The sequence below is a fragment of the uncultured Senegalimassilia sp. genome (assembly GCF_902464545.1).
Taxonomy (GTDB): domain Bacteria; phylum Actinomycetota; class Coriobacteriia; order Coriobacteriales; family Eggerthellaceae; genus Senegalimassilia.
Window position 1 is genome coordinate 1 of the sequence record NZ_CABQJR010000012.1, and the last position, 57,671, is coordinate 57,671.

Sequence of the window (57,671 nt, forward strand, 5' to 3'; positions counted from 1 at the left end):
TGCCGAGGGCGTTGCCGCCGAGGGCGATGACTACGGAAGGACCGTCACCTTTTGCGTAGGGCATGATTGCCTCCTTTTTGGGAATAAAAAAACCAACCCATTGAAATGGGACGAAAAATCGTCATAGGTTGGCAAGGGATTTCAATGCAATTCGTTGCGCCGCCACGGGGGCGGCGCAACAGTGAGTTTGGAACCTAGAGACTTAGCTCAGGGTTGCGTACATGACAGCCTTGATGGTGTGCATGCGGTTCTCGGCCTCGTCGAAGACCTTGGACTGCTTGGACTCGAAGACGTCGTCAGCAACCTCCATCTCGGTGATGCCGAACTGCTCGGCCTTCTGGGCACCGATGGTGGTGTTGGTGTCATGGAAGCTGGGCAGGCAGTGCAGGAAGATAGCGTCCTTCTTAGCGTAGCCCATGACCTCCTTGGTCACGCGGTAGGGCTCGAGGTTCTTGATGCGCTCGCCCCAGACCTCGTCGGGCTCGCCCATGGACACCCACACGTCAGCGTAGATGACGTCGGCGTCGGTGCAGCCTTCCTTCACGTCAGCGGTCAGCTTGACGGTGGCACCATGCTCAGCGGCGATGGCACGGCACTCCTCGACCAGCTCAGCCTCGGGCCAATTGGTCTCGGGGGCGCAAGCGACGAAGTTCATGCCGAGCTTGGCGCAAACAACCATCATGGAACGAGCAACGTTGTTGGCGGCGTCAGCCATGAAGACCACGGTGCGGCCCTTCAGATCGTAGTTGAAGTTCTCCTGCATGGTGAGAACGTCAGCCAGCATCTGGGTGGGATGCCACTCGGTGGTCAGGCCGTTCCAAACCGGCACGCCAGCGTTGGCAGCCAGGTCCTCGACGTCGGTCTGAGCAAAGCCGCGGAACTCGATGCCGTCATAGAAGCGGCCGAGCACGCGAGCGGTGTCCTCGATGGACTCCTTCTTGCCCATCTGGGAGCTGTTGGGATCCAGGTAGGTCACGCCCATGCCCAGGTCCATAGCGCCAACCTCGAATGCGCAACGGGTACGCGTGGAGGTCTTCTGGAACAGCAGCACGATGTTCTTGCCCTCAAGGTAGCGATGCGGCACGCCGGCACGCTTCATGTCCTTGAAGTTCTTGGAAAGCTTCAGCAGGTACTCGATCTCCTCGGTGGAGAAGTCCAGGAGACGCAGGAAATGACGACCGCTCAGGCTTACAGGCATGGTAATTCCTTTCGATAGCAAGTTAACAAGAACTTATTAATGCAGGCCGCGCCAAGTTTCAGCCTGCTGTTTCTACCGGAACGCGTTTTTCGCACGTTCCGGGAAAAACCTAACAAGGGTTCCTGATTTCTCAGGATGCGCACCCCAAAAGGGATACGGCGATTATGCGCTCTGCGCAGCGAGAAATCTAGTCCTCGCGCCAGATCGGCATGCTCATGCAGCGCGGGCCGCCACGGCCGCGGGAAAGCTCTGCAGAGGGAATCTCGATCGCATCGATGTTGTTCTTGCGCAGCAGCGCGTTCGTGACGTCGTTGCGCTCGTAAACAACCACGCGACCAGGAGCGATGCACAGCGTGTTGGAGCCGTCGTTCCACTGCTCGCGCTCTGCGGCGATACGATCGCCACCAGCGCAAGGAATAAGGGTGACAGGCATGCCCACGTACTTCTCGAGAACTTCCTCAAGGGTGCCGGAGGTCTCCTTGACCTTGATACCCTCGCCCTCGGGGGTAATCTCGAACACGGTCAGCGGGCCCATGATACCGGGATGGATGGTGAACTTGTCAACATCGATCTGGGTGAACACGGTGTCAAGGTGCATCATTGCACGGTTGTTCGGGATGTTGAACGCCAGGATGGTGTCGACCGGCGAGGTCTCGTCCTTGAAGATGTTATGGGCGATCTCGTCGATGGCGTCCGGCTCGGTGCGCTGAGAGATACCGATGGCCAGCGTATGCTCGTTGATGTTGAGGATATCGCCACCTTCGATATGGAATGCGCTGTAACGGCTGTAGTACTGCGGCACATCCTTAAAATCGGGATGATGCGTAAAGATGTACTCAGCGAAGATGGTCTCGCGGTTACGCGTGACAGCGTACATACGGTTGATGGAAACGCCGTTGCCGATCATCGCGAACGGGTCGCGAGTGAAGTACAGGTTCGGCATCGGGGCGATGACCATCTTGGAAGACTCGGACACCAGGTCGACCAAGGAGTTGGACTTGTCGGTGTGCAGCTCGGTGAGGTTGACGCCCTCCATGCACTTCAGAACTAAGTCGATGTTGGTCTTGTAGTTGTCGTTCAGGTAATCGAAGAGAATCTTCTGATAACGCTCGGTACGGATACCGGCCTCTTCGATGAACTGCTTCAGGAACTGCTCACGCAGAGCCGGATTGGCATCGAGCACCTCGGCCATGAGGTTCTCCAAATACACGACCTCCACGCCGTTGTCGCGAAGAGCCTGAGCAAAAGCATCATGCTCGGCCTGGGCAACCTTCAGAAACGGGATGTCGTCGAACAGCAGCTCTTCGAGCGTGTTCGGCGTGAGGTTCAGCAGCTCTTTACCAGGGCGATGCAACAGAACCTTCTTCAAGGGCTTGATTTCGCTCTTGACGTTTACGCCTGCCATGAAAACCCTCCTTATGCCTTTTATGCATTTTCGGACTTCTTAGAAGCGGAACGCCCGTTGCGCACCGCGCGTTCCGACTGCAAAACAAACTTCTCACGCTTCACAATGAAAAGCAACTACCAAAATTTCCTAAAACGATATTTTCGGGATGACCTGCGAAAACGATAGATTTCTGGCTTTGTTTCAATCGCGTTTCTACACATTTCCTTCACTTTCACTTTGGTTCACGATAGTTTACTTGTGCAGTTGCATAATTTTCCTGCACCCTACTTGAAGCCATGTCGACCCATAGACGATTTCTTGCGAAACCCTAGATATGCATAAATATAGGAAATAATGCATCACGCAATTTCGATGCACGGACGCTTATGGTCTTTAAAACCATTGATAGAGAGACTCTATACCACTATGGCTGGTAGCGTTTCAGGGCGATACGTAGCTGAAAACGCTATAGGTTGTTGATAGACAACCGAACGACCGACTTCCTCCCGCGATCTATTTCCCGCCGCAAATCATACGACACGCTCTACAGGAATTCGGCGAAGCCTTGATGCGAGCCACCTATTACCTTGATTCGGCGCTTGTTCGCTGTTTTCATCCAGACGTTTTGGTGGTAAAGCAGATTGTTTTAGTCATGACGTCTCGCAAGCCTACGTGTCTTTGCAGGTTTGCGGTATAATAACGGCGTTTGTGCGCCCATGGCTCAACGGATAGAGCATCGGACTTCTAATCCGACGGTTGCAGGTTCGAGTCCTGCTGGGCGCGCCAGAATTTTCAAGCCGGAGAAGCGATGTGTCGTCTCCGGCTTTTTCTTTCGGCTATGAGGACGATGCAACCCACTATTACTACGATATCGTCGACGGCGTAACGCCGCGATCGCCTACGCGCAGAAAGATTGCAGGTCTATTTGCAATCGCTTTTCAATGACTGCTCGCGCGCTTGAATGCTGGCGAACGGCCGAGAAGACAGAGGCTCGCAAACGGCCCCCCACACAGCTAGGTCTGAAGCGTCTTGCATTTTTTAACCTGAATTTGGCCCGTAAAACAAAAAGACCAGAACCGATAAGGCTCTGGCCTGGGGTTTTAATGGAGCGGGTGACGGGAATCGAACCCGCGTTAGAAGCTTGGAAGGCTTCAGTTCTACCATTGAACCACACCCGCAACTGGTCGGGACGACAGGATTCGAACCTGCGACATCCTGCTCCCAAAGCAGGCGCGCTACCAGGCTGCGCCACGTCCCGACATCCAAACAGCCAAGCTAGTATATCAGACTTTCTACGCGTTTTCGGACAATTTCGCGCGAAGTTCACGAAGGGCGTTGCCTCGATGGGAAATCGAGTTCTTCTCTTCGGGAAGCGCTTGGCCGAGCGAGCGTTTGAAGTCAAATACCTCGGGCAGGAACAGCGGGTCGTATCCGAATCCGTTATCCCCCTGCGGCTCATGGGCTATACGGCCCTCGACCGTTCCGCGGGCATCGTGCTCCCTACCCTGCTCATCAAGGTAAACCAGGTGGCATACGAATCGAGCGCTGCGCTGCGCATCCTCTACATCGGACAGAGCATCGAGCAGCTTCGCGTTGTTGGCAGCGTCATCGCACGGTTCGCCGGCATATCGGGCGGAATGCACGCCAGGAGCACCATCGAGCGCATCGACTTCCAGGCCGGAATCATCTGCTAGCACCGCCATACCGCCGCTAGCCTGCTGAGCCGCATGAGCTTTAATGCGGGCATTGCCCAAAAACGTCTCGGCATCCTCGACGGGGTCGGAGTGAACTCCAGCCTGCTTGAGGGTTTTAAACTCCCAACCGGGAAAATCAAGCGCTTCGGCGATTTCGACGGCCTTGTGAGCGTTATTGCTGGCGATGAGCACGGTTTTCATAAGGTTCCTTTCGAGACCAAACGTTGTTCTTAGAATTCGATATGCGAAACGCTGGTGATGGGCATGCAGAATGCACGGCTGCCGAAGCTTTGGAACTCCGCAACGTCATCACCGGTGGTGTTGAACTCATACTCTGCTGCATGACCTGCCTGGGCACGCTGGTGATGACGGTCCAGGATCTCGGTAACGTCGCGAGCCGCTTCCTTCGCCGACGAAATAAGCGTGACCTCATGGCCCACCACGCCACCGATCAGCGCCTTGAGCAACGGAAAATGCGTGCAACCAAGGACGAGCGTATCGATTTGGCAGCGTCGCAACGGCTCCAGATACTCTTTGGCGATAGCCTGAAACGGCGGTCGAATATAGACCTTCGATGCAAGCGAGGTATAGTTCTCGATAGGGCCCTCCGCCATGCGGATGCCCTGTTCGGCAATCTCAACGAATCGCGGCGTAGCGGTGGAAAACACGGTGATTCCCGCATCAAGATGGCGGATCGCCTTCGTATAGGCATCGGACTCCACCGTCGCCTTCGTGGCGATGACTCCGACGCGCTTATTGCGCGTTGCGTGCGCAGCGGCGCGTGCGCCAGGTTCCACAACGCCTATGACAGGAACGGGGAACGTTCGCTGGGCATGCGCCAAGCCGGCTGCAGTAGCGGTATTGCACGCGATGACGATGAGCTTGACCCCGCGCTGCACCAGCCATGAGCCGATTTGCTGGACGAATCCGTCCACTTCGGAAAGGCTGCGCGGACCGTAAGGACAACGCGCGGAATCGCCGACGTAGATGATGGATTCCTCGGGCAGCGCCTTCGCGATCTCGCGCGCTACGGTAAGCCCGCCGAACCCTGAATCGAACACGCCGATAGGCGCGTTATCGAATGTTTGCATGATATCCATGCGCTCAGTATAGCGCATGCTTGCGGGCGCTTTCTGAAATGCGCGGCGGGTGCCATAGTATCTGCTAACCTGCATGACAGGCGAAAAGTTCCAGAAAAGGGAGCAGCTGATCATGTCGAAGGAAAAAGACCGCAAAACCAATGCTATACGTGAAATGGAGGCGGCGCACGCCGATTTCGACACGCGCTTCTTCGAATGCCCCGAAGCGCTGTCCGGAGTGGAAGTTGCGACGCTTTTGGAACAGGATCCGGACTGCGTGTTCAAGACGTTGGTCACTCAAGGAAAATCTGGCCAGCATTTCGTGTTCATGATTCCCGTTGCCTGCGAGCTTGATTTGAAGAAGGCGGCTCGCGCTGCCGGAGAGAAATCCATCGCAATGGTGAAATCCCGCGACCTGTTAGGGCTAACTGGATACATCCACGGCGGCTGCAGCCCCGTGGGAATGAAAAAGCTCTTTCCCACCTTCATCGACGAGACGGCCGAGCTTTACGACCGAATCATGTTCTCGGGCGGCCGCATTGGATGCCAGATTCAAACGCCACTGAGCGAACTGCAGCGCGTCGTGCCCGTGGAATGCGTTGATTTGACCGTCGTCTAACGGGGCATCAGCTATCGCGAACAGAAGGCGCCCTGCAAGCATCGCTTGCAGGGCGCCTGAACATTCACCGTCGAGCAGCTATCACCAGTGGCTGACCACGCAGTCGCCGGAGTGGATAAGCGAGTACAGCTCCTTGGCTTTCGCCGGAGGCAAGTTCACGCAGCCATGGCTGCCGTAACCGTCCTTGTACATGGTTCCACCGAAATCAGGCTGCCAATCGGCATCATGCAAGCCGATGGCGTTACCGTCGAAGGGCATCCAGTACTGAACGGTTGATTCATAAATCTTCTGGCCGTTCTCATAACCGGTGAGCTTGCCGGGACTTTGCATCGCATTCATCCAATACACGCCAACGCTAGTATCGTGCGTACCGTCGGGGATGCCGGAGATGCAGTCGGACTCCCAGACCAACGCGCCGGAATCATCGTAGAAATAGACGTGCTGCTCGGCAAGGTCGATGTCGATATAGCGGTTGCCCCAGTCGCGACCGCCAACGCCGTTGTACGCATCGCCGCTAGTAGCGTTGGGAATCTCGACGGTTTCAACAAGGCCTTCCTTGACCCCGTTGACCACCAAGTCCATAAGCGCATCGTAGTCGATGGACCAGCCGTACACACCGCCGGAAACCGTGATGGTCTTGCCATCGGCGCGCGTGTAGGTACGCGTGGTGCCGACGGTGTCGCAATCGGCGGCGAGCTTGTCGACCCATGCTCGCATGGCCTCCTCATCAAGGACGGCCTGCACGTTTTCATCGACGGTGACCCATTGCGAAATGAGATCGGCATCGACTTCCGCAGCAGTGGACTTGCCCATGGTCAGCACGATATCGGCACCGATCATGGTGTTGGCCTGCTCGGCGGCGGTTTTCAGGCGAGGATCGGTGGAAAACACCGTAGGCTGCAACAGCTGCTCGGACGAGAGCACGACTTTGGGATCAAGCTCGGCGAGCGCGGTATCGGCGGCGGCCATGACCTTCGACGCATCAAGGGCGGTGCCGGCGACTTCCTTGCAAACGGTAAAGGAACCGGATTTAGAATCATAAGCAACCGTAGCATTGAGAGGCTGCGTAGCGGATTCGTTGAATGCAGCGACTGCTGCGGACACGGTTTGTTCAAGGCCGGAATCATTATAAGAGCTGATCATGGCGCCGGTGGCATCATGGCTGCGCGTAAGCTCGACCGGCCACAGCCATTCGTTGTATGCGGAGTACGCCTCTTTAACCGCTTCGGCTGCGTCAAAATCGACGCCGGCATCCTTAGCCGAGACCGTAAGATTGAAGCCATTGCCGGTAATGGTGAGCTTGTAAGAGTTCACCTCATTGGCAAGTGCCTTTTCGGCATCCGCCGTCGACATAAGCGATGCATCGAGATTGCCGATCTTGGTGTTGGGCATGAAGTGACTGCCGAAATACAGCGCCACGCCGCAATATGCGACGACAAGGACAGCCACCAAGCAGGCCGCGACGATTCCGAGCACCTTCCCAACGTGTTTCTTGGGCTGGGAAACGCCTGTGGGAGGTATTTGCATACCGGAAGGCGCATAGCCCTGGTGAGCGTTTTGCGCATACTGCGGATAAGCCTGCCTGGTTTGCTGACCATGCACCTGCTGCGGGATGAAGCCGCCGGGCTGGTTATCGTTATCGGAATAAATGGAAGGGATATCGTTTGGAGCGACGTGACGCCCGCGCGAAACTTTATCGTTTTGTTCGTTGCTCATGATGCTCTCGCTGAATAGGGTGTAGATAGATTCATTGTAGCAACGTAATGCCCAAGGAGCGATACCTTGTGGATATTTTCGATACGATAATTATGGCCATCGGGGTGCCATTTCCCTAACCGGCGTCAGATGTCCGAATGCGACCTGAAACGTACGATGAAGCGCGACTTTGCCACAAGTCACCTTCACGCAGGCGGCAAGGTCGAGGTCCTGTTGCGCATTCTAGGACACAGCGACATCAACGCCACGTACCGTCACCATATCCAGCCGTCCGTCAAAGAGCCGACAATCGGCACGTAGTCAGTCGTGCGAAACCAAGCCAACACCCATTAGCAGATGACAAATAGGCTCGTTTTCCCTGCCGTTTCATTCGTTGGTCATCTGTTGACGCACTTGTCAGATACAGGGATTTACAGCGATTTACCGTAGTTACGCCACATGTGATGATTATCTATTAAAGGTAAAAAAGACCGCTTGAACTGCACACACAGAACAAACGGTCTATGGCAATACTGGTGGAGGCGCGGAGAATCGAACTCCGGTCCATACTATATTATCCCTCAGGCTCTACAAGCTTATCCCGTTATCGGAATTCGGAACCCGTCGGTCAACGGGCAAACGTTGAGGTTCCTAGTCGGTTCGATCTTTATCGAAGCCATACCGTCCACGTGCTTCGATGCAGTCCCCTAAAATGACGTCGCGTCCGAGCCGGGGACAACCCGGAGTTGACGTGCCAGGCGCTGTTTAGGCAGCCATGGCGAGCGCCGGAGCGCTCTGAGAGTTGTTCTTGCCAATTAACTTGACGGTACCCCTGTTTAACGTGGCGAGGAGACCACGACCTGCTCCTCAGTTCAAACATACCATGTCGAAACCAGTCGCCCCCGATAAGCCGGCTTTGCAGCCGAGTCGGGACGCTGCGGTCCACCTTGTCAAAGTGCACGGCGGCAAGCCGCCGAACGGATAGATAATTTTACTTCAAAAGAGAGCTGAAGTCCAATGCGCTTTTAATGTCATCGAACGCGCCCTTGAATTCCGCCGCCATCTTAACGCCGTCCTTGAAGATGGCGTTCATATCGTCGGTTGCCTGCTGGACGCCGTCGCGCGTGATGCCCAGGCTGCCGTCATCAGCGACTTCGCCGCCAGCATCCTCATCCTCGTCATCCTCGACATAAAGGTACTCGGCCTCCTCGCCGTCTTCCATGATGACGAAGCCGATGCGGTTGCCATCTTCATCTTCGAGGTAGCGCACGATATCGTCATCGGAAAGCTCAAGCTCGACCACCTCGAGGTCTTCTTCGGCGGCAGGCGTCTCATCAGCTTGGGAGGCCTCTTGCGCAGCATGCTCCGAGATCTGCTCTTCAGCCTCCAGCACTTCCTGATCGCTCATCAACGGCTCCTTTCCTTCAGCGCGCGTTCGATCTCGCGCTTCGAGTCGCGCTCGGCCATGGCGGCACGCTTGTCGTAGTTCTTCTTGCCGCGGCACACCGCCAGCTCGACTTTAACGAGCGAGCTTTTGTTGAAGTACATCTTCAACGGGACGAGCGCCATGCCCTTTTCCTTGGTCTGCTGCTCCAATTTGCGGATTTGGTTTTTGTGCAACAGCAGCTTGCGTTTGCGGTCCGGATCGGGGTTGGCGATGTTGCCGAAGGCGTACGGGGGGATGTGGACGCCATGCAGCCACACCTCGCCGTGGCGAATGAGCGCGAAGCAGTCGGTGAGTTGGCAATGGTTGTCGCGCAACGAACGCACTTCGGTGCCGGTCAGGGCGATGCCGGCCTCGTAGGTTTCGAGAACCTCGTAATCATGCAGCGCCTTGCGGTTGCGCGCGATGTCTTGGGCTTGCTTCTTCATGACGCTACTCCCCCTGCGTAGTACGCGCGAAGCAGGCATCGAGCGACGCCGAGCCGTAACCCGCCATGGGCACGAACGAGCAGCCGGACTCCAGATCGCGCGCGAACTGCACGAACAGGGCCACGGTTGCATCAAGGTCATCCAAACAGATGACCTCGGTGGGCGTATGCATATAGCGAAGCGGCACAGACACCAAACCCGTGGGGATGCCGGAGCGGCTGACCTGGATGGGCCAGGCATCGGTGCCGGAATGGCCGGGCAGGGCCTCGATCTGATACGGGATGCCCACGGTCTTGGCGGCCTGGACGAGGCGCTCGAATACCTGCGGGTTGACGTTTGGCCCGCGGCCGATGACCGGGCCGCCGCCGCACTTGATGTCGCCGAACTTGGCGTGGCTGATGCCCGGATAGTCGGTGGCATGCGTGACGTCGAAGGCCACCGCCACATCGGGTCGAACGCCGAACGCCGAGGTGATGGCGCCGCGAGTGCCGATCTCCTCCTGCACCGTGCATGCGCAGGTGACATCGCCCGCGCAATCGCCGGCAGCCGCCAGCTCCTCGAGCACGCGCGTGATGACCCACACGCCGCATTTGTCATCGAAGGCGCGCGAGACGCCCATGTTCTTCCCGAAGCGCTCGAAGCCCACACCGAACGTGATAGCGTCGCCCACCTTCACCAGGCGCTTGACCTTCTTGGCGGGAAGGCCCAAGTCGATGACGAGGTCCGACAGGGGCGTGACCTTGTCGCGCTCGCCTGCCGAAATGAGGTGGATGGGCTTGCGGCCGACGACGCCACGTAAGGGACGCTCGGCGCCGGAGGCGTGCACATCCACGCGAAGCCCCGGCAAAATGGCGGCGTCGACGCCGCCGATGGCGGCCACCGACAAAAACCCGTCATCGGAGACGTTGACCACCATGAGGCCGATCTCGTCCATATGGGCGGCCAGCATGAGCGACGGCGCCACCCCTTTGCCTGCAAGGCGAGCATGGACCGAGCCCATGACGTCTGTGGTGACCCGGTCGGCAACGCCCTCCATACGCTCGCGAACCATGGCGGCGATGCGCTGTTCGCAGCCCGTGGGCGAAGGGGTCTCGAGCAGGCGCTTGAGATATTTGCGATCTTGCTTGTTCATGTGCTTCCTTTATTGAAGGAGGTTGTTACGCGCGGACCTTCACGACGATCTTGCGCACATGGCAGGGAGCGGAGCCAAGCGTGCAGCCGGGCTTATGCGCATCCTCGGGCGCGAGAACGGCCAGGTCGCCGGCGTGCAGCACCACGTTCGTGCACTGCTCGGGCGTCTCGTACAGGCCGAAGTCGTTTTCCTCGTCGAACGGTTGGCACTCGGACAGCCCGTCGAGCTGAGCGTACTGCAAAAGCTCCTGGCCGGACACGACGAACTGCACGTCGTAGTAACCGCGATGCGCTTCCATCTGCTTTTCAGCAGCGGCGACGGTGTCGTATTCCTGCACGTTGGCGAACACGTCGTCGCCGTCGATCTCGTTGCGGCCGAGCGGCAGGGCATCCAGGCCGTCCTGCGCGAGGAACGCATAGGCCTTGGCAAAGCGCTGGTTGAGGTAGTCGTTTCCGTTCGCATGGGCAAGGTTGGTGACCAGCATACCGATTCCTTTCATATTCATGCGGCGCGCAAGGCGCCACCTTATTCGTTTAGGGAAGTATACACCCCGCCGACGGACAAGCCGGCGCGGTAGACGGCACCCCACGGCATGCACAAGGAGGCCCGGGCGCACCTTTGCGGCTTTGCGAGCCAGCTGCTTTAGGGCTGCGCAGGACCAAGCGGCATGTCCAACCTATGGACCTGCGATTCATCGAGCACCGTGATGCCCGCATCGCGGAACAGCTGCGCGGCAACGCCCCACCCCGGCACGAGCGTACCCGTGAAGCTTCCGTCGTACACCGACCCGCTTCCGCACGAAGGGCTTTTCGATTTGAGCACGGCCACCCGGCAATCGGTATCGCGCAACTGCTCCAGGCAGCGGCTTGCGCCAAGATGGAAGGCCTGCGTAACGTCGCTGCCATTCGCATCCATCACGCACACCGGACGGGACCCCGCGACGATCTCGCACGGCGGATGCGGCACGGGAAGACCCCCTGCAACTTCAGGGCATATGGGAACAAGCTTATAGCAACGGCCAAGCCGCATCACGGCGTCGACAGACTTCGAGGACCCATCGTAGCGGCACGGCCTGCCCAGCAGGCAGGCGCTTACGGCAATGGCAGGCGATGTGTTCGGGGTTTTCTCCATACCGGTATTATAGCGCGGGCTATCCGGTTATTCCTACCAATATGCTACTTGGAGAGTATCAAAAATTTCACGGACTCAAGCATCACTGTGCTAGAGTTTGCTGCAGGAAAAGCGAACGGAGCAGGCGCCCCGACGCAAACGTCGTAGAAAGGCGATACCATGAAAGTTGCAATCCCCAGCGAAACCGGCGAAGGCCTGACGAGCACCCGCAGCGGACACTTCGGCCATACGCCCTGGTTCACGCTCGTGACCATCGAGGACGGCCAGGTCACCGCCGTCGAGTCGGTCAAAAACGTAGATCATGACGAAGTGGGTTGCGGCGGCGTCATCGAGTTCGCGCACAACCTGGGCATCGATGCGATGATCTGCGCGGGCATGGGCCAGCCGCCGTTCATGCGCTTCACGCAATACGGCGTGGACATCTATCTTGAGCAGGAAACGCCCATGGTCGGCGACGTGGTGAACAAGTTCATCGCCGGCGATTGCGCGCGCATGGTGCTGGAAAACGCCTGCAGCCATCATCACTAAGATGCAAGGACCGGCGGTCGCAACGCCTTGCGGCGCAAGCCGACCCCGCACAGCTTGCTATAATCGACACGCAGTCACAGGCCCGGGCCGCACGCCCGGGCCTTTTCAATCTCAAGGAGCAGCCGTGGGCATATACGAAGATCTGCAAGCGTTCCAACCTGCCAATGAGCAGGAAGCCGCCGACCGGGACCTTATCCTGTCGCGCTTGGAAACGGACCCCGCGGTGTTCGACCGATCGTCCGTGGCCCACATGGCATGCTCCATTTGGACCGTGGACCCCTCGTTCATGAAAACGCTGCTGGTGTATCACAACATATACGATTCGTGGAGCTGGATCGGCGGGCACGCGGACGGGCAGGCCGACCTTGCGGCAGTCGCCTTGCGGGAGCTAGAAGAGGAAACGGGCGTGCACGGCGCGCGCCTGGTGCCGTGCGGGCCGGGCAACGTGCTGTCGTGCGAGGTGCTTACCGTGGACGGCCACGTCAAACGTGGGGCATACGTCAGCTCGCACCTGCACCTGAACGTGACGTACCTGGCGGTTGCCGACCCCGCCGAGCATGTACGCATCAAGGTCGACGAGAACAGCGGTGTGAAGTGGGTGGGGCTCGATGAAGCCGTGGCCCTGTCAAGCGAACCGTGGATACGCGAACGCATCTATCGCAAGCTCATCGAGAAGACGCGAGAGCTGGCGCCACGCTTCGCAACGCGGTAAGCCGGCGGTGCCCGTACAAGCTGCGGCACGCCCCTTTAAGCAAAGCGCGCTGCACCATGAGGATGCGCGAGCTGGCGCCGCGTTACGCCATCAAATCAAAAACCGACGCTGACTGCGCACCTCGGTCGCAAGCCTATCCGCCCTGGGAGCAGGACCTCACACCATATTACCGTGAATGTCGGCATGATGGACATCGGCCCAGCGACGACGCAGCGCCACATCCGCCGTTAGGTTCGCGTTATCGAACACGATGGACCACTGCGTGTTGCTGGTGACGTCCTCGGGGTTCGGCTCCTGCGAGGCCGTCCTGAGCGCCTTCCACGCCGTGACCTGGGCATCCTGTCCCGAAGGCGCCCCATCGAGCACCGCGGAGATGGCGTCGTAGCGCTCGCGACCGTGGCCGTACGCACCGTTTTTCTGAAACGACGCAACCTTGTCTTGGTGCATGACGAAGAAGTTGGTGACCTGACGCGTAGGCGTGACGACGGGCATACGCTCAGGGCTATCGCAATCATATTCGATCACACGCCCATCGCCTTGCGCATCGGTGATGTAGAAATGGTAATCACGCCCGCTTGTGGCGAACATATCGTAAGAAAGCAGCAGATCAACGGCTTGCTGGGTGGTGGCTGCCCGATCGAGCACCAAACGTATGGCCATAGGCGTCGAGATGATGGGCTTGCTGGTGATGCGGAAGGTGGGCTTGCTGTCGAGCGTGAGCACCGCGCAGGAAACGCCCTTCTCGTTCACGCCGTCTAAGCAGGCGAACGGCGCCGCCAGGCACGCGAAACGCGATTTCGTCTGCAGCGCATCGACCACACCGAGGTTGTCGAGGGCGCAAAAACCGATAGATTCGTAACCGTCAGCGGGGGCAGTATGCACAAGCATGGCGGAGGTATCGAACTTGAAGTCGTAGTTGCGCCCCATGAGCACGCCTTCACCGCTTGCAAGCGTGAACGCGCTGCATCCGAACTGCGGCGCCTGCATATGGACGGGGACGAGCGGAAGCGCCTCGGCGAGGATGGCGTCCATATTGCCCTGATCGCTTCCAAGGCCGCGCTCGATGATGCGATCGAGGTCGTAGCGATAGGACACGTCCATGGCATAGAGGCTATACGGCCCATCGGCGGGCGCGATCTGCCTGATCGAGGCCATGGTGGCCGCGCGCGAGCCATATACGGCAGCGCCGGCACCTGCGGCAACGCCTGCGGCGGCTACCGCCACCTTAGCGATATTCCCAAGCTTCATCGACGACCCCTTCCGTCGCACGTCCCGAAAGCGACGCTTCTCGAACACTTGCTCGATTATCGCACAAAACGGCATGAGTCGGAGGCTCTCTCCCCCCTGCACGGCCCCGTTCTCCAGACATGCAGCCTCCCTTGCCCCGAAGAGCCCTTGCTCACGCGCCGGCTCCTTTTGCAACCACGGCATCGGCTTCGATGTTCGGCAGCCCAGCGAGCTCCGCGCGCGTCACACGCCGGCGCCTGTTGCCGCCCTTCCCCATGAGGCGCGAACACTGGCCGATAGGCTTAGGCTAAACGCGCTGATTGCCACAACGCCTAGCGCGATTGCGCTAAAATAAACGTTTGCGAACAATGCGTTCAAGCAAAGGAAGCCGCAAGCGATGATCACCGAAAATGCCATAGCAAGCCAATGCAACCAGCGTTCGTTCACGCGAGGGCGCGCCATCGCGTCATCGGACAGGAACATCCTCACGAAGCAGGTGCGCTACGATGCCGAGGAGTCGGTGGTCAGCGCGTTCGTAGCTTCGAGCAGCGGCTGGGACGATCGTTACCGCACCTCGGTGATCCTCGACGAGGATGCCGACGAAGTGCTTGATTACTCATGCACGTGCCCTGCGTTTCGCGAGTATGCCGGCATGTGCAAGCACTGCGTAGCCCTAGCGCTCGCGTTCTCGCAGCGCCCCGAGACGTTCATGGGCTACCAGGCGCAGCGCACGGCGCAATCCTCCTCATGCATCACGGAGTTCATGAAGCGCGCCGAGGAGCTGCAGGCCGATGACACGCCCGCCGAAAGCGTGGTCCTGCACGCCGAGCTGTCGTACGGCTACGGGCTATGGTCCACCTCGTTTCGCATCAGCGGGCCTTCGGGAACGCCTTACGTGCTGAAATCGCTTTCGGAGTTCGCCGATCGCATGCGCTCCGGCGCCCGCCACGCATACGGCAAGAAACTGGCGTTCACGCACTCCCCTGCCGTGTTCGAGCAGCGCTCGCGCGGGATAGCCCAGTTCATCGAACGGGCCTGCTCCATGCGCGAGGCGGCCGACGATGCACCGTCATGGCTTCGCCGTCAAAGCGCGTCGGTTGGCCGCACCCTGCAGCTTTCCGAGGCCGAGGCCGTAGAGCTGTTCGGGTTGCTCGATGGCGCCGAGTTCAGTATCACGGGCGCCGACTACGCAACGCCCACTGTGCAGCGCGTGCATATCGAGCATAGCGATCCGGACATCTCGCTCGCCATGTCGCCGGCCGAGGCCAGCGGCTGGGCCATCGAGCGCGGCGAGCATATCCGCATGGCCGAGCAAGCCGGGCGCCTGTATATATGGTGCGGCGGGGACACGGTGCATCGCTGCTCGCCGGCGTTCGCGCGCTGCTCCGACTTCCTGCGCACGGTCTACGACAGCGACGAGCGCAACCTGTTCGTGGCAAACGACGACATGCCCCTGTTCTGCGCGGCGGCCCTGCCCGTCATCGAGGAGAACCTGCATCTCAGCGCCCCGGCCGAGCTTTCGGCCTGGCGCCCCGTGGAATGCACGCTTGCGTTTTTCCTGGACAAGAACGGCAAGAACGTGACCATCGGCGCCCAAGCCGCGTACGGGCCGCGCCGGTTCACGCTTTGCGGGACCGTACCCGCCGACCACAAGGACGACAAGAGCGCCTCAAGCCCCTCCCCGTTGCGCGACGTGCGTGCGGAAGGCAAAGCGAAGACGCTGGTGGAACGCTACTTCGGAGCAGGTCAAACACGCATCCCCATGAGCAACGAGGAAGCGGTGGCCAACCTCATCTTCACCGGCTTGGGCCAGCTGCGCGAAGCCGGCGAGGTGTATACCACGCCGGCGTTCGACCGCCTGATCAAAGACGGCAAGCCGCACCTGAGCATGGGCGTGTCGCTTTCGGGCAACCTCATCAACCTTACCGTCGATGCCGGCGACCTCGGCCCCGACGAGCTTGCGGCCATGTTGGGAAGCTATCGAAAGAAGAAACGCTACCATCGCCTGCGTGACGGCGCGTTCGTGGACCTTTCCGATTTCGAGCTCGCCCAACTTGACCGCCTGGCATCCGACCTGGGCATCACGCAAAAGGAGCTTGCCACGGGGACGGTGGAGCTGCCGTCGTTCCGCGCGTTCTACCTTGACGAGGAAGCCGACCTCGACCGCGATCGAAGCTTCACGCAATACCTGAGCGATTTCCGCGCGATCGATGAGCGGGCATACCAGGTGCCCGAGGGGCTGAACGCAACGCTGCGTCCCTACCAGGAAGAAGGCCTGCGATGGCTGTCTGCCCGCCTGGATGCTGGATTCGGCGGCGTGCTTGCCGACGAGATGGGCCTAGGTAAATCGGTCCAGCTCATCAGCTTGCTGGTGGCCCGTGCCAACCAAGCCCGCGAAGTTGGGCCGAGCCTGATCGTGTGCCCCTCTTCGCTGGTGTACAACTGGATGGCCGAATTCGAGCGCTTCGCGCCTGGTTTGAACGTGGCGGCCGTGGTGGGCAGCGCCGCCGAGCGCAAGGTGATCCGCGGCCACGCATTCGCGCCGTATGATGCGAACCTGGTTTCCGGACGGCAGGGCGATTCGCCCGGGTCGCCTGCCGACGCAGAAGCGGCTTCGCGCAACGTTGATGCCCGCACAAGGGAAGCAGCCTTGCGAAGCCGCGACGCTGCCGCAACGGAAGAGCCCGTCGACGCAACCGGTCACCGTGTTGCACCGGTCGATGTGCTCATCACCTCCTACGACCTGGCGCGCATCGATTCGGCCGATTACGCCGGACGAGAGCTGTTCATCTGCGCCCTCGACGAGGCCCAGTACATCAAAAACCCCGCAACGCTGACCACCCGCGCGGTGAAGCGCCTGTCGGCATGCCATAGGTTCGCGCTTACCGGCACGCCTATGGAGAACCGCCTGTCGGAGCTGTGGAGCATCTTCGACTTCCTGATGCCGGGCCTTCTGGGGCCGTACGCGCGCTTCTGCGAACGCTTCGAGCTGCCCATCGTGGGCGGCGAAGAGGACGTGGCAACCCGCCTGAGCGCCGTCGTGGGACCGTTTTTGCTCAGGCGCCGCAAGGCCGATGTGCTCACCGACCTGCCCGACAAGCTGGAAAGCGTGGTGTACGCCCCCATGGAGGGCCAGCAGCTGAAGCTCTATCATGCTCACGAGCAGCGCCTGCGCGAGGAGCTGACCCGTCAGCGCCGTGAGCGCAAGCAACGCCAGGCGAAACGGGATGCAGGCGAGCACGTTTCCAGCGTGGAGGTGCTTGCCGAGCTCATGCAGCTGCGCCAGCTGTGCTGCGACCCGCGCCTGTTGTTCGAGGATTACCGCGGTCACGGAGCGAAGCTCGATACCATCATGGAGCTGGTGGCAAGCGCCATGGAAGGCGGCGAGAAGACGCTCATCTTCAGCCAGTTCACCAGCTTCTTGGACCTGATCTCCCAACGCCTCGACGAAACGGGCATCGCCTTCTACACCATCACGGGGCAAACGCCCAAGAAAGACCGCGTGGAGCTGGTGAACGAGTTCAACGGCAACGACGTGCCCGTGTTCCTGGTTTCGCTCAAAGCCGGCGGCACGGGTTTGAACCTCACAGGTGCAAGCGTGGTCATCCACGCCGACCCCTGGTGGAACGCCGCAGCGCAGCAGCAGGCCACCGACCGCGCACACCGCATCGGGCAGACACGCGTGGTAAGCGTGCAGAAGGTCATCGCGAAGGGCACCATCGAGGAGCGCATCCTGCACCTGCAGGAGGAGAAGAGCAAGCTGGCCGACCAGGTGATCGGTTCGAGCGGCATCTCGCTTGCCAGCTTGAGCGCCGATGAGCTGATGGACCTACTGGAAGGGTGATCCTGCTCCCTGAGCGCAAAGAAGGGCCGGGCTTCAAGCCGCGCCCGCTGCCGAACCTTCGCTTTCGGTTCGGCAGCGGGCCGCAACTCGAAGCCCGGCCCTTTCGTTGATGCATGTCAGCGCTCGCGCCGCAACGGCTAGAATTTGCGGAAGCGATCGTAGCGTTGGGAGAGCAGCTCCTGCTCGCTCATGCCGCACAGCTCATCGAGCGCCGCCTGCACATAGTCGCGCACGTTACGCTCGGCGATCAGGGGGTTCTCATGCGCGGGCGCGGGACCCTCGGGGACCACGGCGTCGATGATGCCGAGCTCTAAGGACTCGTGGGCGCTCATCTTCATGACGGCGGCAGCCTCGGGGGCACGCGTCCTGTCCTTCCACAGGATGGAGGCGAAGCCCTCAGGCGAGAGCACCGAATAAACCGCGTGCTCCTGCATGGCAACCCGGTTGGCGACGGCGAGCGCCAATGCGCCGCCCGAACCGCCTTCGCCCAAAAGCACGGTGACCACGGGAACCTTCAAGCCCGCCATAGCCACCAGGTTGTCGGCGATGGCGTTGCCCTGCCCGCGCTCCTCGGCCTCGGTGCCGCAATATGCGCCCTGGGTGTCCACCAGGCACACGATAGGACGGCGGAACTTCTCGGCCTGACGCATGAGGCGCAACGCCTTGCGATAGCCCTCTGGCTGCGGGCATCCGAAGTTGCGGCGAATGCGCTCCTTGAGGTTCTCGCCCTTCTCCTGGCCGATGACGGTGACGGCACGCCCCCCGATCCAGCCGATGCCGCCGACGATGGCGCCATCATCGGCGAACCCGCGATCGCCATGCAGCTCGACGAACCCGTCGACGAAGCTGCGGATATAGGAGATCGCCGTGGGCCTGTGCACGTTGCGAGCGAGCTGCACGCTCTGCCACGCACGATTTTCCTGCTCATCGGGCGATGCGGCTGCGACGACCGATGTCGCTCCCACTTCCAAGGACGTGCCTGCCTCGGCGTCGAACGTGCCGGCGGCGATGGCGCGCTCGACGCGTCGGGATGCGCCCGCACGCAGGCTCTCGGGGATCAACGACGAGGGAATGGCCTCGCGCAGCTTCTCCCACACGGCGCGCTCCTCGACGCTCATAGGCTCGGGGCGCAGGTCGGAATAGGTGACGGTGTTGTATGTTGCCGTGCCGTTTTCCAGGTTGTCGCAGACCGCACGGTAGCTGACGAGCACGTCATGGTCGCCGGCGTTGTGCGCGCACCCGGTCGCCTGGCAGGCGGTCGACAAATGCATGGCCAGGATATGGGCCAGGGTGGCACGTAGGTCCTGACGCTCGACGATGGCGTCGATCAAGCCATGCTCAAGCGCGAACTCGGCGGTTTGGAACCCTTCGGGCAGCTCCTGGCGGATGGTATCGCGGATAACGCGCTGCCCGGCGAAGCCGATGAGCGCTTTGGGTTCGGCCAAGATGATGTCGCCGTCCATGGCGAACGACGCGGTGACGCCGCCGGTGGTGGGATCGGTGATGACCGAGATGTACGGCAGATGCGCCGCAGCATGGCGCTCGATGGCGCACGAGGTCTTCGCCATCTGCATGAGCGAGACCAAACCCTCCTGCATGCGCGCGCCGCCCGAAGCGGTGAAGATGATCACCGGCAGATGCTCGGCGGTGGCACGCTCGAACAGGCGCGTGACCTTCTCCCCCACCACGCTGCCCATGGACCCCATGAAGAACGTGGACTCCATGATGCCGATGGCGCACTTCAAGCCCGCGATGGAACCCTGACCGGTGCGAACGCCCTCCTCAAGGCCGGTTTTCCCGCGCTGGGCCTCAAGCTTGTCAAGGTAGCCCGGGAAGCCGAGCGGATCGGTTTGCTCGATGACACGGTCCCACTCCTGGAACGTGCCGGCATCGAGCAGGTCGTCGATGCGCTCGTCGGAGATCATGCGCAAGTACCCGCCGCACGAGGGGCACACGTAATGCCCCGCAGCCAAGCTGGCGCCGTCGAAGGTGAGCTTGCAATGCTTGCAGGTACGCCACTGGCCGCACACCTCGTCGGTCTTATCGGTGGTGCACAGCACCCAGCCGAGCTGCGGCGAATCGCCCAGCTGCGTGAACACGCGGCGACCGGCAACTGCCGCGCGTGCCAGGAACGTATCAACGCCTGAAAGCGCCTGGGCATCTTCGATCAGCAAGATGACCTGGGCATCCGCTTCCTCAGCAGCCTTCAGCACGGCATAGCCGTTGGAGTACAGCGCGTCGAGATGCTTCTCGCCAAGGCTGACCTTGGCATCGGCCGCGCGCAAAGCCGCGTCCGCACGTTTGTCGTCGGTGCACGCGACGCAGGCCACCATGCCGGCATCCTGCACCGCCATGATGGTGCGCTTCGCGGCTTTGCCGCGCGCCACCACAAGGGCAACCGGCGCAGGCGCGAACGCTGCAGAGCCGCCCGCCTGCGCAGTAAGGGGCGCCTGGGCATGCTGCGAGCCGACCCCGGTATAGGCCGACATGTCCGCAGCATCGACGGCGTTGGGAGCGGTGCCGTCGGCGGTCATGCGCTCGCGTTCCTCTTCCGCGATACGCGAAAGGCGATACGCCACATCGGCATCGTCGACGACGCTTTCGCCTGCATCGCCGGAAGCGGTCACGAACGAGCCCGAACCGTCGAACGAGATGTAGTCCTGCTTGAATAGCTTCATATCAAACCCTTCGAAAAACCCTACGCGCCCTTGGCCATGACGTATTTCTGCGTCGCCGTGGCCGCCACCTGATCGCCGACGAGCGCCTGCACATCGGCGACGACCATGCGCGAGGAGTTCTTCACGATGTCCGCCTTCAGCGTGAGCACGTCGCCAGGCTGCACCTGGTGGCGGAACTTCGCCTTGTCGATGCCGGCGAAAAAGCCGAGCACCCCGGGCTCATCGCGGCCGACGAGCGCGCAAAACGATGCGGTTTGCGCAAGCGCTTCCATGATGATGACGCCCGGCAGCACCGGATGACCAGGGAAATGACCAGCGAACAGGGGCAGCTCGGGGTCAACGTCGAGCTCGGCGGTGATGCTTGCCCCGGGCTCGCATTCGAGCACGCGGCTGACCCACACGAACGGGTCGCGATGCGGCAGGACGCGCTCGATGACGTCGCGGCCGCAGGGATATTGGATGGTTTCCATGGGTAGTTCCTTAGAATGTGGTGCGGAAGCGCCCGCTGAATAGGAGGGGTGGCGGCGCTACGCCTTAGCAGGGAGAGATGGCGAGCACGGCGTTGTGGCCGCCGAAGCCGAGCGAGTTGGACAGTGCGACCTTCTGCGGATAACCCGTCTTGGCCTCGGTGAGCACGTTCACGGGGCAATCGGGGTCGGGCTGCGCGAAGCCCGTGGTGGGCGGCACACACTCGTTGGCAACGGAAAGCGCCGTGACGATGGCCTCGACCGCGCCTGCAGCGCCGAGCGTGTGTCCCGTGGAACCCTTCACGGACACCACCGGAACCTTGCGGCCCTCCTCCTCGCCGCACAGCGCGAGCAGCGCATGCGACTCGGTGGAATCGTTGGCCGGCGTTGCCGTGCCATGGGCGTTGACGTGCCCAAGGTCCGCAGGCGTGAAGCCGCCTTCGGAGAGCGCCTGGAGCATAGCGCGCTGGATGCCCTCGCCCGAAGGCTCGGGGGCGGTCATGTGGTAGGCGTCGCCCGTGGAGCCGAAGCCCGTGATCTCGGCCAGGGGCTTCGCACCGCGCGCGAGGGCATGCTCAAGGGATTCGAGCACCACGGCGCCGGCGCCTTCGCCCGCCACGAAACCGCAGCGACGCTCATCGAAGGGCAACGAGGCCTGAGTAGGGTCGTCCACCTTTGCAAGCGCGCCCAGGTTGGCGAAACCGGCGATGCAGATGGGGTTGACCGACTCCTCCGAGCCTCCAGCAAGCGCCATATCCGCGTACCCGTGGCGGATTGAGCGCACGGCGGCGCCGATGTTGTGGGCACCGGTGGCGCATGCGGTGGTCACGTCGATGCACTCGCCGCGCATGCCGTAGCGGATGGCCAAGTGGCCCGCTGCGATATTGCCGATCATAGTGGGCACGAACAGCGGGCTCACGCGCTTGGGGCCCTTATCGTGCAGCGTGAAGAAGCCGTTTTGCAGCTCATCGATGCCGCCGATGCCCGCGCCGAAGATGACGGCCGCGCGCGTGGGGTCCTCCTGCTCCATGTCGATGCCGGACTGAGCCATGGCCTCGTCAGCGGCTACGATGGCGTACTGGACGAAGCGCTCGAAGCGGCGCGCCTCCTTCTTGGACAACCCGTGCTCGGTCGGGTCGAAGTCACGCACCTCGCCCGCCACATGCACATCGAACGCTTCATGATCGAAGTGCGAAATGGTGCCAATGCAGCAGCGCTTGCCCATGACCGCATCCCACAGCGCGTCCACGCCGACGCCGGCGGGCGTGACCGCGCCCATGCCGGTGATGACGACGCGGTGGGTGCCGTCGGGACGACGCGTTGCGGACGTATCGATTACCTGACTCATAGTGCCAAACCTCCATCGATGCAGATGACCTGCCCGGTAATGTAGCCGGATTCCTCGCTTGCCAAAAAGCCCACCAGATGGGCGACGTCGTCCACCGTGCCGAAGCGCTTCATGGGGATCTGCTCGCCGATGGCCTCGCGCTGCTTTTCGGACAGGGCGTCGGTCATGTCGGTGGAGATGAAGCCGGGGGCGACGGCGTTGGCCGTGACGCCGCGGGCCGCAAGCTCGCGGGCAATGGTCTTCGTCAGCCCGATGACGCCCGCCTTCGATGCCGCGTAGTTGGCCTGGCCGGCGTTGCCGCCGACGCCGGAGATGCTCGACATGTTCACGATGCGCCCGTAACGCTGCTTCATCATGATCTTGCCGGCGGCGCGGCAGATGTGGAAGGTGCCCTTCAGGTTCACGTCGATGACGCGGTCGAAGTCGTCGTCCTTCATGCGCACCATAAGCCCGTCGCGCGTGATGCCGGCGTTGTTGACCACGGCATCAAGGCGGCCGAAGGCCTCATGCGCCTGCTCGACCAGCGCGTTCGCCTCGGCTTCATCGGCCACGCTTGCCGCGATGGCCTCTACCTGCACGCCATGTTCGCCGGCGATGCGGCTAGCCTGCTCGCGCAGCACGGGAAGGCCCGCCTCGCTCGAGCAGTTCAGCGCCACATTGAAGCCGGCAGCCGCCAGCTGCTCGGCGACCGCAAGGCCGATACCGCGCGAGCTGCCGGTGACAAGCGCCGCGCGGCGGGTGGTATCTTGAGATTCGCTCATGTGCTATTCCTTATCCTCAGCGTATTCGGAAACGAAGGCATCGAAGGACGCCGCATCCTGGATGCAGGGGCGGGCCGCCTTGCGGTCGATGCGTTTGACCAGGTTCGACAGCACCCCGCCGAAGCCGACCTCGGCGAACACGGAGGCGCCCTGATCGGCCAGGGCCCGCACGCTTTGCTCGAAGCGCACCGGATGGGTCAGATGGTCGACCAGATGGCGTCGCGCCGCCTCGGCGGAAAGCGGCTGCGCATCGGTGTTGCAGATCAGCGGGACGGAAGGCTGTTTGAAATCCACCTTCGCCAGATATGCGTCAAGCTCATCGGCGGCTGACTGCATAAGCGGGCTGTGGAACGCGCCGGAGGTGGCCAGACGGGCAAACCGCTTGCCCGCCGCCCCCCAGGCGGCTTCGGCTCGCTCGACGGCGGCCTGCTCTCCCGATATGACGATCTGGCCCGGGCAATTGAAGTTCGCGGGGACGAGCACCTGGCCCTGCGCGCACTCCTCGCACAACTGCGCGACCGATTCGCCGTCAGCTTTGAGCAGCGCGCTCATCACGCCCGGACGCTCGGCAGCTGCCTGCGCCATAAGGCGGGCGCGCTCGGCAACGAAGGAGAACGTTTCCTCGTAGGTGAGCATACCCGAAACCGCCAGGGCGCTGACCTGCCCCAACGAGAATCCGAGCACAGCCTGGGGCTGCACGCCGCGCGCTTGCAAGGCCGACGCGATGCCCGCGGACAGCGCACAGGTGGCCGGCTGCGCATACCGGGTGTCGTTGAGCTTTTCGGCGGGAGCGCTGGTCATGAGCTCGGCCATGTCGTAGCCGAGCACGTCGGAGGCGCAGTCGAGCACCGCCTTGACTTCGGGAACGTCGAACAAGCTCTCGCCCATGCCAGGCTTTTGGGCGCCTTGGCCCGAGAACATGAATACCGGGTTCATACCGACCCCCTACCCGCGCGCCGCGTTGGCGTCGGCGGCCTGCTGGAGGCTGCGTGCGCCGACTGCCTGCGCCTGCGCCATCAGCTCATCGATAACCTCCTGCGCGGTCTTGCGCTCATGCACAAGCGCGGCGACCTGTCCGGCCATCATGGAACCGTTGTCCACATCGCCTTCGACGGCGCGGCGCAGGCTTCCCACATACATGGCCTCGAGCTCGTCGCCGTTCTTGTTCAGATCGGCCTCCAGCTTGCGCACGTTGCGGGAGAACTTGTTCTTCAGGCAACGGACGGGATGGCCGCTGCCGCGTCCCGTGACGATGGTGTCGGAGTCCTTGGCCGCCAAAACGCGCTCTTTATATGCATCGGAAACGGTGCATTCCTCAACGGTAAGGAAGCGCGTACCCATCTGCACGCCCTCGGCGCCCAGCGCGAACGCGGCCGCCACACCGCGCCCATCGGCGATGCCGCCTGCGGCGATGACGGGGATGGAAACAGTGTCGCACACCGCAGGGACCAGGGCCATGGTGGTAAGCTCGCCCACATGCCCACCGCTTTCGGTGCCCTCGGCCACGACGGCATCGGCGCCCAGACGCTCCATGCGCTTGGCGAGCGCGGTGGTGGCGACGACGGGGATAACCTTGATGCCGGCCTCTTTCCACATATCCATATAGTTGGCAGGGCTGCCGGCACCGGTGGTGATCACGTCGATCTTCAGATCGACGAGCAGTCGGGCAAGCTCGGCGGCATTGGGGTCCATAAGCATGACGTTGGCGCCGATGGGGTTGCCGGTGATCTTGCGAGCTGCCGCAACCTGCTGCTCCACCCATTCAAGCGGGGCGCCGCCGCAGGCGATGATGCCCAAGCCGCCGGCGGCGCTGACGGCGCCGGCCAAGCTGGCATCGGCGATGCGCGCCATGGCGCCTTGGATGATGGGCGCTTGGATGCCCAAAAGCTCAGTGATGCGGGTATTCATATACATAGATCCTATTCACGAATAATTTCTTCGAACACGCCTGATAAGACGGGAACCGCGTACCCGAAAATGGTAGTGCAAGCGGTAGGGTTTTCAAGGCAAACGGAATCTCATTCACGTTTTCTTCGATCGGAAAAACGAAGTCCCACGCCTGTGACGTGGGACTTCACAATCAGGTTATTTCACTTGCGCAGCATTTCGACCCGTGGCTTGAACTTGTTCATGCAAGGCGGAAGTCAAGGCGGCCGGCCCGGGCGTCCACAGCCTCAAGGACCACATCAACGCGCTGGCCCAATCGGAACACGCGTCCGCTGTCCTGACCGACCAGCATGCAACCCGCCGCGTCGAGGGCGAAATATTCGCCGCCCAAATACCTGGCGGCCACCAGCCCTTCCGCGGTGTTGTCGAGCTTCACGTACATGCCGTATGCGGCAACCCCCGACACCACCGCCGAGAAGCCCTGCCCGACGAAACGGGACATATACTCGGCAAGCTTGAGCTCCTGCGACTTGCGGGCCGCCTTCTCGGCGACGCGCTCCATATCCGAGGAGTGCTCGGCGATCCAAGGCAGCGCCGCAACCTCCTGCTCGAAACGCTGAGGACGGCGCGTGAGCTGCGCGCGCAGCATGCGATGCACCACCAAGTCGGGATATCGGCGAATAGGGCTGGTGAAATGCGCATACGCCGCGCTTGCCAGGCCGTAATGCCCTTCGCATTCGAGCTTATAGCAAGCGCGCTTCATGGCGCGCAACACGAGCGCCTGCACAAGATCGGCCTCAAGGCGTCCCTGGCTTTCCAAGAGCACCTGCTGCACGGCATGTGCATCGCCTGCCACGAAGCGTTCAGGGCTGATGCGACCGAACCAGCTGAACTCCGAGAGCACGGGAAGCAACGCGGCAAGGCTGTCCGGCGAGGGTTTCTCATGCACTCGGTACAAGGCGGGGAAATCGCGCTCGTGCAGATGCGCCGCAACCACCTCGTTGGCTAAGATCATGGCCTCCTCGACAAGGCTTGTGGCCTGGTTCTTCACGCGCAGGTCCACCCCGCAGGGCTTGCCCGATGCGTCGAGGATCACGCGGGCCTCGGGGAACTCGAAGTCAAGGCCGCCGGCAGCTTGCCGGTACGCGATGCGCGCCTGGGCGAAACCGCTCAGGCTCCTCACGCGCTGCATGATGGCTTCGTCAATATCCTGACCTGCCGCGCAGCCTTTCAAGCCGTCGAGCGTGCCGGAGGCGCCGAGCGGCGCGCCCTGCAGCGCATCGAGCACCTGGCTGTACGACAAGCGAGCGCACGAGCGCATGAGCGCCGGGTACAGGTCGTAGCCGACGGGCCTCCAGTCCTCGTCAAGGTATACGTCACACGTCATGCACCTGCGGGTTTCGCCGGGATTGAGCGAGCACAAGCCGTTGGAAAGCTGCTCGGGCAGCATGGGGATGACGCGATCGACCAGGTAAACGCTCGTGGCGCGACGGCGCGCATCAAGGTCGAGCGAGCTGTTCCACTCCACATAATGCGACACATCGGCGATGTGGACGCCCAGACGCCATACGGCGCCGTGCTTGCGGAAGTCCTCCGCGGGCTCCAGGGAAAGCGCATCATCGAAATCCCGGGCATCGGCCGGGTCGATGGTGAACACCACGCGATCGCGGATATCGCGGTACCCTGCGGCAAGGGCGCCCACTTCGTCGAGAGCCGCCGCATCGGCTTGCGCCAAGGCGCCTTCCGAGAACACGGTTTCAAGCTTGGCGCGGGCGATGATGGATTCAACGGAGACGGTGGCATCGTCTGCCATGCCGAGCACGTCCTCGATAACGCCGCACGCGGCTTCATGCCGAGACGGATACGCCGTCATGCGAACGCGCACAAGCGCCCCATCTGGGATATCCGGCGAATCGGCGCGCATGGTGAAGATGTCATAGGGGATGTTATGGTCCTCGGGCACCACCACGCCGAAAGGCTCGGCGACCTCATAGCGCCCAACCACGGTATCGTGCGCACGGTCGATGACGCGCAGCACGCGGGCCGCCGGCCGATCGGCGTGTGCGTCGCCGGACGTACCGCGCGCAGGAAGCGGTGCCACTTCCACCAAGTCGCCGTCGAAAGCGCCGGCCATCTTCGATTCCGGGATGAAGTATTCCCCTTCCGCCGTCCGCACGAAGCCGAACGACCCCGCATGGACCACCAGAACGCCGTGAGGATTGGGGCGCGGACGGCGACGCGTGTGCTTGCGCGTTCGCCCCATCTACTCACGCACCATGGATTGAGCGGTCTCCATGGCCAACGACTTTTGATTGTCGTCATCGTCGGAACGGCCGATGGAGATGTCGGGATTGATGCCCAACCCGTCGATGTCATGATCGAGCGGGCTTTTGTAGTACGCAGCCGTATAGCGCAGCGCACCGCCGAACGTGAGCTCATGGGTGACCTGCACCGAGCCCTTGCCCAGCGTGGTGGTGCCCATGATGGTAGCGCGCTCGTTGTCCTTCAACGACGCGGCGATGACCTCTGCCGAAGACGAGGTGTTGCCGTTGACGAGCACCACCAGCGGTTTGTCGGTGAGCACGTCGCCCGTGGCGTTTTTCGTGGTCTCGTCCGAGCTTTTCGTGGTGATGCGCACGATAGTTCCGCTTTTGATGAAATAGCTGGAGATGTCCACCGCTTGCGTAAGGTATCCGCCAGGGTTGTCGCGCAGATCCAGCACATAGGACTGCGCTCCCCTTGCATCAAGATCCACGATAGCCTGTCGCACCAGCTGGGCGGAATTCTGCGTGATCTGCTTCAACTGGATATAGCCCACGTTGTTCGTAAGCTCGGTGGTAACGTTTTTGACCGTTTGGTCCGTGACGGTGAGCGTTGTGGTGAACTCAGTGCCCTTGGTGTCGTCAAGCGAGGAGCCGCGCCGCCAGGTGATGACCACCTGCGAGCCCTGATCGCGCTTGATCGCCTGGGTGACCCCCGAAGCGGTCCAAGCATGGCTGCGGTCGCCGTCAATGGAAACCACCACATCGTTGGTTTGCACGTTGGCCATCTGAGCCGGCGACCCCTCGAACACATCCACCGCATAGGCGCTGCCGTTATATTCGCTGAACAGCACACCGATGCCGCCGCCGTTGTCGGAAGCGTCGGAAGCAGACGATGAGGCGGCGAAGCGGCTTGCGTCGTAATAGCGCAGATACGGATCTTGGGTGGACACGGCGAACGCATCGAGCATCTTGGTGGTGGCGGTATCAAGATCATAGGAATCAAGGCTGTCCTTGTTCACGATGGTCTCCACCTCGCCCACGCGAGCCGAAAGCGAGTTATAGGTTTGCTGCGTTTGCGCGGCCTTCGCCTTCGCGTCCTGAGTGCCCGTGAGCTGCGAAAGGCCTAGCGCATCGAGCAGCTCCATGTCTCCGCGAACGGCGAAGCCGCCGACAAATGCGGCGGCTACGACGATGATCAAGCTGAACAGCTTCGCGAGCTTTATATTGCGGGCACGCGCCTTGCGCGCGGACGCCGCCATGTTGGCAATTTTATCGGTATGCCTTGGCATGCATGCTCCTCAAGCGCTACACCTTCAGATAACGACGCATGGCGAATGCCGAGCCGATCAAGCCGATGACCAGGCCGAACACCGCAAGCATCACATAGAACATCGCGAACGTGCCGGCGGAAAGGTCGATGGGCAGCCACGTGAGCGCATCCTGCAGCTTAGGCATGGCCACGTTGCGCAGGACCTCGAGGGTGCCGATGGCAAGCGCAGCGCCGACGATGGCGTGCAGCGCGCCCTCCATGAGGAAGGGCCCTCGGATGAACCCGTTGGAAGCGCCCACCAGACGCATAATGGCGATTTCCTTGCGGCGAGCCAAAATGGCCAAGCGGATGGTGTTGTTGATGAACACCAGCGCGATGAAGATGAGCAGGCCCACGAGCGCCACGCCGATGACGCGCACATAACTGGTCAGCTGGAACAGGCGATCGACCGTCTTCTCGCCGTAACGCAGCGAATCAGAGGGGTCGGAGGGGTTATCGCAGATCTTCTGGAACGTCTTGTTCGCCTCGATCTGGGAGGCAACGTCCTCGACCATCTTCGGGTCGGACAGCTCGACGTCGATGGAAGCCGGCAGCGGGTTCTGCCCGTCAAGCGACTCGGCGATATCGGAGCTGGAGGACGCCTTGAAGTTCTCAAGCGCCTGCTCCTTATCGGTGTAGCTAACGTTGGCGACCGACGACATTGACTTGATCTCGGATTGCAGCGACTGCACGTCAGAGCTGGAGGCGCTATCGGAGATCCACACCGTGATGTTGACTTCCTGCTCCACGGATTTCACCACGTTGTTGACCACCGAACCGCCCACCAGGAAAATGCCGATGATGAGCAACGACAGGAAGATGGTGACGATGGAACCGAGCGCAGTGGAAAGGTTGCGCGTAAAGCCGGTCAGCGACTCTTTGAGGAAATAGAAGAAACTAGACATCGAAACCGTACACCCCTCGATCTTGGTCGCGCGTCAGGTTGCCGCGATCGAGCGCGATAACGCGGCGACGCATGTTGTCCACCATCTCGCGGTCATGGGTTGCCACGACCACCGTGGTGCCGGTGCGGTTGATGCGCTCGAGCAGGTCCATGATGCCTCGCGAGGTTTGCGGGTCAAGGTTGCCCGTGGGCTCGTCGCAGATAAGGATGGGAGGACGGTTCACGATGGCGCGCGCGATGGACACGCGCTGCTGCTCGCCGCCGGAAAGCTGATCGGGGCGCTTGTTGAGCTTGTCCTGCAAGCCGACCAGACGCAGAACCTCGGGGACCTGCGTTTTGATGACGTGACGGGACTTGCCGATTACCTCGAGCGCGAACGCCACGTTCTCGAACACCGTTTTGTTCGGAAGCAGCTTGAAGTCCTGGAAAACGCAGCCGATATTGCGACGCAAATACGGCACGCGCCAGTTGCGCATGTTCGCAAGATCCTCATCGGCGATGTAGATATGGCCCTGCGTGGGCTTGACCTCGCGAATGAGCATGCGGATGAAGGTGGTTTTGCCGGAACCGGAATGACCGACCAGGAACACGAACTCGCCGGCGAAGATCTGCAGGGAGACGTCGTTGAGGGCCGGCTTGTTAGGCTGAGCCGGGTACACCTTGGTCACATGGTCGAACGTGATGACGGGCGTACCCGACTGCTGCGGGGTATCTTCGATCTCAAGCGTCGGAAGCGACGCGGACAGCTGCGATGTCACCTGTCGCGGCGGCGCAGCATGGGCGCCTGCACGCCTTTGCGGGCGCACGGGAGCCGCATGGCTCATATCGTTCGTCACAGTTTGCTCCATTCATGTAGTGATGTACTGAGACGAAGACGATTCTATCAGATGCCCTACTTGAGCGTGAGGCTTTTCACAGCTTTGACAATCGCCTTGGAGTCCAAGCCGAAGTACGCCATAAGCTCCTCGAACTCGCCGGATTTGCCGAAACGGTCGTCCATGCCCACGAAGCGCATGGGCACCGGGCACTCCTCGGCAAGCGCACGCGACACGGCCGTGCCCAGGCCACCGTGGATGCTGTGCTCCTCGGCGACGACCACGCGGCCGGTCTTGCGAGCGGACGCCACGATGGTGGCGCGATCGAGGGGTTTGACGGAGAAGGCGTCGATGACCTCGGCGGACACACCCTCGGCGGCAAGCTCATCGGCGGCTGCCAGGGCCTGCTCAACCTCTACGCCGCAAGCCACGATGGTGACATCGGAGCCCTCGCGCAGCGTGTAGGAGCGGCCGAGCTCGAGTTCTACGCCGTCGGCGTACACGGCCGGCACGCTGGCGCGGCCCATGCGCACATAGACCGGGCCCGGCGTTTCGGCGGCCAGGCGGATGGCGGCCACCGCTGCGGCGTAATCTGCCGGCACAAGCACGCGCATGTGCGGAAGACCTGCCATAAGCGAGATATCCTCAAGCATCTGGTGGCTGCCGCCGTCAGGACCCACGGACACGCCGGCGTGCGTAGGGGCGATCTTGACGTTGAGGTCGGAATAGCACACGGTGTTGCGGATCTGGTCATAGGCGCGACCGGTGCCGAACACGGCGAAGCTGCCGGTGAACGCGATGTTGCCGGTGGTCGCGAGACCTGCCGCCACATCGATCATGTTCTGCTCGGCGATGCCGCAGTTGAACAGACGGTCGGCGTAGCCGGCCTTCGCGAACTTGGCGGTGGTGGTGGAGCCGGTCAGGTCGGCATCGACGGCGACGACGGGCACGCCTTCGCCGGCGAGCTCAGCCAGCGTGACGCCGTAAGCCGCACGCGTGGCGCGCTTGACCTGGGACTGTTCTGCATTTGCAAGCGTAACCATCGCTTATGCCTCCTTACGTGCGGCCTCGAGCTCGGCCACAGCCTGCTCGGTCTGCTCGGCATTGGGCGCCTTGCCGTGCCAACCAGCCTGGTTTTCCATGAACGACACGCCGCGGCCCTTGATGGTGTTGGCCACAAGAACATGCGGGCGGCCGTCGGCGGCGCGCTTGGCGGCGTTCAGAGCCTTGATGAGCGCATCGATGTCGTGGCCGTCCACCTGGCTTGCCTCCCAGCCGAACGCGGAGAACTTGGCGCACATGTCGCCGGGGTCGCACACGTCGGCGGTGTCGCCGTCGATCTGCAGATGGTTGCGGTCGACGATAGCCACAAGGTTGTCCAGGTTCTCATGGGCGGCCCACATGGCGGCCTCCCAAACCTGGCCCTCCTCGCACTCGCCGTCGCCGAGCAGGCAGAATACGCGCTGGGGCTTGCCCGCCAGCTTCAGGCCGGCGGCCATGCCGGCGGCGATGGACAGGCCCTGGCCGAGAGAACCGGTGGAAACCTCGACGCCCGGACACAGGTTGCAGTCGGGATGGCCCTGCAGGCGCGTGCCCAGCTTGCGCAGCGTCTTGAGCTCCTCGCGCGGGAAATAGCCGGCATGCGCGAGCGCCGCGTACAGCGCGGGCGCCGCATGGCCCTTCGCCAGGACGAACCGGTCGCGGTCCTCCCACTTCGGCTGCTCCGGATCATGATCCATCACGCCGCCGAAATACAGCGCGGTGAGGATGTCGGTGCACGAAAGCGAGCCGCCGGGATGTCCGCTTCCCGCCTCGGCGATCATGCGCACGATGTCGATGCGCATATCGCATGCCCGCTGCTCAAGCTCGGTCATTGCTTGTCCTTTCGTCGTTTTGACGCTTTCACTATCAACAGGGAACGCGGTTTCCCGCATCCCGCTATCGCTATACCATGGCTCCCCTATCGGCGGCGTTGCGCCAGCAAGAGGACGGCGCTCGCAGCCGCTTCATGCGCCCGCAAGCACCTTGAGAGCTACTCCTGCGACACGCGCCACTTGTGGTAGCCCACCACGAACTGGTCGATGTCGCCGTCGAGCACCGCGTCCACGTTGCCCGTCTCCACGCCGCTTCGCACATCCTTGACCAGCTGATACGGGAACAGCACATAGTTGCGGATCTGGCTGCCGAAGCTGTTCTCCATGCGCTCGCCTCGCAGCTCGTCGATCTGATCGCGGCGCTTCTGCTGCTCGATCTCGTAGAGCTTGGATTTCAGCACGCGGATGGCGGCATCCTTGTTCTGCAGCTGCGACTTCTCGTTTTGGCACGTGACCACGATGCCCGTGGGCATGTGCGTCAAGCGCACGGCCGAGTCGGTGGTGTTGACGCACTGGCCGCCCGGTCCGCTGGAACGGTACACGTCCACGCGCACATCGTTCATATCGAGGTTGACCTCGATATCGTCGGGGAGCACGGGAAGCACCTCAACAGCAGCGAAGGTGGTATGACGGCGCTGCTTGACGTCGGTTGGGCTGATACGCACCAGGCGGTGCACGCCGTTCTCGCTGCGCAGCATGCCGTAGGCCAAACGACCTTCGATCTGCAAGGTGGCCTTGTTCAGACCGACGGCCTCCGCGCCGGGGACCAGGTCGAGGACCTTGACCTTCCAGCCCTTCGAGTCCGCATAGCGGCTGTACATGTTGTACAGCATCTCGGTCCAGTCCTGGGCTTCCAGACCGCCTTGACCGGGGCTGACGGTGAGGATGCAGTCGCCGTCGTCGAAACGCCCGGAGAACCAGCTTTCCACCTCAAGGGCGTCGAGCTTGCCGTCAAGCGTTTCAAGGGTCTGCTGCACCTCTTCGGCGAACAGGGGGTCCTCCCCTGCCAGCTCATGCGCGGCACGGGCGTCATCGAGCAACGAGACGGCGGCGTTGTACGCGTCGATGGTGTCGCGCAGCGAGCTTGCCTGCTTCGACACGGTTTGCGCACGCTGCGCATCGTCCCAGAAGCCCGCCTGCGCGATCTGCGCGTCGAGCGCCGTGAGCTGGGCGGTTTTGTCATCGATGTGCAGGAAGCCATGCGCATCGGCGACGCGCTGGGCAACCTGCTCGATATCTTTCAGTTCTTTATCTGCCATAGTTATTCCATACTACCAGCAAAACGCCCCGCGCTTGCGTGCGGGGCGTTGGAGTGCATAGTTTCTTCGCGCCTTCGAAGACGCCGTGTTCAAGCTATCTGTCCTTGCCGTGGCACTTCTTGAACTTCAGGCCGCTCCCGCACGGGCAAGGGTCGTTGCGTCCCACGTTGGCGAACGGGTCATCCTTATCCTTGACGTAGGTCTGCGGCTTCGCCGGAGCGGGCTTGGGGGCCGAACCTGCCGCCTGCTGCGCACGCTGAGCAGCCTGCTGCTGGGCGACCGCATGGCCAACGCCCGTCTGTCCGAGCGCCTGCTCGGGGTTGGAGTAGCTCACGCGGCCCTCAAGCGGGTTGGGCTCGGCAGGCATCTGCGGAGCGGCGGATGCCGCCACCTGCAAACGGAGCAGGGTACGCAGATATTCCTCGTACATGGAATGCGTCAGGTTGCTGAAGGCGCGGTAGGCCTCGTTCTTGTACTCAACCAACGGGTCGCGCTGGCCGAAGGCGCGCAGGCCGATACCGGTTTTCAGGTAGTCCATATCCTGCAGATGCGCCATCCACCTGCGGTCGATGATACGAAGCATGACCTGCGATTCCAGCATGCGCATGATCGGCTCGCCAAGCTCGGCGGTCTTCTGCGCCACCACGCCGTCCAAATACGCCTCAAGCGCCTCGCACACCTGCGCAGGGTCGTCCTCGTGATCGACCTCGGCCACATGGAAGTCGTTAAGGCCCGTCATAGACGCCGCCCACATATCGACAGCCTTGCAATCCCAATCGTCGCTGGGCAGCTTCTCGGGGCAGCTCTCCTCCACCACGGCCTCGACGGCATCGGCCACGATCTCGGGGATGCGGCCTTCCATGTCCTTGCCGTCCAGAATGGCGTTGCGCTCCTCGTAGATGGCCTTGCGCTGGAGGTTCATAACGTCGTCGTATTCCAGAACGTTCTTACGCGCTGCGAAGTGCATGCTTTCAACCTGGCGCTGAGCCGATTCAATGGCCTTGGACACCATGGATGCCTGGATGGGCATATCGTCGGGCATGTTGGTCTTCTCCATCATGGCGCCGATCTTGTCCATGCGCGAACCGCCGAACAGACGCATAAGGTCATCTTCAAGCGATAGGTAGAACTGCGTGGTGCCCGGGTCGCCCTGACGGCCGGCACGACCGCGCAGCTGGTTGTCGATACGTCGGCTTTCGTGACGCTCGGTGCCGATGACGCACAAGCCGCCTGCCTCCAAGACGCGCTTCTGCTCTGCTTTGCACGTTGCGCGGGCGATGCCGAGCGCCTCCTTGCGCTGGCCCTCCGTAGGCGCCGGCAGGCCGTCTTCATCTGCGGGCTGCATGCCGGGCTCAAGGTCGGGGTTGAGGCCGCGCTCGCGCAGCACGTCATCGGCGAGCACGTCGGGGTTGCCGCCGAGCAAGATGTCGGTACCGCGGCCCGCCATGTTCGTGGCGATGGTGACGGCGCCGACACGGCCGGCCTGGGCGATGATATGAGCTTCGCGCTCATGGTTTTTCGCATTGAGGGTCTCGTGCTTGATGCCGCGCTTGTCGAGCAGGCGGGAGAGCTTCTCGGAGCTTTCGATGGACACCGTGCCGATAAGGCAGGGCTGACCAGCCTGATGACGAACCGCCACGTCGTCGGCGACGGCGTGGAACTTCGCATCGACGGTGCGGTAGATCAAATCGTCCTCGTCGATACGCTTGACCTGCTTGTTCGGCGGGATAGCCACAACCGGCAGCTTGTAGATCTGACGGAACTCAGCGTCCTCGGTCATGGCCGTGCCCGTCATGCCCGAGAGCTTATCGTAGAGGCGGAAGTAGTTCTGCAGCGTGATGGTGGCGAGCGTTTGATTCTCCTCGCGCACCTGCACATGCTCTTTGGCCTCGAGTGCCTGATGCAGGCCCTCGGAGTAGCGGCGGCCTTCCATGATGCGGCCCGTGAACTCGTCGACGATCTTCACCTCGCCGTTAACGACCACATAGTCAACGTCGCGATGGAACAGGAACTGCGCCTTGAGCGCCTGCTGCAGGTGATTGGGCAGCTGACCGGACGGGTCGGCGTAAATATCGTCGATGCCGAGCATGGTCTCGATCTTGGTGAGGCCCGACTCGGTGGCGTTGATGGTCTTCTTCGCCTCGTCCATCTCGAAGTCCTCGTCGAGCTTCAAGGCGGGCATGACGCGGGCGAACTTGTTGTACGTATCGGCGGCGCGCGTGCCGGCGCCGGAGATGATCAGCGGCGTGCGTGCCTCGTCGATGAGGATGGAGTCAACCTCGTCGACGATGGCGAAATGATGGCCGCGCTGCACGCGGGCGTCGGCGCGCGTGACCATGTTGTCGCGCAGGTAGTCGAAGCCGAATTCGGAGTTGGTGCCGTAGGTAACATCGGCCTGGTAGGCGAGCTTCTTGGCCTCGGGGCGCATGCCGTTCTGGATAAGGCCCACGCTCATGCCCAGAAACTCATACACCTGCCCCATCCACTGGCTGTCGCGGCGCGCCAGGTAATCGTTGACGGTGACGATGTGCACGTTCTGCCCGCCAAGGGCGTTAAGATAGCCGGCAAGGGTGGACACAAGCGTCTTGCCCTCGCCCGTGCGCATCTCGGCGATCTGACCGTCGTTGAGCGCCATACCGCCGATGAGCTGGACGTCGAAGTGACGCATGCCCAGCGTTCGCACCGACGCCTCGCGCACCGCAGCGAACGCCTCGGGCAGCACGTCGGCTGTGGAGGCGCCAGCCTGCACGCGGCCGCGTAGCTCGTCGGTGAACGCGCGCAGCTGCTCGTCGGTTTTCGCCTGCATCTCGGGCTCGAGGCCGCCGATCTTGTCGGCCAGGGCCTGGTAATTCTTCAGCTGCTTACCTTCGCCGAACGTGAGCAGCTTGGAGAGGAAACCTGCCATAAGAGCGCCATTCCTTTCAGCGCCGGCCCTGTATGCCGGCGCGGGTTCGTTCAATCAGCTTACTCTAACATATCCTCAATTCAGCTAAGTTCCAGTGGCCGACTTGCACAGCTTCTTCGCAGCGTCGCGCGGCTGATCGCAGGGGTTTGCCCTCGTAGGACCTCTGCTTCCCCGGCGCACGTCGCCCGAACACGCACCGAAACGAAATCGCCCGCATTAAGCGCTGCAAGGGCGCCGCCCTCGTACGCCCTTGCAGCGATGGCACTCTACACGCGCTCCTCGACCTCGATGATGGAGCGATACAGCCGCATCGTCTCTGCCGAAGGGTCGATCCCCAGATCGTCAGCCAAATACCGCCGGCAGGCGAAGTAGGTTTGCAGCGCCGCGGTGCGCTGCAGCGAGGCGATCTGGGCGCGCATGAGCGCCACATACACGTCCTCGCGTGAGTCGTCGCGGGAGAGCGCCGCACGGGCGAACCACAGTCCCTCCCGGGGATCGCCCGAGTCAAGCAGCTTCCCCGATGCCGCCACCAGGGCATCCACCAGGCGGTTTTTGCAATCCTCGCGAAGCCCGTCGATGACATCGCAGCCATCGTCGCCCGGCAGAAGCTCGTCGGCGAAGGAATCCTCGACCCGCGCGAACAGATGTCCCCAGCCGCCGCGCCCCGGACGGTTGAACAGCAACGCACGACATACCTCCTCAAGCTCGAGAACGTCGCTTGCCAGCAGGCGGGCCTCGATGCACACGCCGTTTTGATGCCTGACAAGGTAAGGGCAATCGCCCTCGGGCGTGGATAGCGCTGAACGCAGCTGCGACCAGGTGGCATAGAAGTTCTTTCGCCGGCATGACGCGCTCGACTCGGGCCAGAGCTGCGCAGCCAGGCGATCGCGCGACACGTCGCGCCCGCGGTTAAGCACGAGCAGGGCAAGCAGGGAGCGAACCTTCTGCCGTGAAAGGTGCCCCGACTCGACCGCAACATCGCCCACCTTCACCTCCAAGCGGCCGAACAGGTTCACGGTAAGGCGCGGCGGCGCCGGTGTCGCAGGCATTGCCGTTCCCCACGCCACTTTGCGAAACGCATCGGGATGCGTGCTCTCGAACGACGCGCGGGAGCGCAGCTTGCGGGCACGGGCGCGCTCGCACTCCATGCGCTGCATGGACAGAGCCCTCTCAAGCCTGTTCGCCGCCATTACGCAGCGGGGGTCCAAGCCTGGCATATCCAAGTATCCGCGTTCCAACACGCGCGAGAACGAGCAAGCCGCAAGGGCCTGGGCAAGCGTGAGCGACCCGGTTGCAGCAAACGCCCGGGAAACGTCGCGGGCGACCGCAGCGCCCACGCGCTCGGCCAGCTGCGCCGCCAGCAACCCATCGGAGCCGCCCGCATCGTCAAGCAGCTTCGCGGCGCACAGCAGCGCGCCTTCCGCAAGCTCCGCCCCCTCGAACGCCATAAGCCACGCCTGCACGGGAAGGATGTCCTCGTCAAACGCCGGATCGACCACGCAGGCCATGGCGTTCAGATGGGGAAACGGCCCATCGCCCAGCTCGCGTATGGCCGACACGCATGCGGCAGCGGCTTCCCCCACCGAGCCGGAAAGGTGCACGAGGTGCGCCACCGCCTGCTGCGCGAGGTCGGCGCCGCAGGCAAGAGCGCGACGCGCCGCAAGGCAGCCCGCCACGTTCTCGCCCAACAGCGCGCAGCGCACCGCCTCCTCAAGATGCTGCTGGGCGTCAAGCTGACGGGAATCCAAGCTTGCATACAACGTGCGCGCATTCAGAAGGCACGCCGCATCGCGCAGCCGGCGGCTTTGCGAAGCAAGCCAGGTGCAGCGCACGTGAGCGGATGCCAAACAGCGCATGACCTCACAAGCCCGGGCACAGCGCCCAGCATCCATGAGGGCCTCTGCCAATCGCAACACGAACGCGCCCGCATCCTCATGCGCGCTCGCGCCGAGATTCGCCAGCCTATCCAAGAACGCCTGGGCGATCTGGGGCACCCCGAACGGAGCCGCGCAAAACGTGCCGCGCACGCGATCGACGCCCACGTAGACGTAGCTTCGCTCCAGAAGCTGCGCCACCTCATCGTCGATGCGAACGATGCGCCGGGCGTCGGAAAGGCTTCCCGACCCCAAGCACAGCAAGGCGAACAAGGCCGCCATCACATCAGCGGGCAGCTCCTCGGACGCGGCAAGCTCCAAAAACGCAGGCGATACGGAATCTCCCCAGGCAAGCGCCGCCACGCGGCTGCAACGCGCGACATCGTGCGCCGGGATCTCGGCGATGTCGGAAGGCAGGCGCGCGAAATCCACCTCCTCGTCGCTGAGCAGCAGGTCACCCGCGCCTACGAGCATGCGATCGATCTGGTCGGCGAACACATCCGCCGCCGGTGTACAGGTAATGAGCACCTCGCAACCTCGGTCGAGCAGATCATCGAGAACGGCGCCGAACAACTCGGCTCGCAGGGAATCAAGCGGCGGGACATCCTCGAACACGGCGAGAAAAGACTGATCGTCGACTTCGACGAGACCATCGACGATGCCGCGCGCGTCTAGATCGCGCAAAAAGCACGGGCTGGCGCAATCGATCCAGAATACATGGTCGAACGCGAACACCGTTTCAGCGTATTCAAGTGCTAGGGTGCTTTTCCCGAAACCTGACGGGGCCACCATGAACCGCGCGACGTTGCGCTCGCGCAGCAGCTTGGCCACCAGCGCCGGGCGCGGATACGCGCGCAAAGAAGAGAACCTGGACGGCCGGTTACCGCGGCACGCCGATTGAGCTAAAAAGGACAGCATCCTGCAAACCCCCTATAAGACGGGATCGGATGCTTGGCCTGTGATGCCGCCACCATACCGCAATATATTGATGTTGACAAGAGCCGGTATTTCGATAATACAAGGTGATCTCACGTGTTTTCGCAAACCATAGGATTATTCGAACTATATATTGTGGGTATCACAAAGCGAACTCACAATAGATTCGAGATCCGAATACAACGATGCCCGCACTCCTTGCGACGTGCGGGCATCTGCTAACGGCACCGGCGGCGCCTTGAACGGTTAAGGGCGACGGAGCGCTACGCTTCGCGGCCGATCAGCTTGGCGATGCGCTCGGAATAGGTCAGATCGGTCAAGCCGGCCTCCCCTTCCAGGTCGACCAGGGGCGCGTCGTTCCACAGCGACTCCAGACGATAGTAATCGCGCGTTTCGGGCTGGAAGACGTGCACGATGAAGCTGCCGTAGTCCAGCAGCGACCACGTGCCGTCGGCCGTGCCCTCGATGTGATAGGGCTTCGCGCCGCCGCGCAGACGGCATTGTTCCTCGATCTCGTCGACCACGGCATCGACCTGACGATTGTTCGACGCCGTGCAGATGACGAAGTACTCGGTGACGCCGATCAGGTCGCCGACCTGCTGCACCATGATATCGGTGGCCTTCTTCTCGTTAGCGGCCTGCGCGGCGATGATGGCGCACTCGCGCGGGCTGAGAAGATCAGGCTTCTGACGTCCGTACATATCCACGCCCTGGCTGATGGGGGCGTTGTTGTCCACTGCCTCGTTCACTTGCTTCCTTTCGCATCGTTTGCGGCGCGCTTGCGTGCGCGTGCCACGTAATAGTTCCAAACAGTCACGGTATCGGGATGGATGAGCTTGCGACGCTCGATGAGGTTTCCCACCACGTATACGAGCGTTGCCATGAACAGCTCCTCAAGCTCCACCTTCCCCACCATATCGCGCAGCTTGTCGACCCCCGCGCAATAGCGCCCGGGCTCGATGACGTCTGCCACGTACACGATAAGGTCGAGCGGCGACATGCCTACGGCCCCGGTGGTATGCAGGCGGATGGCCTGCAGCAACGGTGCCGGAAGCTCGGGGAATTCCCTGGCCAGCGCTGCCGCGGCGGTAGGACCGTGCAGCAGATGGGGCATATCGAGATAGCTTGCCAGCTGATCGGCGATGCCGAGCTCCACCGCGCGAGCGCGGATGCCCTCGTCGTCGTAGCCCTTATCCCAATCGTGCAAAAGTCCCGCCAGACGGGCCAGACGTTCATCCTGCCCGTAGACCCGCGCCATGCGCGCCGCCGTCTCGGAGACCCCCAGGGAATGCTCGAAGCGGTTGCGTTTCACGCGATGCGCGAGGTCTTCGCGTCGGGCCTGGTAAAACGCATCGCCGAGAACGTCTGCCGCACCCAGCTCCGTTACCCTACCTTGATCCGGTTCGACTTCGCTCACTTCGCACACCGCTTCCCTGTTCCGCTTCCAACCATAGAGCCCATGGGCGGCAATATAGTCGAGCACCCGCTGCACCGTCAAATAACGGATGGACTGGCCCGCTTGCACGCGGGCGCGCAGGCAGCTTGACGACACGGCCAGCCCCGTTGCCTCCAGCATGTGGATGCGGAAGTTGCCCGACCGCTCTATGGTAAGCCGGGTTTCCTCGGAAAGGGCGTATCCCGGCCGCGTTGCGGCGATCAACTCCGCCATGCTGGCGATGGCGGCGCTTTCGCGCCACTTCAAGATGGAGCATACCGCATCCGCGCCCGTGATGAAGAACAGCGCCACGTTTCCCGGATAATGTTCACGAAGCTGGCGCAGCGTATCAGCCGTGTAGGTGACGCCTGGGCGGTCGATCTCGATGCGGCTGACATCGAAGGCGGGGTTGCCCTGCACCGCCAGGCGGCACATCTCGAAGCGCTGTTCGGCGGGCGTGACGTCGCGCTTGAGCTTGAACGCCGGCTTTCCCGCGGGGATGAACACCACCGCATCCAGACCGAACGCCTCGCGCGCCTGCTCGGCGCAGGCCAGATGCCCGATATGGATGGGATCGAACGTGCCGCCCATGATGCCGAGGCGTACCGGACGGCCGTCGGCCCCAAGATCGTCGAAGCGCTCGCAGACCACGGGCGCAGCCGCCGCTTGCACGCACCCGGCTTCGGCGCTAGCTTGCGTAAGGCCCATCCTAGGCGCGCACCTGCCCCGAGCCGCGCAGTACGTACTTGTACGAGGTCAGACCCTCGAGCGCGAAGGGACCGCGCACGTGCAGCTTCTGCGTGGAGATGCCGATCTCAGCGCCCAAGCCGAACATGCCGCCATCGGTGAACGCGGTGGAGGCGTTCACGTACACCGCGGCCGCATCCACTTCGTTGACGAACTGCTCGATGGCTGCCGCACCTTCGGCAAGCTTCGGATCGGCGACGATGGCCTCGGAGTGCATCGTGCCGTAACGGTTGATATGGGCGATAGCCTGCTCGGGGCCGCTGACGCAGCGCACGGCCAAGTCGGGGGAAAGGTATTCCGTTTCCCAATCCTGCTCGGAAGCGCGCTCGACCTGCAGCGCGGCATCGGTCGGTAACCGCTTTTCACCGGCGGCAAGAGCAGCCTTGCACGCAAGCTCGTCGCCATGGATGCGCACGCCCTTGTCGGCGAGCATGCCGAACAGCTCGGGCAGGAAATGCTCGGCCACGGACTGGTCGACGAGCAGCGTCTCGCAGGCGTTGCACACGCCGTAGCGACGGCACTTGGCGTTGACAACGATGTTTCGCGCCATATCGAAATCGGCCGTGGAATGCACGTACACATGGCAGTTGCCGGTGCCTGTTTCGATAACGGGCACCTTCGCGCAATCGACGCAGTGCGCGATGAGGCCGGCACCACCGCGCGGCACGAGGACATCGACCACGCCGCGCAGGCCCATGAGCACATCGGCCGCAGCGCGATCGGTGGACTCGATGATGCCGATGCAACCGGCCGGCATGCCGGCCGAAACCGCCGCATCGTGAAGCACATGGGCGATGGCCGCGCAGGACTTGGCAGCCAAGGAACCGCCGCGAAGCACGCAGGCGTTGCCGGATTTCAGGCAGATGCCCGCGGCATCGGCCGTGACGTTGGGGCGCGCCTCGTAGACCACGGCCACCACGCCGAGCGGGACCGCCACGCGCGACAGCTGGATGCCGCTATCGAGCGTGCGCGAATCGAATACGCGGTTAAGCGGGTCGGGAAGCGCCACCAGGTCCTCGAGCGCGTCGGCCATGGCCATCACACGGCCCTCATCGAGCATCAGGCGATCGAGCAGGCTTTCCTTGGTGCCGGCTTTACGTGCGGCATCCATATCCTGGGCATTGGCGGCCACGATGGCGCCGGACTGCTCGCGCAAGGCCCGCGCCATAGCGGTCAAGGCGGCGTTGCGCTCCTGGGTGGTTGCCTGCGCAAGCGCCGTACTAGCATTCTTAGCGGCCCGCGCGACCGCCAGCACTTCCTGTTCCAGCATGATCGACTCACATTCTGTCGTATATCCAAAGCATGGGGTGAAACCACCCTATTCGAAGACCACCAGCTCGTCACGATGCACCAACGGGCGCTGGGTCAGTGCGGCGAGCAAGCGGTTGCGCTCGAGCACCTCGCGCGTTTTGCCGCAGGCAAGCTCCACCTCGTCGGCGGAGAACGCCGCGCGGCCGCGAGCGAACAGATGGCCCGCAAGGTCTTTGATGTCGACGATATCGCCGGCCTCGAAACGACCCTCGACGCTGGCAACGCCCACGCAAAGCAGAGATTTGCCGTGCCCGATGAGCGCCGACTTCGCACCTTCATCGACCACCACCGCGCCGCGAGCCGAGTCGCCAAGGGCGATCCACAACTTGCGGGGCGTGATCTCGTGAGGCTTTTTCAACGCCGAGAAGCGCGTGCCGACGGCCTTGCCCGCTGCCGCATCCTCGACCACGTGAGGCTGGCGACCGTAGCAGATGATCATGGGGATGCCGGCCACCATGAGCACGCGCGCGGCCTTGATCTTGGTGATCATGCCGCCCGAGCCCACGGTAGAGCCGGCGCCGCCGGCGACCGCCAGGATCTCGGGCCCGATGCTTTCCACATGAGGGATGAGCTTGGCATCGGGGTTCGTGTTCGGATTGCCATCGTAAAGGCCGTCGATATCGGACAGGATGACCATGAGATCGGCGTCGATCAGGCACGCGGCCAGTGCGGCGAGCGTGTCGTTATCGCCGAACTTGATCTGCTCGACGGCAACGGTGTCGTTCTCGTTGATGATGGGCACCACACCCAGCTCCAGCAAGCGCAGAAGCGTGTTGCGGGCGTGCAGATACGCATGACGGTCGGCAGTATCGCGACGGGTCAGCAAAACCGTCGAGGTCACGATGCCATGGACCGCGAACGCCTCGGCATACGCCGTGGCCAAGGCCGACTGCCCCACCGATGCCGCCGCCTGCAGGCTCGGCATGTCGCTGGGGCGCTTCTGGATGCCCAGGGCCTCAAGGCCGCATGCGATGGCGGCCGACGTCACGATGACGGGCTGCCAGCCGGCGGCCCGCACCTTCGCGATCTGGTCGGCAAGCGCCGCCAGGTACTCGTAATCGATGCTGCTCTCCGACGTGGTGAGCGTCGAAGAACCGATCTTTATGACCAGGCGCCGTGCGGCGCCCGCCTTAGCATCCAGCTGTTCCATTAGATATCAAGCTCCTCGAACAGATCGGCGGCCGTCCTGGTGGACTCGAACTCGAAGGCGCGCCCGCAGATGCGGATCTCGTCGCCATCGACGGCGCCCGCCTTCTCGAGCGCCTCCTCGACGCCCACGCGCTTGAGGCGGTGCTGCAGAAACACCACGGCCTCCTCGTTTTCCCAATCACACTGCACCACCATACGCTCGACCTGGGTGCCCACCACGCGGAACACGCCCTCGGAGAGCTTGCGCACGGTGAAACGCTTGTCGCGGGCCTCGCGCTTGAGCTCCCAGACGTGCTCGTACTGCACGTCGGACGCCTCGGCCTGGCGAGCCTGCTCGCGAAGCTCGTGGACCTGGTTGGCGATGGCGGCCTTCAGGCTGTCCACGCCCTCACCGGTGAGCGCGCTGATGCAGTACACCTTCGGGTCGATGGGGCTCGGCGCGAACTCGTTGCCGCCGGCAGCGGCGATGGAATCGGCCTTGACCTGCGCCTTCAAGCGCTCCAATGCCTCTTCGGTACCCGCGACGTCGATCTTGTTGGCCACCACGATGCGCGGGCGGGCCGCCAGCTCGTCGGCGTAGAGCGCCAACTCGTTGTTGATGATCTTGTAGTCATCGAGCGGGTCGCGGCCCTCCCAGTCGCCCGTGAGGTCGACCACGTGCACGATGAGCGCCGTGCGCTCGATATGGCGGAGGAACTCGTGTCCCAGGCCGCGCCCCTCGTGCGCTCCCTCGATGAGACCGGGGATGTCGGCCACGACGAAGCTCAAGTCACCCGAGCGCGCCACGCCCAGGTTGGGAACGAGCGTGGTGAACGGGTAATCGGCGATCTTCGGGCGTGCCGCCGAGATCTTCGAGATAAGCGAGCTTTTGCCGGCAGAGGGCATGCCAACAAGCGCCGCGTCGGCCATAAGCTTCATCTCAAGCTCGATCCAGCGCTCCTGCGCAGGCTCGCCCAGCTCGGCGAACGCCGGCGCGCGACGCGTGGAGGTGACGAAGTGGATGTTGCCGCGACCGCCCATGCCGCCGTCTGCCACGGTGATGCGCTCGCCGTCGTGGGTGAGGTCGGCCATGAGCTCACCGGTTTCCTTGGATTCCTCGAAGTATTCGTGGACCACGGTGCCCACCGGCACCTTGAGCACCAGATCGTCGCCCGTGGCGCCGTGCATGCGGCTGCCCTTGCCGTGCGTGCCGCGCTCTGCCTTGAAGTGGTGTTTGAAGCGGTAATCGATCAGCGAGGACACGCTGGCATCGGCTTCAAGCACCACGTTGCCGCCATGACCGCCGTCGCCGCCGTCGGGACCGCCCTTGGGCACGTGCGCCTCGCGGCGAAACGACATGCAGCCGGCGCCGCCGTCGCCGCCCTTAACGTGGATTCGGACCTTATCAATGAACACGATGTGACCTCCATCGGTTTTAGGTTTGCGTGTATCCCCTGATTGTATACGAAAAAAGCCCCCTGCAAGGCAGGGGGCTTCGCGAATGCATAGATGCCACGCACACGCGTGCGGCTTGTGCTACGCCTGGGGGCGGACATGCACGCGACGCTTCACGCCACGCGTGAACTCCAGCGTGCCGTCGCACAGAGCGAACAGCGTGTCGTCCTTGCCGCGGCCGACGTTGTCGCCGGGATGGAACTTGGTGCCGCGCTGACGGACGATGATCTGGCCCGTCTTGATCTGCTGGCCGGCGAACATCTTCACGCCCAGTCGTTTTGCGTGGGAATCGCGGCCGTTACGGGTAGAACCGAGACCTTTTTTATGTGCCATTTCATTCCCTCCTTACAATTAAGCGATGGACTTGATCTCAACGCGCGTGAGCTGCTGGCGATGGCCGCGCAGCTTCTTGTAGTTCTTGCGCTTCTTGAACTTGAACACCAGCTGCTTGGGGCCCTTGAACTGCTCGACGACCTCAGCGGTGACCTTCTTGGCAGCTGCCTTGGCCGGATCGGCCTCGACGGTGGAACCGTCGACGAAGCAGATGACCGGAAGCTCGACAGTGGCGCCGACCTCGGCGTCCAGCTTCTCGATGTTGAGCTTGTCCCCGACGGCAACCTTGTACTGCTTGCCGCCCGTTTTCACGATTGCGTACATGTTTTCTCCTACTTTCGAAATAAACGCAAGGCGATAGCTTAGCAGCGCGACCGTAGCAAGTCAACGAAGTGATCGAATGCACAGTCTCCGCGTATCATCGCACTTATTTCCGTTGCGCCTCCTCGGGCACAACATTCGATATGATACCAGATGTCGTGGACACACGCGGCGGCGTTGCCGGCTTTTCCCACATTGCCGCCCCGCTTCACGGAATGCCCACAAGCTAGTGCGCTTCAGCCCAGGTATCGGCGGCCGAGATATCGGCGAGCAGGGGCACCTTGAGCTCAGCCACGTGCTCCATGACGTCGCGAACCATGGCAGAGAGCGCCTCCACTTCCCCATCGGGCACGCTGAAGTCCAGCTCGTCGTGCACCTGCACGAGCAAGCGGGCCTTGAAGCCCTCTTCCATGAGGCGTTCCTGCACCTGGCGCATGGCAATCTTGATGATGTCGGCGGCGCTACCCTGCATGGGGTGGTTCATAGCGGTGCGCTCGCCGAAGCCGCGCGTGTTGCCGTTGGCGGCGCGCAGCTCGGGGATATGGCGCTTTCGCCCGAACATGGTTTGAGCATAGCCGTTGGCGCGAGCCTGCTCGACCGTTTCATCGAGATAGGCGCGCACGCCGGGATGCACCTCGAAGTAGCGGTCGATCATGCCCTTCGCCTCGGCGATGGAGATCCCCAGGCTTTGCGCCAACCCGAACGCCTGCTGGCCGTAGACGATGCCGAAGTTCACAGCCTTGGCGCGGCTGCGCTGCTCGGGCGTGACCTGGTCGATGGGCACATCGAACACGCGCGAAGCCGTGGAGGCGTGGAAGTCCGCGCCGCTGGTGAACGCCTGGACGAGCGCCTCGTCGCCGGAAAGGTGCGCAAGCAGGCGCAGCTCGATCTGCGAATAGTCGGCCGAGAGGAACTTGCAGCCCGGTTCGAGCGGGACGAAGCACTCGCGGATATGGCGCCCGAACTGCGTGCGCACGGGGATGTTCTGCAGGTTGGGGTCCGAAGAGGACAGGCGCCCGGTGGTGGTGACGGTCTCGTTGAAGTTGGAGTGCACGCGACCATCGCCTGCGCGCATGCGCGGCAGGGCGTCGATGTAGGTGGACTTGATCTTCGCCAGCTCGCGATAGCGCAGCACGAGGGCAGGCAGCTCATGGATCTCCGCGAGGTCTTTAAGCACCTTGGCGTCGGTAGAGTACCCGCGCTGGGTTTTCTTGCGCGCCGGAAGCCCGAGCACCTCGAACAGGATGTGGCCGAGCTGCTTGGGGGAATCCACATTGAACTCCTGACCGGCAAGCTCGAAGATCTGAGCTCGAAGGCCCTCGATCTCCTCGCCCGTGGAGGCGCCCAGCTGCGCGAGGCGCGCAACGTCGATGGCCGCGCCGGTGCGCTCCATGATGGCGAGCACCGCCACAAGCGGCAGGTCGATATCGAAATATGCGCGCTCCGAACCTTCGTCCTTCAGAGCACGGGTGAGCGGGCCGACCAGGGCGCGCGCCGCGGCGGCTTGTGCAGCTGCGCGCTGCTCTTCGGTTTTCGCCTCGGGAAGCACGCCGCCCATATAGGTATCGAGCAGCACGTCGTAGGTGTACTCGGACACCGACGAGTTCAAAACATACCCGGCAAGCCCCAGGTCGAAAGCGCGCATGGACATAAGCTGCCCATCGTCGACCAACGCAGGAAGGGCGTTGTCGGCAGGATAGACGCGATGCACCGCCGCCTTGACATCGAGCGCGGCGAAGTTGCCGCTGGCGATCAGGCGCGCAAGCTGGGAGAACGCCGTGTCATCGGCGAACACGGCGCAGCCCTGAGAAGCGGACACCGCCACGACCGACCCGCCGCCGAACAGCGACTCCTGCTCGGGGTCGACGATGGCCACGCCCACCTGCTCGCCCGATTCCAAGACCGCATCCACAAGCTTCTCGGCCTCTTCGCCGTGCAGAACCTGGCCTACTTCGATGGCAGCGGATTCGCGCTTGGGGGCCTCGCCCACCAGCTTGAGCACGCGCGTCAGATGAGAGTTGAAGCGATACTTCGAGAACGCCTCGGTGACGGCCTGAGCACTGAACGCGGGGAACGCCGCACCCTCAAGGTCCAAGGGGAAATCCAGATCGCGCACGATGGTTGCAACCTTGCGGCTGGTAAACGCCGCCTCGCGGTTTTCCTCCATGCGCTCCTTTTGCTTGCCGCGCAGCTCATCGATGTGCTCATAAATGCCCTCGAGGCTGCCGTAGGCGCCCAGCAGCTTCGCCGCGGTTTTGTCGCCCACGCCCGGCACGCCGGGGATGTTATCGGAGCTGTCGCCCTTCAGTCCCAGGAAATCGGGAAACTGCGAAGGCTCCACGCCGTAACGCTCGCGCACCTCGCCCGGGCCGTAAATGGCCACATCGGTGATGCCCTTGCGCGTGGTGACCACGTGCGTGAGCTCGGAACACAGCTGGTAGACGTCCTTATCGCCCGAGACCAGCAGCGTGCGATAGCCCAGCCCCTCGTCGCGCGCCGCAACGGTTCCCAGGATATCGTCGCCCTCCCAGCCCGTCACGCGCACCACGGGGATGCTCATGGACTCGAGCAGCTCTTCGATGATGGGGAACTGCGCCTTCAGGCCCGGGTCCATGGGAGGGCGCTGGGCCTTGTATTGCTCGAGCGCCTCGGTGCGGAACTTCGGGCGCCCGGCATCGAAGGCGCACACGATGGCGTCGGGATTGGAGATGTCGATGAACTTGAGCAGCATGGCTATGAAGCCGAACACCGCGTTGGTGGGCGTGCCGTCCGGGGCGTTCATGGTCGGCGGCACCGCGTGGAAGGCGCGGTGCATCAACGAGTTGCCGTCGATGACGGCCACTTTCTTCTCAGGCATAAGGCTTCCTTCAGGTTGGTTGCGCTTTCCCACCATTATATAAGCGACGAAGGGAAAGCGGCGCCAACCGCATCAGACAAGCACCGTTTGCCTGCTTCGCTACGCGCTCCAAAGGTAGCCGACGCCGCGCACCGTCTCCAGATGCTGCGAAAGCTCGGGGCCGAGCTTTGCGCGAACGCGCCTGACGTGCACGTCGACGGTGCGGCTACCGCCGTAGTAATCGAAGCCCCACACGCGGCGCAGCAGGGCATCGCGGCTGTACGTGCGGCCCGGATGGGTGACCAAAAAGGCCAGCAGCGCGTATTCAAGATACGTGAAGTCAAGCGGTTCCCCGCCCACCGTCACCTGGTACGTTGCCAGGTTGATGGTCATGTTGTCCACCGTCACGAAATCGGTCGAGGTGCTCTCGTTGCCGGGCCAAAGAAGCTGGCGGATGCGCGCGGCGCACTCCTCGCTGCCGGCGCCGTGCACCACGAAATCGCTTTTCACCTGCACGGGAAGGCGGAACTCGGGAAGCTGCGCCTCGTTGACGATGACCAGCAGCGATGCCGAGCCGTCCTCGAGCAGCACCGATTCCACCTGCGACAAGGTTGCCAGCGCATCGGCGCGCGCCTCGTAGATGACCAGGTCGTAGGAAGGATGCTGGGACAGCAGCTTTTTAAACTGCACCGAGGACCCCGCCGCGACATCGACGTCCAGGCCTGAGAGCACCTGCTGGAACTTGTGGGCGTTATCAAGGCTGTCGGCGATGAATATGACCGTTTTCCTCATTGTGAACGCACCTCCTTACGTCGCATCCCGCGCACCTCTACAGAACCGCCAGGTAGCGGTCAAGCTCCCAGGTGGACACGTTGGACTGGTACTCGTCCCACTCCGCCTGCTTGGCTTCCACCAGGTAATCGCAGATGTGGTCGCCCAGCGTTTCGCGCATGAGCTTCGAGCGCCTGAACAGCTCGACGGCCTGGCCAAGGCTTTCGGGAAGCGTGCGGAACCCCTGACGGAGCAGCTCCTGACGCGATTGGGTGAACAGGTCGCGGTCCTCGACGGGCGCCGGGGGCTCAAGGCCCTCCTCGATGCCGGCCAGGCCCGCCGCCAGCATGACCGCGAAAGTGAGGTAGGGGTTGGCGCTGGGGTCGGGGCTGCGCAGCTCCAGACGGCACGCCATCTCGCGATTAGGACGATAACCGGGCACGCGCACGAGCGTGGAACGGTTGGCGCGGGCCCAGGAAAGGTAGATGGGGGCCTCGCCGCCGGCGAGCAGGCGCTTGTAGGAGTTGACGCAGGGGTTGGTGATCAGGGCGAACTCGGGCGCGTACTTCAAGATGCCCGCGAGGAAGCTTTTCGCGGTTGCCGACAGATGATAGCCTTGCGGGTCATCAGGGTCGAAGAACACGTTGCTGCCATCAAAATCGAACAGGCTCATGTGCACGTGCATGCCGCTGCCGGGCGCATCGGAGAGGGGCTTGGGCATGAAGGAGGCGTACACGCCGTGCTTCATGGCGATCTCCTTCACCACCAGCTTGTAGGTCATGACCGCATCGGCCATGGACAGGGCGTCGGTGAAGCGCAAGTCGATCTCGTGCTGGGAAGGGCCGTTCTCGTGATGGCTGTACTCCACCGGGATGCCCATCTTCTCAAGGGTGAGCACGGTGTCGCGTCGCAGGTCGCTGGCGTAATCCAAACTGGTCAGGTCGAAATAGCCGCCGCGATCCAACAGCTCGGTGCCCTCGGCGTCTTTAAAGTAGTAGAACTCCACCTCGGGGCCGACGTTGAACACGTACCCCATGTCCTGCGCCTTGCCCACCACGCGCGCCAGCACATGGCGCGGGTCGCCCTCGAAGGGCTTGCCATCGGGCGTGCGGATGCCGCAGAACATGCGGGCGACGGCGTTGCTCTCCGGGCGCCACGGAAGCACCTGGAACGTGGAGGCGTCGGGAAACGCCAGCATATCGGATTCCTCGGTGCGGCAAAAGCCCTCGATGCAGCTGCCGTCGAAGCCCATGCCGTCGGCGAAAGCGTCCTCAAGCTCGCTAGGGATGACGGCGAACGATTTCATGCTGCCGAGCACATCGGTGAACCAGAAGCGCACGAAGTGCACATCGCGGCTTTTGATGGTTTTCAGAACGAAATCCTGTTCCGGGTTGGAAGCCATGGACGATTCCTCCTTCGCGCGCCAGGCCATGCAGCGGCGCGGATCCTGACAACTTCTTAAAGGATGATTATATCAGCGCATGTTGCCAACACGTTACGCGCATTACCCATTGCGGAAGCGAATCGAACCCGGGGCTTCCCATCGAAAACGGCATGCGCATACGCGAAGGGCCGCCTCGAAAGGCGGCCCGAAAGTTGTTGAACCTATTTGGTTAGCGCACCGCACCCGGGGAAGGCGCGCACCGTACCAACCGGAGCGCAGAACCCTACGACCTGCGGACGCGCTTGTCGACCAGTCGTGCGACCAAGTCGCCGATGGACTGGAACACCTGCACGAGCACGATGCACAGCACGATGGAGGCGATCATGACATCGCCCAGATAGCGCTGGTAGCCGTAGCGGATGGCAATATCGCCGATACCGCCCGCGCCCACCGCGCCGGCCATGGCGGTGTAACCGAACAAGGTGATGACGGTGATGGAGGCACCGCGCACCAGGCTGGGCAGGCTTTCGCGCAGCATGACCTTGCATACGATCTGCCAAGTGTTCGCGCCGAAGCTTTGCGCGGCCTCCACCAGGCCGCCGTCGACCTCTGCTAGGCTCTGCTCGACCATGCGGCCCACGAACGGGATGGCGGCCACGGTAAGCGGCACGATGGCGCCGGGAACGCCGAGCGACGTGCCGACCACCAGGCGCGTGAACGGGATGATGGCCACGAGCAAGATGATGAACGGGATGGAACGGCCGATGTTGACGATCCAGCCAAGCACCGTGTTAAGGGCACGCTGGGGCTTCAGACCGTCTTTGGCCGTGATGACCAGGAGCACGCCGAGCGGCACGCCGATAAGGTAGGCGAACAGCGTGGACGCAAGGGTCATGACGAGCGTGTCCACCGTGCCCTGGGCGAACAGGGCGCCATACTGCGAGATGAAGTTGCTGATGTAATCCATTTAGCCCTCCTGGCCCTTCTCCGCATCGCGCTCGATAGCCGCGAGCATGTCGTCGTTGGCCAAAAGCTCGCGCGTGACGGGGCTTTGCGGATTGCCGAACACGGCTGCCGTAGCGCCCTCCTCAACGATGCGGCCGTGGTCGATGACGGCCACTCGGTTGCAAATCTTGCAGGCCACGGGCAGCGAGTGGGTGATGACCACCAGCGTGACGCCCAGCTCGCGGTTGATATCCTGCAGAAGCTGCAGGATGGAGGCGGTGGTGCGCGTGTCAAGGGCGCTGGTCGCCTCGTCGCAGAGCATGACCTTGGGGTTGTTGGCCAGCGCACGGGCGATGGCCACGCGCTGCTGCTGACCGCCGGAAAGCTGGCTGGGATAGCGCTCGGCAAGGTCGGCCAGGCCCACCAGCTCGAGCAGCTCCATGGCGCGTTTGCGGGCCGCCTCGCCCTTCTCGCCGCGAAGCTCGAGCGGGAAGGTGACGTTGCGCAAGACGGTGCGCTGCTGGAACAGGCTGAAGTTCTGGAAGATCATGCCCACCTGGCTGCGCAGCTCGAGCAGCGCGCGACCGGACAGGCCCGTGATATCGCGGCCGTCGTAGAGGATGGCGCCCTCGGTCGGTCGCTCGAGCAGGTTCAGGCAGCGGACGAGCGTGGATTTGCCGGCGCCCGAGGCGCCGATGATGCCGAACACGTCGCCATCGTTGATGGTAAGGTTCACGTTGCGCAGCGCATGATGAGCGTTTTCGCCTTCGCCATACGTCTTGCACACGTGCTGCAATTGGATCATACGTTTCCCGATCACTTGGTTGGATACGACGCAACGGGCGCCAAGAGCCCTATTTGCGCGCGCGAATGCGCAACTTCTAATAATAGGCGAAGCTCAAGCCGCGCACAAGGACGGCGTTTGCCGGGAAGCCCCCATCGCCCCGCCCGAGGCAGGAAACGCCGGCGATTCGCAAGAACCGCCGCACCTGGGGGCGTTTCAGCGCAACCACGCGGGGATCAGCGCGCCGTCGCTCCCGCCGTCGCGTTCGACAACGAAGGGCGAATCCGCAAGCCCCGCGAGCGCGGCCGGAGCGAATCCTACGGGGCTCGTGGGGGTTCGCTGTTCGCCGAGCACGGCGTGGCGCGGGCTTGGTATACTTGCTTGTATGAATACGCAAACCTACACACAGCGCGCCCAGGCGCGCCCGCGCCCCCGCATCGCCGTGATCACCATGGGCGTCAAGCTCGGCGACGAGACGCGCGGCTACACGCGCTTCCGCGTCCTTTCCGAAATGCTCGTCGAGCAGGGCTTCGACGTGGACCTGATCACCTCGTCGTTCCAGCACTGGGAAAAGGCCCAGCGCGACACCTCGAAGACCTGCTATCAGGGCCTTCCTTACAACGTGGTGTTCATCGACGAGCCGGGCTACACGCGCAACTTGGACCTGCAGCGCATCCGCAGCCACCGCGTGGCGGCGAAGAACCTGCGCGAGCGCTTCGAGCGCACCGCGGGCCGCTACTCGCTCATCTACTCCGAGATCCCGCCCAACGACGTGGCGCGCGTGTGCGCGGAATACGCTTCCGAGCACAACATCCCCTATGTGGCCGATATCAACGACCTGTGGCCCGAGGCCATGCGCATGGTGGTGAACATCCCCGTGCTCAGCGATGTGGCGTTCTACCCGTTCGCCCGCGATGCAAAACGCGTCTACCAGCTGCTTTCCGGCGCCGTTGGAACCTCGGATGAGTACACGGCGCGCCCGGCGAAGGACCGCACGACGCCCTACCCCCATGCCACGGTGTACGTGGGCAACGACCTTGCGGCGTTCGACGAGGGCGCTCGCGAGCACATGGCCGACGTGGTGAAGCCCGAGGGCGAGCTGTGGGCCGTCTACGCCGGCACGCTCGGCGCCAGCTATGATCTGGCAACCCTTATCAAGGCGGCGGCGTTGCTCGAGAAGCGCCGCGCGGCCCATAGCGCGCGCACTGCCGCAGCGGGAACCGCCAAGCGCCATCGCCCCTTCCCTCCCGTGAAGGTCAAGGTCTTAGGGGACGGCCCCGACCGGCAACGCCTCGAAGAGCTTGCCCGACAGGAGAACGCTCCCGTGGAGTTTTTGGGCTATCAGGACCACGGCAGCATGGCCGCCTGGCTTCGCGCAAGCGACATAACCGTGAACTCCCTGGTGAAAAGCGCGGTCCAGAGCATCGTCACGAAAATCGGCGACTACCTTGCCTCCGGAAAGCCCATGATCAACACCGGATCTTCGCCGGAATTCCGCAACAAGGTGACCACCGACGGCTTCGGGCTGAACGTGGTGGCCGAAAACCCCGAGGCGCTCGCAGATGTGCTCGAGGAGCTGGCACGCAACCCATCGCTGCGCAAGATCATGGGAGCGCGCGGGCGCGCCGTGGCCGAGCGGGAGTTCGACCAGCGAACCTCATACCTTGCCATCGTGAATTTGCTACGCAATCTGATATAAGCGCCGCGGTTTGCGTCATCATCGAATGAAAACCGCCTTGCGTCAGCATGCGTTCACGCGCCAGACGCTTAAGCCGGATAGCTAAGGAGATACCATGTCCGAACAGATCCGCATACCGTTTTCCCCGCCCGATATCACCGAGGCGGAAATCGCCGAGGTCGCCGACGCGCTGAGAAGCGGATGGATCACCACGGGCCCGAAGACCAAGCAGCTTGAGCGCGAGCTGGCCGCCTTTTTGGACACGCCGCGCGTAGCCTGCCTGGGGTCGGCCACGGCCGCGCTCGAGTGCGCCCTGCGCGCGCTCGGCATCGGCCCGGGCGACGAGGTGATCACGAGCGCCTACACCTACACCGCCAGCTGCTCGCCCATCTGCCACGTGGGCGCGACGCCCGTGCTGTGCGACGTGGCGCCCGACAGCTACGAAATGGATTACGCGCAGCTGGAGAGGCTCATCACCCCGCGTACGAAGGCCGTCATCCCCGTCGACCTAGGCGGCGTCATGTGCGATTACGACGCCCTGTTCGCCGCCATCGACGCCTTCGGCGGCGCTTTCACGCCCGCAAACGCCCGTCAGCAGGCCATCGGCCGCATCGCCGTGGTCACCGACGGGGCGCATGCGCTCGGCAGCGTGCGCCATGGCAAGCACGCAGGCCAGGTTGCCGACCTTACCACGTTCAGCTTCCATGCGGTGAAGAACTTCACCACGGCCGAAGGCGGCGCCGTCACCTGGCGCGAGGACCTGTTCGATCCCGATGAGCTGTATCACGACTTCATGCTCATGTCGCTGCACGGCCAGTCCAAAGATGCGCTCGCCAAGACCAAGGCCGGCGCCTGGGAATATGATGTGGCCTTCCCTGGCTGGAAGTGCAACATGACCGACTTGCAGGCGGGTTTGGGCCTGGCGCAGCTACGCCGTTACCCGGGCATGCTCGCACGACGCCGTCAGATGGTCGCGCGATACACGCGCAACCTGGCCGACCTTGACGTGTCCATCCTGCAGCACTATCGCGCAGCCGACGGCTCCGACGCCTGCAACGCCGACGATGCCGCTGCGCGCGCCGACGTATACCAGGAGTCTTCGAGCGGCCATTTGATGCTCGTGCGCCTGAACGGTTGCGGGCGACAGCTGCGCGACCGCGCTATCGAGCTGATGGCCGAGGACGGCGTTGCCACCAACGTGCATTACAAGCCCCTGCCGCTGCTCACGGCCTATCGCAACCTCGGGTTCGACATCGCCGACTTCCCCAATGCCCTGGCCCAATTCGAGAACGAGATTACCCTGCCGCTGCACACCAAGCTCACCGATGCGGACATCGACGAGGTATGCCGTTGCTTGCACCAGGCCATCTCGCAGGCGAAGGCGGAGGGTGCGCGCTGATGTACGTACGCTTCGGAAAACGAATCTGGGACATCGTCATCGGGCTCATCGCGCTGCCGTTCGTGCTGCTCATCATCGCGGTGCTCGCACCGATCATCAAGCTGGAAGATGGCGGCCCGGTGTTCTACAACGCGCCGCGCGTGGGCAAGGACGGCGTGGATTTCAAGATGTACAAGCTGCGCAGCATGCGCGTGAACGCCCCTGACCTGATCATGGAGGACGGCAGCACCTACAACGGCGCCGACGACCCCCGCATGACCAAGATCGGCGCGTTCATGCGAAAGACCAGCTTGGACGAGATGCCCCAGTTCTTCAATGTGCTGCTCGGCGATATGTCGGTTGTCGGCCCCCGCCCCGACCTGCGCCGCGAGACCGAACTCTACGAAGGCGAAGAGGGCCTGAAGCTGTCGGTGAAGCCCGGCATCACCGGTTACGCCGCCGTGTACGGCCGCAACTCCCTGCCCTGGAAGCAGCGCCTGTCGCTGGATGTGTACTACGTCAAGCACGTAAGCTTCCTGCTGGATGCGAAGGTGTTCTTCCGCACGTTCGCCACGGTGCTTGGGCAGGAGGGCATCTACGTGGAGGAGGACGAGTCGTAACGCACGTTTCGCACCGCGCGCCATTGCTTCGTGAGAAGCGCGTTGCGGAGCTTGCCGTCGCTTCGCCGAAAGCGCTTCGCCAGCCTGCAAATAACGCGTATAATGCCGCAGAGACAATCGGGCCGGGCATGTTGCCCGGCCCGACGCGCATAGGCGCCGACTATGCGCCCGCCAAACGAAAAGCCGCCAGAGGGCGGCTTTTCGTTTCCCTAGTACACCATGCCCATGGCTTCGCGTACTTCTTCCAAGGTTTGGTTCGCGATCTCGTTGGCGCGGCGATTGCCCTCGCGCAGGATGTCCTTCACGTAGTCCATGTCGCCCATAAGCTCCACACGGCGTTCGCGGATAGGAGCCAGGAAATCGTTCACGCTTTCGGTGACGTACTTCTTCAGCTGACCCGAACCGCCGTTGCCGATCTCCTCGGCGATCTCCTGCTCGCCGCGGCCGGTGCACAGCGACGCCGTGGTGATAAGCGCCGACACGCCGGGGCGATTGTCGGGATCGAAGGTGATGAAGCGCTCGGAGTCGGTCTGGGACTTCTTGATAAGCTTCGCCGTCTCCTCGGCCGTGGCCGACAGGCTGATGGCGTTGCCGTAGCTCTTCGACATCTTGCGACCGTCAAGGCCGGGGATGAGCACGGCGTCGGTGAGCAGGCCTTCGGGCTCGGGGAACACGTGGCCGTAGCGCTCGTTGAAGCGGCGGGCGATCTGACGGGTTTGCTCGATATGCGGCAGCTGATCCTTGCCGACGGGCACGATGTTGCCCTTGCAGAACAGGATGTCGCAGGCCTGGTGCACGGGATAGGTGAGCAAAAGGCCGGTGAGCGCGTGGCCGGAGGCCTCCTGCTCGGACTTCACCGTGGGGTTGCGCTCAAGCTCAGCCTCGGTGCACAGGGAAAGGAACGGCAGCATGAGCTGGTTGAGCGCCGGCACCTGCGAGTGGGTGAAGATGATGGTCTTCTCCGGGTCGATGCCGCAGGCCAGGTAGTCGATAACCATGTTGTACACGTTGTCCTGGATGTTCGCCGTGGTGTCACGGTCGGTGATGACCTGGTAGTCCGCGATGATAATGCGGGAGGTGACGCCAAGGTTCTGCAGCGCCACGCGCTCGCGGATGGTGCCGAAGTAATGACCCAGATGCAGCCTG

46 protein-coding genes, 3 tRNA genes and 1 other RNA gene (1 of these 50 running past the window's edge) are annotated in these 57,671 nt (G+C 62.7%); 8 read left to right on the forward strand and 42 right to left on the reverse strand.

Translation table 11 applies throughout. From position 1 onward, the window contains the following. Positions 1–202 precede the first annotated feature (202 nt). Together argF and arcA are read right to left on the reverse strand one after the other, a co-directional pair. A complete protein-coding gene (gene argF, locus RDW26_RS04635; protein WP_042433932.1) occupies positions 203–1,198 on the reverse strand; it encodes an ornithine carbamoyltransferase in 996 nt (331 codons plus the stop codon). 187 nt (positions 1,199–1,385) lie between these two features. Then, positions 1,386–2,603, reverse strand: coding sequence for an arginine deiminase (gene arcA / locus RDW26_RS04640; protein WP_114621202.1), 1,218 nt, complete (start codon positions 2,601–2,603; stop codon positions 1,386–1,388). Between the two features lie 692 nt (positions 2,604–3,295). Between arcA and RDW26_RS04645 the strand changes: the two genes are divergently transcribed. Next, positions 3,296–3,371, forward strand: a tRNA-Arg gene (locus RDW26_RS04645). 318 nt (positions 3,372–3,689) lie between these two features. Here RDW26_RS04645 and RDW26_RS04650 read toward each other — a convergent pair. The 4 genes from RDW26_RS04650 to murI all read right to left on the reverse strand — a co-directional run bounded on the left by RDW26_RS04650 (position 3,690) and on the right by murI (position 5,370). Next, positions 3,690–3,763, reverse strand: a tRNA-Gly gene (locus RDW26_RS04650). Between the two features lie 3 nt (positions 3,764–3,766). Beyond that, a tRNA-Pro gene (locus RDW26_RS04655) sits at positions 3,767–3,843 on the reverse strand. Positions 3,844–3,877: 34 nt separating this feature from the next. Next, a complete protein-coding gene (rdgB, locus tag RDW26_RS04660) occupies positions 3,878–4,480 on the reverse strand; it encodes an RdgB/HAM1 family non-canonical purine NTP pyrophosphatase (protein ID WP_307982710.1) in 603 nt (200 codons plus the stop codon). A gap of 29 nt (positions 4,481–4,509) precedes the next feature. Next, on the reverse strand, positions 4,510–5,370 hold the full coding sequence (gene murI / locus RDW26_RS04665) for a glutamate racemase (RefSeq protein WP_307982711.1): 861 nt from the start codon (positions 5,368–5,370) through the stop codon (positions 4,510–4,512). 121 nt (positions 5,371–5,491) lie between these two features. Between murI and RDW26_RS04670 the strand changes: the two genes are divergently transcribed. Beyond that, positions 5,492–5,977: an aminoacyl-tRNA deacylase gene (locus RDW26_RS04670; RefSeq protein WP_307982712.1), complete on the forward strand. Its 486-nt coding sequence runs from the start codon at positions 5,492–5,494 to the stop codon at positions 5,975–5,977. A gap of 81 nt (positions 5,978–6,058) precedes the next feature. Here the strand turns inward: RDW26_RS04670 and RDW26_RS04675 are convergent, their stop codons facing one another. The 7 genes from RDW26_RS04675 to RDW26_RS04705 all read right to left on the reverse strand — a co-directional run bounded on the left by RDW26_RS04675 (position 6,059) and on the right by RDW26_RS04705 (position 11,807). Next, a complete protein-coding gene (locus RDW26_RS04675; protein ID WP_307982713.1) occupies positions 6,059–7,693 on the reverse strand; it encodes a L,D-transpeptidase family protein in 1,635 nt (544 codons plus the stop codon). Between the two features lie 513 nt (positions 7,694–8,206). Beyond that, positions 8,207–8,576, reverse strand: a transfer-messenger RNA (tmRNA) gene (gene ssrA / locus RDW26_RS04680). Between the two features lie 87 nt (positions 8,577–8,663). Then, the gene (locus RDW26_RS04685) at positions 8,664–9,080 is read right to left on the reverse strand and encodes a hypothetical protein (protein ID WP_307982714.1); all 417 of its coding nucleotides are present in this window, start codon (positions 9,078–9,080) and stop codon (positions 8,664–8,666) included. Beyond that, complete coding sequence (gene smpB / locus RDW26_RS04690; RefSeq protein WP_294416382.1) at positions 9,080–9,544, reverse strand: SsrA-binding protein SmpB; 465 nt, start codon at positions 9,542–9,544, stop codon at positions 9,080–9,082. Before smpB ends, RDW26_RS04685 begins: the two co-directional genes overlap by 1 nt. Before the next feature lie 4 nt (positions 9,545–9,548). Further along, positions 9,549–10,676, reverse strand: coding sequence for a M42 family metallopeptidase (locus tag RDW26_RS04695; protein ID WP_307982715.1), 1,128 nt, complete (start codon positions 10,674–10,676; stop codon positions 9,549–9,551). A 25-nt stretch (positions 10,677–10,701) separates the two neighbouring features. Next, positions 10,702–11,160 (reverse strand): YhcH/YjgK/YiaL family protein, encoded by a 459-nt coding sequence (locus RDW26_RS04700; protein WP_307982716.1) that lies wholly within the window; start codon positions 11,158–11,160, stop codon positions 10,702–10,704. Positions 11,161–11,318: 158 nt separating this feature from the next. Then, a complete protein-coding gene (locus tag RDW26_RS04705) occupies positions 11,319–11,807 on the reverse strand; it encodes a DUF523 domain-containing protein (protein ID WP_307982717.1) in 489 nt (162 codons plus the stop codon). A gap of 159 nt (positions 11,808–11,966) precedes the next feature. On the opposite strand from RDW26_RS04705, the gene RDW26_RS04710 reads away from it, so the two are divergent. Further along, positions 11,967–12,335, forward strand: coding sequence for a NifB/NifX family molybdenum-iron cluster-binding protein (locus RDW26_RS04710; RefSeq protein ID WP_307982718.1), 369 nt, complete (start codon positions 11,967–11,969; stop codon positions 12,333–12,335). Positions 12,336–12,459: 124 nt separating this feature from the next. Continuing rightward, a complete protein-coding gene (locus tag RDW26_RS04715) occupies positions 12,460–13,047 on the forward strand; it encodes an NUDIX hydrolase (protein WP_307982719.1) in 588 nt (195 codons plus the stop codon). A 156-nt stretch (positions 13,048–13,203) separates the two neighbouring features. Here RDW26_RS04715 and RDW26_RS04720 read toward each other — a convergent pair whose 3' ends face one another. Continuing rightward, positions 13,204–14,295, reverse strand: a complete 1,092-nt coding sequence (locus RDW26_RS04720; RefSeq protein WP_307982720.1) for a carcinine hydrolase/isopenicillin-N N-acyltransferase family protein — start codon at positions 14,293–14,295, stop codon at positions 13,204–13,206. Positions 14,296–14,671: 376 nt separating this feature from the next. Here RDW26_RS04720 and RDW26_RS04725 point away from each other — a divergent pair, with 376 nt between their 5' ends. Next, a complete protein-coding gene (locus tag RDW26_RS04725; RefSeq protein ID WP_307982721.1) occupies positions 14,672–18,118 on the forward strand; it encodes a DEAD/DEAH box helicase in 3,447 nt (1,148 codons plus the stop codon). 137 nt (positions 18,119–18,255) lie between these two features. On the opposite strand, the gene RDW26_RS04730 is transcribed toward RDW26_RS04725, so the two are convergent. From RDW26_RS04730 to RDW26_RS04860, 27 genes are all read right to left on the reverse strand, one after another. Continuing rightward, entirely contained in the window at positions 18,256–20,796 is a 2,541-nt protein-coding gene (locus RDW26_RS04730) for an acetyl-CoA carboxylase carboxyltransferase subunit alpha (protein ID WP_307982722.1), read from the reverse strand. Between the two features lie 20 nt (positions 20,797–20,816). Next, on the reverse strand, positions 20,817–21,266 hold the full coding sequence (gene fabZ / locus RDW26_RS04735; protein ID WP_118350036.1) for a 3-hydroxyacyl-ACP dehydratase FabZ: 450 nt from the start codon (positions 21,264–21,266) through the stop codon (positions 20,817–20,819). Between the two features lie 64 nt (positions 21,267–21,330). Further along, on the reverse strand, positions 21,331–22,611 hold the full coding sequence (gene fabF / locus RDW26_RS04740) for a beta-ketoacyl-ACP synthase II (RefSeq protein WP_307982723.1): 1,281 nt from the start codon (positions 22,609–22,611) through the stop codon (positions 21,331–21,333). Next, positions 22,608–23,372 carry a 3-oxoacyl-[acyl-carrier-protein] reductase gene (fabG, locus tag RDW26_RS04745; protein ID WP_307982724.1) on the reverse strand — a complete coding sequence of 255 codons (765 nt, stop codon included), beginning with the start codon at positions 23,370–23,372 and terminating at the stop codon, positions 22,608–22,610. Before fabG ends, fabF begins: the two co-directional genes overlap by 4 nt. 3 nt (positions 23,373–23,375) lie before the next feature. Next, positions 23,376–24,308 carry an ACP S-malonyltransferase gene (fabD, locus tag RDW26_RS04750; RefSeq protein WP_307982725.1) on the reverse strand — a complete coding sequence of 311 codons (933 nt, stop codon included), beginning with the start codon at positions 24,306–24,308 and terminating at the stop codon, positions 23,376–23,378. 9 nt (positions 24,309–24,317) lie between these two features. After that, complete coding sequence (locus RDW26_RS04755; protein WP_307982726.1) at positions 24,318–25,280, reverse strand: DUF561 domain-containing protein; 963 nt, start codon at positions 25,278–25,280, stop codon at positions 24,318–24,320. Positions 25,281–25,500: 220 nt separating this feature from the next. Next, on the reverse strand, positions 25,501–27,522 hold the full coding sequence (gene rnr, locus RDW26_RS04760) for a ribonuclease R (RefSeq protein WP_307982728.1): 2,022 nt from the start codon (positions 27,520–27,522) through the stop codon (positions 25,501–25,503). Continuing rightward, complete coding sequence (locus tag RDW26_RS04765; RefSeq protein WP_307982729.1) at positions 27,523–28,812, reverse strand: S41 family peptidase; 1,290 nt, start codon at positions 28,810–28,812, stop codon at positions 27,523–27,525. A 16-nt stretch (positions 28,813–28,828) separates the two neighbouring features. Continuing rightward, the gene (gene ftsX, locus RDW26_RS04770) at positions 28,829–29,737 is read right to left on the reverse strand and encodes a permease-like cell division protein FtsX (protein WP_298628939.1); all 909 of its coding nucleotides are present in this window, start codon (positions 29,735–29,737) and stop codon (positions 28,829–28,831) included. Then, positions 29,730–30,572 carry a cell division ATP-binding protein FtsE gene (gene ftsE, locus RDW26_RS04775; RefSeq protein WP_042433871.1) on the reverse strand — a complete coding sequence of 281 codons (843 nt, stop codon included), beginning with the start codon at positions 30,570–30,572 and terminating at the stop codon, positions 29,730–29,732. Before ftsE ends, ftsX begins: the two co-directional genes overlap by 8 nt. Positions 30,573–30,628: 56 nt before the next feature. Further along, positions 30,629–31,594: a transketolase family protein gene (locus RDW26_RS04780; protein ID WP_298628938.1), complete on the reverse strand. Its 966-nt coding sequence runs from the start codon at positions 31,592–31,594 to the stop codon at positions 30,629–30,631. Between the two features lie 3 nt (positions 31,595–31,597). Beyond that, positions 31,598–32,425, reverse strand: a complete 828-nt coding sequence (locus RDW26_RS04785; RefSeq protein WP_307982730.1) for a transketolase — start codon at positions 32,423–32,425, stop codon at positions 31,598–31,600. A 158-nt stretch (positions 32,426–32,583) separates the two neighbouring features. Next, positions 32,584–33,684 carry a peptide chain release factor 2 gene (gene prfB / locus RDW26_RS04790; RefSeq protein ID WP_294398860.1) on the reverse strand — a complete coding sequence of 367 codons (1,101 nt, stop codon included), beginning with the start codon at positions 33,682–33,684 and terminating at the stop codon, positions 32,584–32,586. Positions 33,685–33,778: 94 nt separating this feature from the next. Beyond that, complete coding sequence (gene secA, locus RDW26_RS04795) at positions 33,779–36,589, reverse strand: preprotein translocase subunit SecA (protein WP_298628933.1); 2,811 nt, start codon at positions 36,587–36,589, stop codon at positions 33,779–33,781. A 266-nt stretch (positions 36,590–36,855) separates the two neighbouring features. Beyond that, positions 36,856–39,321, reverse strand: coding sequence for a BTAD domain-containing putative transcriptional regulator (locus RDW26_RS04800; protein WP_307982731.1), 2,466 nt, complete (start codon positions 39,319–39,321; stop codon positions 36,856–36,858). Positions 39,322–39,662: 341 nt separating this feature from the next. Further along, positions 39,663–40,148, reverse strand: a complete 486-nt coding sequence (rsfS, locus tag RDW26_RS04805) for a ribosome silencing factor (protein ID WP_307982732.1) — start codon at positions 40,146–40,148, stop codon at positions 39,663–39,665. Further along, positions 40,145–41,542, reverse strand: a complete 1,398-nt coding sequence (gene nadD / locus RDW26_RS04810; RefSeq protein WP_307982733.1) for a nicotinate-nucleotide adenylyltransferase — start codon at positions 41,540–41,542, stop codon at positions 40,145–40,147. The genes rsfS and nadD overlap by 4 nt, the downstream gene beginning before the upstream one ends. Position 41,543: 1 nt before the next feature. Continuing rightward, on the reverse strand, positions 41,544–42,851 hold the full coding sequence (locus RDW26_RS04815; protein WP_307982734.1) for a glutamate-5-semialdehyde dehydrogenase: 1,308 nt from the start codon (positions 42,849–42,851) through the stop codon (positions 41,544–41,546). Positions 42,852–42,899: 48 nt separating this feature from the next. After that, complete coding sequence (gene proB / locus RDW26_RS04820; RefSeq protein ID WP_307982735.1) at positions 42,900–44,042, reverse strand: glutamate 5-kinase; 1,143 nt, start codon at positions 44,040–44,042, stop codon at positions 42,900–42,902. Continuing rightward, positions 44,042–45,436, reverse strand: coding sequence for a GTPase ObgE (gene obgE / locus RDW26_RS04825; protein ID WP_307982736.1), 1,395 nt, complete (start codon positions 45,434–45,436; stop codon positions 44,042–44,044). The genes proB and obgE overlap by 1 nt, the downstream gene beginning before the upstream one ends. Before the next feature lie 120 nt (positions 45,437–45,556). After that, on the reverse strand, positions 45,557–45,808 hold the full coding sequence (gene rpmA / locus RDW26_RS04830) for a 50S ribosomal protein L27 (RefSeq protein ID WP_042433844.1): 252 nt from the start codon (positions 45,806–45,808) through the stop codon (positions 45,557–45,559). 18 nt (positions 45,809–45,826) lie between these two features. Next, positions 45,827–46,132, reverse strand: a complete 306-nt coding sequence (rplU, locus tag RDW26_RS04835) for a 50S ribosomal protein L21 (RefSeq protein ID WP_118350051.1) — start codon at positions 46,130–46,132, stop codon at positions 45,827–45,829. A 223-nt stretch (positions 46,133–46,355) separates the two neighbouring features. Continuing rightward, positions 46,356–48,986, reverse strand: a complete 2,631-nt coding sequence (gene polA, locus RDW26_RS04840) for a DNA polymerase I (protein WP_307982737.1) — start codon at positions 48,984–48,986, stop codon at positions 46,356–46,358. 99 nt (positions 48,987–49,085) lie between these two features. After that, positions 49,086–49,757, reverse strand: coding sequence for a winged helix family transcriptional regulator (locus RDW26_RS04845; RefSeq protein WP_042433833.1), 672 nt, complete (start codon positions 49,755–49,757; stop codon positions 49,086–49,088). Positions 49,758–49,794: 37 nt separating this feature from the next. After that, a complete protein-coding gene (locus RDW26_RS04850) occupies positions 49,795–51,138 on the reverse strand; it encodes a glutamine synthetase family protein (protein ID WP_294398831.1) in 1,344 nt (447 codons plus the stop codon). A gap of 265 nt (positions 51,139–51,403) precedes the next feature. Then, a complete protein-coding gene (locus RDW26_RS04855) occupies positions 51,404–52,087 on the reverse strand; it encodes a methionine ABC transporter permease (protein ID WP_042433827.1) in 684 nt (227 codons plus the stop codon). Further along, positions 52,088–52,870, reverse strand: a complete 783-nt coding sequence (locus RDW26_RS04860; protein WP_042433824.1) for a methionine ABC transporter ATP-binding protein — start codon at positions 52,868–52,870, stop codon at positions 52,088–52,090. 364 nt (positions 52,871–53,234) lie between these two features. Between RDW26_RS04860 and RDW26_RS04865 the strand changes: the two genes are divergently transcribed. From RDW26_RS04865 to RDW26_RS04875, 3 genes are all read left to right on the forward strand, one after another. Next, entirely contained in the window at positions 53,235–54,548 is a 1,314-nt protein-coding gene (locus tag RDW26_RS04865; protein ID WP_307982738.1) for a glycosyltransferase family 4 protein, read from the forward strand. A 94-nt stretch (positions 54,549–54,642) separates the two neighbouring features. Continuing rightward, a complete protein-coding gene (locus tag RDW26_RS04870) occupies positions 54,643–55,926 on the forward strand; it encodes a DegT/DnrJ/EryC1/StrS aminotransferase family protein (protein ID WP_307982739.1) in 1,284 nt (427 codons plus the stop codon). Next, positions 55,926–56,525, forward strand: a complete 600-nt coding sequence (locus RDW26_RS04875) for a sugar transferase (RefSeq protein ID WP_307982740.1) — start codon at positions 55,926–55,928, stop codon at positions 56,523–56,525. The genes RDW26_RS04870 and RDW26_RS04875 overlap by 1 nt, the downstream gene beginning before the upstream one ends. A 209-nt stretch (positions 56,526–56,734) precedes the next feature. Here RDW26_RS04875 and trpS read toward each other — a convergent pair whose 3' ends face one another. Continuing rightward, on the reverse strand, positions 56,735–57,671 hold the 3' portion of the coding sequence (gene trpS / locus RDW26_RS04880) for a tryptophan--tRNA ligase (protein ID WP_298628749.1). 107 nt of this gene lie beyond the right edge of the window; only the last 937 of its 1,044 coding nucleotides appear in the window; its start codon lies beyond the right edge, outside the window; the stop codon is at positions 56,735–56,737.

What these genes read in the sequence shown, in the direction of transcription:
- RDW26_RS04765 (WP_307982729.1), bottom strand. Translation starts at nt 28,812, where the DNA reads ATGCCAAGGCATACCGATAAAATTGCCAACATGGCGGCGTCCGCGCGC.
- rnr (WP_307982728.1), bottom strand. Translation starts at nt 27,522, where the DNA reads ATGGGGCGAACGCGCAAGCACACGCGTCGCCGTCCGCGCCCCAATCCT.
- fabF (WP_307982723.1), bottom strand. Translation starts at nt 22,611, where the DNA reads ATGAGTCAGGTAATCGATACGTCCGCAACGCGTCGTCCCGACGGCACC.
- RDW26_RS04675 (WP_307982713.1), bottom strand. Translation starts at nt 7,693, where the DNA reads ATGAGCAACGAACAAAACGATAAAGTTTCGCGCGGGCGTCACGTCGCT.
- RDW26_RS04755 (WP_307982726.1), bottom strand. Translation starts at nt 25,280, where the DNA reads ATGAATACCCGCATCACTGAGCTTTTGGGCATCCAAGCGCCCATCATC.
- fabG (WP_307982724.1), bottom strand. Translation starts at nt 23,372, where the DNA reads ATGAGCGAATCTCAAGATACCACCCGCCGCGCGGCGCTTGTCACCGGC.
- RDW26_RS04845 (WP_042433833.1), bottom strand. Translation starts at nt 49,757, where the DNA reads ATGAGGAAAACGGTCATATTCATCGCCGACAGCCTTGATAACGCCCAC.
- RDW26_RS04860 (WP_042433824.1), bottom strand. Translation starts at nt 52,870, where the DNA reads ATGATCCAATTGCAGCACGTGTGCAAGACGTATGGCGAAGGCGAAAAC.
- fabD (WP_307982725.1), bottom strand. Translation starts at nt 24,308, where the DNA reads ATGAACCCGGTATTCATGTTCTCGGGCCAAGGCGCCCAAAAGCCTGGC.
- rplU (WP_118350051.1), bottom strand. Translation starts at nt 46,132, where the DNA reads ATGTACGCAATCGTGAAAACGGGCGGCAAGCAGTACAAGGTTGCCGTC.
- argF (WP_042433932.1), bottom strand. Translation starts at nt 1,198, where the DNA reads ATGCCTGTAAGCCTGAGCGGTCGTCATTTCCTGCGTCTCCTGGACTTC.
- RDW26_RS04670 (WP_307982712.1), top strand. Translation starts at nt 5,492, where the DNA reads ATGTCGAAGGAAAAAGACCGCAAAACCAATGCTATACGTGAAATGGAG.
- RDW26_RS04780 (WP_298628938.1), bottom strand. Translation starts at nt 31,594, where the DNA reads ATGGTTACGCTTGCAAATGCAGAACAGTCCCAGGTCAAGCGCGCCACG.
- RDW26_RS04720 (WP_307982720.1), bottom strand. Translation starts at nt 14,295, where the DNA reads ATGAAGCTTGGGAATATCGCTAAGGTGGCGGTAGCCGCCGCAGGCGTT.
- RDW26_RS04855 (WP_042433827.1), bottom strand. Translation starts at nt 52,087, where the DNA reads ATGGATTACATCAGCAACTTCATCTCGCAGTATGGCGCCCTGTTCGCC.
- prfB (WP_294398860.1), bottom strand. Translation starts at nt 33,684, where the DNA reads ATGGCAGATAAAGAACTGAAAGATATCGAGCAGGTTGCCCAGCGCGTC.
- RDW26_RS04875 (WP_307982740.1), top strand. Translation starts at nt 55,926, where the DNA reads ATGTACGTACGCTTCGGAAAACGAATCTGGGACATCGTCATCGGGCTC.
- RDW26_RS04785 (WP_307982730.1), bottom strand. Translation starts at nt 32,425, where the DNA reads ATGACCGAGCTTGAGCAGCGGGCATGCGATATGCGCATCGACATCGTG.
- smpB (WP_294416382.1), bottom strand. Translation starts at nt 9,544, where the DNA reads ATGAAGAAGCAAGCCCAAGACATCGCGCGCAACCGCAAGGCGCTGCAT.
- RDW26_RS04710 (WP_307982718.1), top strand. Translation starts at nt 11,967, where the DNA reads ATGAAAGTTGCAATCCCCAGCGAAACCGGCGAAGGCCTGACGAGCACC.
- secA (WP_298628933.1), bottom strand. Translation starts at nt 36,589, where the DNA reads ATGGCAGGTTTCCTCTCCAAGCTGCTCACGTTCGGCGAAGGTAAGCAG.
- RDW26_RS04725 (WP_307982721.1), top strand. Translation starts at nt 14,672, where the DNA reads ATGATCACCGAAAATGCCATAGCAAGCCAATGCAACCAGCGTTCGTTC.
- murI (WP_307982711.1), bottom strand. Translation starts at nt 5,370, where the DNA reads ATGCAAACATTCGATAACGCGCCTATCGGCGTGTTCGATTCAGGGTTC.
- proB (WP_307982735.1), bottom strand. Translation starts at nt 44,042, where the DNA reads ATGGAACAGCTGGATGCTAAGGCGGGCGCCGCACGGCGCCTGGTCATA.
- polA (WP_307982737.1), bottom strand. Translation starts at nt 48,986, where the DNA reads ATGCCTGAGAAGAAAGTGGCCGTCATCGACGGCAACTCGTTGATGCAC.
- RDW26_RS04705 (WP_307982717.1), bottom strand. Translation starts at nt 11,807, where the DNA reads ATGGAGAAAACCCCGAACACATCGCCTGCCATTGCCGTAAGCGCCTGC.
- RDW26_RS04700 (WP_307982716.1), bottom strand. Translation starts at nt 11,160, where the DNA reads ATGCTGGTCACCAACCTTGCCCATGCGAACGGAAACGACTACCTCAAC.
- RDW26_RS04730 (WP_307982722.1), bottom strand. Translation starts at nt 20,796, where the DNA reads ATGAAGCTATTCAAGCAGGACTACATCTCGTTCGACGGTTCGGGCTCG.
- RDW26_RS04850 (WP_294398831.1), bottom strand. Translation starts at nt 51,138, where the DNA reads ATGGCTTCCAACCCGGAACAGGATTTCGTTCTGAAAACCATCAAAAGC.
- rpmA (WP_042433844.1), bottom strand. Translation starts at nt 45,808, where the DNA reads ATGGCACATAAAAAAGGTCTCGGTTCTACCCGTAACGGCCGCGATTCC.
- arcA (WP_114621202.1), bottom strand. Translation starts at nt 2,603, where the DNA reads ATGGCAGGCGTAAACGTCAAGAGCGAAATCAAGCCCTTGAAGAAGGTT.
- RDW26_RS04815 (WP_307982734.1), bottom strand. Translation starts at nt 42,851, where the DNA reads ATGCTGGAACAGGAAGTGCTGGCGGTCGCGCGGGCCGCTAAGAATGCT.
- RDW26_RS04865 (WP_307982738.1), top strand. Translation starts at nt 53,235, where the DNA reads ATGAATACGCAAACCTACACACAGCGCGCCCAGGCGCGCCCGCGCCCC.
- ftsX (WP_298628939.1), bottom strand. Translation starts at nt 29,737, where the DNA reads ATGTCTAGTTTCTTCTATTTCCTCAAAGAGTCGCTGACCGGCTTTACG.
- RDW26_RS04870 (WP_307982739.1), top strand. Translation starts at nt 54,643, where the DNA reads ATGTCCGAACAGATCCGCATACCGTTTTCCCCGCCCGATATCACCGAG.
- RDW26_RS04695 (WP_307982715.1), bottom strand. Translation starts at nt 10,676, where the DNA reads ATGAACAAGCAAGATCGCAAATATCTCAAGCGCCTGCTCGAGACCCCT.
- rdgB (WP_307982710.1), bottom strand. Translation starts at nt 4,480, where the DNA reads ATGAAAACCGTGCTCATCGCCAGCAATAACGCTCACAAGGCCGTCGAA.
- RDW26_RS04685 (WP_307982714.1), bottom strand. Translation starts at nt 9,080, where the DNA reads ATGAGCGATCAGGAAGTGCTGGAGGCTGAAGAGCAGATCTCGGAGCAT.
- nadD (WP_307982733.1), bottom strand. Translation starts at nt 41,542, where the DNA reads ATGGGCCTTACGCAAGCTAGCGCCGAAGCCGGGTGCGTGCAAGCGGCG.
- fabZ (WP_118350036.1), bottom strand. Translation starts at nt 21,266, where the DNA reads ATGGAAACCATCCAATATCCCTGCGGCCGCGACGTCATCGAGCGCGTC.